Source organism: Aminobacter sp. HY435, from assembly GCF_027568395.1.
GTDB lineage: Bacteria > Pseudomonadota > Alphaproteobacteria > Rhizobiales > Rhizobiaceae > Aminobacter.
This window is the reverse complement of the sequence record NZ_JANKZL010000008.1, coordinates 220,570-275,622: the sequence shown is the minus strand read 5'-3', so window position 1 is coordinate 275,622 and position 55,053 is coordinate 220,570. Positions and strand designations below refer to the sequence as shown.

Below are 55,053 nucleotides of genomic sequence, written 5' to 3'. Positions count from 1 at the left end.
TGCCAGGCGCCGAGCAGAACGATCGCGAGGATGAGAGCCGAATAACGCTCCAGCCAGGGTCCTCGCGACTTCCTCTTGCTGCTCATGTTGTTGCCTTGCTTTTTCTGCGCCTGACCGGCGCCGATAACATCCGTGCTCGCCACCGTAGCCTCACTGCGTCAGAAGGTCATTGGTATAAAAGGTCGAGATAGGCTTCGGTTCACCGATCTCATCGACACTGCCGATCAGCTTGAGCGCATCGGCAATCGTCTTTTCATCGACCCACCCGAGAGGCTTGCCCGTGGATGCCGGAATGGACTTTGAAGTCGCCTCCACCTGCTCGCGGACGACCTTGTCGGACGGCCCGGCCTGCCATACCGCCTTCAATGCGGCGGTCGCCGCGGCAGGATCGCTGCGCGACATTTCGATTGCCTTGCTGGTGACGGAAAGGAAGTTGCGAAGCACGTCGCCCTTCTTCTCCACGCCGTCGGCGCTGGCGACAACGGCCAGGCCGGGAACTGCGAGGCCGAATTCCTCCATGTCGAGGACAGCAAAATTGGTCGAGGTCTTGTCGATGAGTACAGGAAGATCGCTTGTGCGGTACACGCCAACCACATCGACCTTCTTCTGCACGAACTGCGGAATACGGGTCTGGCTGTCCATCTGGATCTTGTTGACTTTCTTGCAGTCTATTTTGTTCAGGCCGCAGAAAACGTCCATGTATGCCGTCGACGTTTCGCCGATAGAGCTTGCGATGGACTTCCCTTCGAGATCGCTTGGTTTGACCACCGGATTGTCGGGATGCGAAATAAGGACAACGGGCGCGGCCGGCTGGTAAAGGGAAATAATCTTGACCGGCATGCCTTTCTGGATAGCCGTGATCGCAAAAATTCCAGGAACCACGGCAAGGTCTTCCTGGCCTTGCAGAAGGGCCGCGAGGGCCGCCTGCGCACCGGCGCCTTCGCCAAGCGTGACGCTGAGGCCGGCGTCTTTGTAGAGACCCTTTTCCTGGCCCAGGTAGAAGAAGCCGTACTCACCCTTCAGCTTCCAGCTGAAACGCAGATTGACGTCCTCGGCCATGGCGCCCTGAGATGCCAGAACGGTGGTAACGGCAGTCGCGGCGATCAGCGCCGCGCTGCGAATGAGACCTGTAGCGTACAACATTTCTCTCCTCCCTAACGAGCACCTTGCGGGCGCCCTTGGCCCGTAGGCCTGCCTCTCTCCCCGGGAACAAGACGCGACAGCTCTCGCTCTCGTTTCTCATTCTTGATCTCATATTGTGATCACATTTTATGATTGTCAAGCGGTGAATCAGGCCAAGCAACGCACGAATTTGCATGCTCGATCGATGCGTTCGAGCGCACTCCCTGCCGCTGCGGCAAGCATCGGAAATTGCTGGCGGATTCACCACGCGTCGAGACGACGCAACCCGCCCGTTCCGGGCAAGGCGCGTTCATGAGTCAATGAACGTCCCAGCATTGCCAGAAAAACGGCAAGCGCGCCCGATCAGTTCGCAGCGGCGAAGGTGCTCGGCAACGAGCGCTCGATTGCGCTTCGGGTCAGGTTTCGGGCGATGAACACCAGCCAGCCGCGTGCCTTGTCCTGCGGCCAGCGCGGCAGGTACTCGGGCGGGTAGACGACGTGCTGGACGCCGTGGATGACCACCGGCCGCGGATCACCCTTGACCGCCAGCAGACCCTTGACCCGCAGGATCGATTGGCCACGCCCGGCCAGCAGCAGCTCGAGCCATTCGACAAACGCCGGCCAATCGACCTCCCTGTCGATCTCGACGGTAAACGTCTCGATGCCATCGCTGTGCCGCCCCGTCATTGGCGTGTCGGCCATCTCGAAGTGGCGCGGCTCCCAGGCCTCGTCATGATCGAAGATCTCGCCAGCGCTGGGCATTGAACTGCGGCTGGAGACAAGCTGGCGAACCTGTGGGTTCAACTTGCCGACGTCCTGGCCAAGCGCATCCAGCCGCCATGGTTCGACAAGGTCCGACTTGGTGATCACCACACAGTCGGCAAGCGCCACTTGTTGCACGGCTTCGGCGAAGTTGCTGATGCAGCTGGCGCCACTGACGCCATCGACGGTGGCGACGATACTGCCCGCCCGATAGCCGCGGCGGAGCTTAAGGTCGCTCATCACCGCCTGCATGATCGGCGCAGGGTCGGCGAGACCCGTGGTCTCAACCACGACCCGGCGGAACGGCGCCACCTCGCCACGACGAACCATCGCCAGAAGGTCCGCCAGAGTGGATACGAGATCGTCGCGCACCGCGCAGCACAGACACCCCGAAGACAAGAGCACCGCGTCTTCGGAAACCTCGCGCACCAGCAGATGGTCGAGCCCGACTTCGCCGAACTCGTTGATGATCACGGCTGTGTCGGCGAGATCCGGCTCGCCGAGCAGATGCCGGAGAAAGGTCGTCTTGCCGCTTCCCAGGAACCCCGTCAGCACATGGACAGGAATCCTTTGGTCCTTTGTGGGCGCGGCCGGCTGCACGGTCAGTTGACCTCGAAGATGGCGTCGACTTCAACCGGCACATTGCGCGGCAGCGAGTAGCACCCGACCGCGGCACGAGCGTGACGTCCGGCCTCACCGAAAACCTCGACCATCAAGTCGGAAGCGCCGTTGATGACCTTGGGGTGATCCTTGAAATCCGGCTCCGCATTGACGAAGCCGCCAAGACGTATGACCCCGACGACGCGGTCGAGATCGCCGTCGAGCGCCTGCTTGAGCTGTGCGAGGATGTTGACGGCGCAGAGCCGTGCGGCAGCCTGGCCCTCCTCGACGGTGAAATCGGAGCCGAGCTTGCCGGTGAACTTGTCCTTGCCGCCTTCGGCAGGAACCTGGCCCGAGACGTAAACCTGGTTGCCCATGCGGCGGGCCGGCACGTAGTTGGCGGCCGGGGCCACGGTTGCCGGCAGGCTGATGCCCAGGCGCGCAAGGTTCTGTTCAACTTTTCCCACCATGGCGGGGATCCTCCCAGATCGTGATGTCAGTAATCGAATTGCAGGTCCGAGCCCTGCGCAAAGGGCAGTTCGATGCCCTGCGAACCGGCAACGCTGAGCAGCGCCTTGCAGGTGGTGCGGATGTCGTGGACGATGCCCTTCTTGGCAGCGGCGGCATTGCCGTCTTTCAGCGCCGCAAGGATGTCCTCATGGTCGGACGCGTTCCACGGCATCGAAGGGATCAGCAAGGACATGTACATTGTCGGGCCGAACTGCAGCCACAGCGACTCGATCAACGGCATCAGCACGTCGGACGCGGCCGCCTCATAGAGCGTGAAATGGAATTTCTGGTTGAAGGAAAGGCAGTTGAGAATGTCGCGCTTTTCGATCGCCACCAGGAGTTGCTTGTTGATCGCAGCGAGTTCGCTGATCAGCGCCGGCGACGCCCTCTTGGCGGCAAGCTCGGCCGCCATGCCTTCAAGCATCTCGCGCACGGAAAAAAGGTCGCTCAGCTTTTCCGGGCTCAGCCGTGGCACACGCACCGAACCGCCCTTGGTTTCCTCGAGCGCATTGGCCGCAACCAGGCGGCTCAGCACTTCGCGCACCGGCATGGGACTAGTGCCGAAGCCGGCTGCCAGCTTGCGCAGGCTCATCACCTGGCCAGGCAGGAAGGCACCGACCATCAAGCCGCGGCGCATGTAGCGCAGCACATGCCCGTGGACATGGCCGCGCTCCTTCTTGGCAGTTTCGGTGCCGCCGTTGCCGGCGTCCTCAGTCTTGTCTATCCGCATTCTGTTTCTCCGCCGCTCGCAAGGTTCCTCAAGAATTGCGCTGTACGAGGAACGGCGTCAGGCGGCGAACTTGCCGCAGACAGTCGCCGGCCGGGGGCAGAAGTTGACAGGCCGCAATCTGTGATCTCATATTGTGATCAATAACTGACATTTCCTCGAACGGCAACCCGTAACTCTTTGTCGCCCCCATTTGTGCACCTTGAAGTCAAGGTTGCATGCAAGGCATCGAACCGCGCAGCACCCACCCCACCAGGACATCCAATCGCTTGTTTGCGGCAACCAACATCTGAAATTTCAGGGGACTGAAAATGGCCGTTTCCACGCCTGACCAGGCAGCCATACAGAACGCAATTCGCGCGGCTGCGCACGGCCGATACGTACTTGGGAATGTCCGTCTCAACGGGTCCGTGACTAGAACAGGTGCCATGCAATCCGCGGGTGCCGAGTTCTTGCTAGCTGACGTGACTGTAGAGCACGGCATGATATTGACAATAACCACGTCAAGTAACGCACCACAAAGTTCGTCCAGCTTTGAGGGTGTCTATATCGATTGCGCTGGCAGGGTCGTTCTGCCTTGTTTTGTCGACTGCCATACACATCTCGACAAAGGCCACATCTTGCCAAGGACGCCCGACGCCGATGGGTCGTTTGGCGGCGCGCTTGCCGCCACCAAAGCTGATCGAACTGCAAACTGGACGGCTGAGGACGTGGCCGGGCGCATGGATTTCGCGCTGCGCTCGGCTTTCCACTACGGCACTTCAGCAATCCGCACGCATCTCGATTCGCAACCGCCCCAGGACGACATCTCCTGGCCTGTTTTCATGGAACTCAGGCAGCGCTGGCGCGGCCGCATCGACTTGCAGGCATCCTGCCTGTTTCCCATCGACATGGCGCGCGACGATGCATTTCTCGACCGTATTGCAAGGCGCGTCGCCACTGCCGGCGGCATCCTCGGGGCAGTCGCCTATCCCACACCCGACATCGACCGTCTGCTCGACCAGATGTTCCAGGCAGCTGCGCGACACGGCCTGAACCTCGACTTCCACGCCGACGAGACCACCGATCCATCCGCCGATGGGCTGCGCCGCATCGCCGAGGCAGCCCTACGATCGCGCTTTGCAGGCAAGGTGCTTGTCGGCCACTGCTGCTCGCTGGCGATGCAGGAGGAAGCAGTCGTCGATGCCACGCTCGACAAAGTCGCGGCTGCAGGTGTCGCCGTCGTGTCGCTGCCGACCTGCAATCTCTATCTGCAGGATCGCCGAAACGGCACAACCCCGAGATGGCGGGGCGTGACCTTGCTGCACGAGATGAAAAAGCGAGGCATCCCGGTGGCGCTTGCCTCCGACAACACACGCGATCCGTTCCATTCCTACGGCGATCTCGACATGCTCGACACGTTCCGCCTGGGCACGCGCGTGCTCCATCTCGACCATCCCGCCGGAGACTGGATCCGGGCTGTGACCACGACCCCGGCAGAAATCATGGGTCTCGAAGGCAAGGGTAGCATCGTCGAGGGACAACCGGCCGATTTCATCTTGTTCGAAGGTCGCTCCTGGTCGGAAGTGCTATCGCGCGCAGAGAGGAACCGCATCGTCGTTCGCCAGGGCGCGCCGATCTCGACGTCCCTGCCCTCCTACGCCGAACTCGATGAGCTGGAAGGCCTGGCGCTCGGCTGAACGCCAAACAAAAAGGCCGCAGGAAACCCGGCGGCCTTTTGGTATCAACATCAGCAAACAGATCAGGCCGTGGCACCGACCTGATAGAGCTCGACCTTGGTGCCGTCGGGATCGGCGATGTAGATCGTCAGTCCGTAAGGCCCATCATGCAGCTCGTTGAAGTAACGCACGCCAGCCTTCTTGAGCTTGGCGTCCAGAGCGCGGACGTCATTGACCTCAAAGGCGATGTGGTCGAGCTGGCGGTGGTCGGAAGCCTTGCCGTGGATCAGCGCGATGCCCTGGTGGAAGGCGGTGAACGGGCGGCCGTCCGCAAGCGGCTTTGCCGGACGGATCGTGAAGCCAAGCTGGTTGGTGTAAAACGCCACCGACGTGTCGATGTCGTTGACCATGATCAGTTGGTGACCGTAGTTGGTGACCCGCGGCTTGACCTGCTCGCCGATCCAGTCGAGCACCTCGGACGAGTGGGCGATCTCGCAGAAATACTGCTTCCACACCTGCTTGGCGGTGGCTTCCCATTCGGCATTGACGCCCGACACGCAGTCGTCGACGGCAATCACGTCGAGGTCGCGCAGATAGGCCTCGCGGATGGAGGTCTCGACGCAGGCATTGGTGGTCGCACCCGTAACGAACAGGTGCTGGGTGCCGAGCATCTTCAGCATCATTTCGAGGCGCGTCTCGTAAAAGGCGCCGAAGCGATGCTTGCGGATGACGAAGGCCGGGTCGAAATCGGCCAATGGCTTCAATTCGTCGATGATCTGCTCGTCCCAGCTGCCGGCCAGCGCCGACACCTGCTTGCGGCGAGCGGTGTGGCCGAGCAGCTTCTTCTTGGCGCGGTTCTGGTCGACCGCGAAGTGTTCCTGCATCGTCCAGATGACCGGAATGCCGGTATCCTGGCAACGCTTGATCAGCCTGGCCAGCGGCGGCACAATTGCCGACAGGCGCTTGGTGTCGACGCCCGAGACGCCGAGCGTGCCCTTCTCGTGGATGAAGGCGTTCTGCAGGTCGATGACCAGCAGTGCCGACTTGCGATAGTCGAGAACGTCCAGACCCATCACTTGTGCTCCACCATGTCGATGCCGAGCACGCCGCCGCGGCCCCAGCTGTCCTTGGGCGTCTCATGGATCACCACATGCAGGTGATCTGGCTTGCAGGCGGCCTCCTCGACCATGGCCTTGGTGATGGCCTTCACGAGGTTGCGCTTCTGCTCGACAGTGCGCCCCTCCCACATCTCTACGACGACGAACGGCATGTCATTTCTCCTCTCTTTCATTGGGCATCGCGCCGGAGGCCCAGACGGGCACGGCGGGCGCAAAGCCCGAAACCAGATCGTTGTTGGCCCGATCGGCGCCGCAAAGCAGCCACAGCGGGCGGTTCGAATAGTGGACCAGCACCTGCTCTTCCATGCACGCGCGGTTGGCCGGATGGTTCGGATCGCGGTCGAACCGGCTCGTCGCGGGCATCAGCCTGACGACATAGAGCGGCTCCGACAGATTGAACCCGGCAAGCATTTCAGGACCGATCTCCTCCAGCCCGACTGCCTTGACCTCCGGCTGTTCCCTGCCGACGGCTACCAGAGCCAGAGCGCCTGCCAGCGGCGTCACCGGCCAGTAGCGACCCTCGCGGGCCTGACTGATGAATTCGCCATAGCGCCCAACCTCGGCGAACAGCTCGCTGTCCCAGAGGATGACGTCAGGCCCGATGACCTTCCGCGTGGCGTCGATCACCAGATCGCTCTCGCACAGGTCGAGAAAGCTCCACGGGTCGGTCAGGCCGAGGCAGTGCCCCCATGGGTTGTGGATCCCCGACAGCCTCTCCTGGCGGATCGTCGCCTTGCGGGCCACGATCCTGGCAACCGCCTCGCGCACCGGCAACCTTGCCGGTGTCAGCGAAACCCGGCCGGCCAGGTCGAGATGGTCGGAGCCCCCTTGGGTCATGACGGCACAGTCACGCAGCGGCCGCGGCCGTAGTGGCTATCGGCGACCACGCCGTTCTCGTAGACCACATCGCCGCGGGCGATGGTCATCACCGGCCATCCCCTGAGCTTCCAGCCTTCATAGATGCAGGTGCCCTTGCCGGTGTGCTCGACCGTGCGCTCCTCGTCGAGGTCGACGAGCACCAGGTCGGCGTCGAAGCCGACATCGATATGGCCCTTGCGCGGCCACAGGCCGAAGCGACGCGCCGGATTGAACGAGTTGAGCTCGACCAGGCGGCTGAGCGGCATGCCACGCTGATGGACGCCGAAATGCAGCATCAAGGACAGCTCCCACGGGAAGCTGACGACGCCCGGGAATTCTGTCCACAGGTCCTCGAGCTTCTTGGGCAGGAACGGCACGTGGTCAGTGCCCAGGCTGTAGACCGAACCGTTGAGCATGCCGGCCCACAGACCTTCGAGCTCGTTGCGGTCGCGCAGCGGCGGCGAGATCTTGGCGCGCATGTCGAGATCTTCGTCGTAGCAGGTGCGCGTCAGGTAATGCGGACAGGTCTCGACGGTGACATGCACGCCGCGCGCCTGCGCCTCGGCAGCGAGCACCGGGCCCATGCCGACAGACGTGTGAACAAGATGCAGCGGGCAGCCGGTCTTCTCAGCCAAAAAGATCATGCGGCGGATGGTCTCGACCTCGCAGAAGGCCGGGCGCGATTCCGTGTAGGCGCCGAGGTCCTGGCGTCCGGTCGCGGCGATCTCCTTCTTGATCCACGAGGCGATCTGGGTGTTTTCGCAATGGACATTGATGACGCCGCCGGGAACCTTGGCGAGGATGCGCATCGCCGCGTAGACCCAGCCATCCGTCGCCGGCACGATGCCGATCGGATTGTCGGGCTCGTAGCCGAAATAGCACTTGAACGACTTCACCCCGGTCTTGGCAACGATCTCGGGGATCTCGGCGATATGTTCCTCGCGCTGGATGCCGAAGTGGAAGCCGAAGTCGATGACCGAGTTCTCCTCGCCCAGCGCCTTCCGCTCCTCGTAGAATGGCAGGTAGGATTCCTTGAGGTTGCGGATGTAGAGCAGCGCCGTGGTGACACCACCTGAGGCCGCTGCCGCCGTCTCGGTGCGCATGTCCTCGGCGAAGGGGAATTTGACGCCGAGGTGGCAGTGCGGGTCGATCAGGCCGGGCATCAGCACCCGTCCCTCGGCGTCGATGGTGCGGGTCGCCTCCGGCAATGACTCGTCCGATCCGGTCAGGACGATCTTGCCGTCCTTGACCGCCACGCCGCCATGAAATTCGCCATCGTGGCGAACCACCCGTGCGTTCTTGATGACCAGATCCGCCTTCATCACTTCTGCTCCAATATGCCTTCGATGCGTCTTGAGATGCCGCTCCACTGACTGCGGCCGACGGTGATCGGCGCGCGCGCGCCCATGCCACGCGCCCAGATCGCCTTCAGCCCGAGTTCGGCTGCAGCCTCCCTGTCGATGGTGCCGGGCGGGGCCGCAACGTCGACCAAAAGCGCATGCTTGGGCAGGAGCTTGAGCTGGTCGCGATCGAGCAGCCGCTTCGGCACGCTGCCGATGACGATGTCCATCCTGGGCAGGAACTCGGGCAACTGTTCGAGCGTCAGCGATTCCGCGCCCGCCGCATAGGCCGCCGCACGCTGAACCGGGTTGCGCGCCGCGACATGAACATGGGCGCCGAGTGCGACCAGCGTGTTGGTCAAAAGCGAGCCGATGGTGCCCTGCCCGACCAGACAAATATTGGATTTGTGGATGGTGATCTCGGTGTTTTCGATGATCACCTTGAGCACGCCTTCGACGATCGCAGGGCCGCGCAGCAGCATCAGGTCGACGTCCCATTCATATTCGTGCAGCGAAATGCCGAGCGCCTCGCAGTGCCCCTTCAGGTTGGCGTCGGCCCAACCGAGGATGATATGAGCAGGCTTGTTCATGCCGGCCAGCATCTCGCGGGTCGGGATGATCTTCTCCGGGCACTTCGGCGCAAACAGGGCACCTTCCGCTGTTATGCCTGGGATCGGGAACAGGGCGATGTCGGCCCCCTTCAGTGCATCCGCTGCATCCTTGGCATGGTAGACGCCCTCGATGCCTTCCTCGGGCCAGGGAAAGCCAAAGGCTCGGACGGTGGCGCCGTCGCGCACGGCGCAGCGGGCGATTTCCTGTTCGCGAGCGTCACCAGCGACGACGGCGATGACTGTGTTGTTCCAGCTCATTTCGCCCTGACCTTCTGAATGACCTGATCCCTGGACATGCCGGCAATACCCATCGCCTCGGCGGTGCGACCACCCTTGCGATAGTCGGTGCCGACGGCGATCTGCGCCAGGCTGTAGAGCGAATGCGCCACGGGCGTCTCGACGCCGGCGATGCGGGCGAATTCGAGGAACGGCAGCAATCCGTGGCCGAAATCCTCCTTGTAGTAGCGGTATTCCAGCGAATCCGGGCCCTTGATGCGCTTGTTGGCCTCGCCGCCGGCAATCGCAGCGCGGAAATCGCTGGTGTCGGTCACGTCGGCCTCGACCGTGCCGAGCAGCTTCATCTCCTCGACCAGATTGGGCAGATCATGCCCGAAGGCCTTGGCGACCGCCAGACGCTCGTCGTCGAGCTGCTTCATGACGCGGGCGACGCCAGGTGTCATGGCGTCGACATAGAAGGTGAAGTTGCCGGCGGTCGCCTCGACCCAGGCAGCCGCCAACACTGCCGCCGGCGGATGCAGGACCATGTTGACGTTGGAGAGGTCCGAGGCGATCACGTCGGCCACAGGCGTCAGGCCCGGATAGAGCTTGCCGGCGATCTCCAGCACCTCGGAGCCGCCCTTGAGCGCCGCGGCCTTCAGCTGCTTGGCGCGGCCGGACACGGTGACGCCGTCGGGGCGATACTTGCGCGCGACATAGGTCAGCGTCGAGAACTCGACGACTGGGGGCGCCGCACGGCCGGTACGCGAGAAGGTCTCGGCGAATTCGAGCGCGCCTCCGGTGTGACCGGGATTGAGCACGACGGGTTTTGTCGAAGACCAGCCAGCGTCGGCCAGGGCCGAGGCAATCGCTGAGTGCGAGAAGGTCGGCAGGACAACGACAGCGACATCGACGCCCGCGATGGCTGCCTTGAGTTCAGTGGTGATCAGCGCCGGTTTGGCCACGCCCTCGCCGAGCTTGCCCTCATAGGCGACGCCGCCCAGCTTGATGTGCGGCTCCAGCGTCTCAAGCGAACGCGCCCAGAAATGCACATCGTGCCCGGCCTGGACCAACTCTGCGACCGAGGCTGCACCGCCCGCGCCCGCGCCTAATACTGCAACTTTCATTCTCTCCTCCGGGGCCGAGGTGCGGCTTGCCGGCCGCACGACGTCACGCTGGGAACAGGTACTCCTCCCTGTTCCTCGCGCCAATTGATTGCCATCAATTAGTTTGATCACACTTTATGATCACACTGAGAATTGTCAAGCGAAAGAATGCGCTTCCGTCGTTCATCCAGCCTGATGCTTCAAGCCGGCGGCTTCGATGCCGGCGACGGCGGCGAGTTCGTCATTGTCTGACGTATCGCCCGTGATGCCGACGGCACCGATGAGCTTGCCTGCCTGGTCGCGGATCAGCACGCCACCGGGCACCGGCACGATGCGGCCGCCGGAGACGGCGTTGAGGCCTTCCATAAAGTGCGGCCGCTCCTTGGCGGTCTGGTCGAGCCAACGCGAACCCATGCCGACTGCGAGCGCGCCGTAGGCCTTTCCCGAAGCGATCTCGTAGCGCAGCATCGAGGCGCCGTCCTGCTTTTGGAACGCCTTGAGATGACCGCCGGCGTCGAGCACCGCAACCGTCAGCGGCTTCATTTTGGCCTCTGCGCCCTTGGCGAGGGCGGCTGCGATGATGGTGCTGGCGGCAGTCAGAGTCAGGTCGGTCATGTTTTCTCCTTGGGTGATGGTGATCGTTTGGGTTGGTTTGACGGTCGCGACCAGGCTGAAGCGCGCGAGCGACCGGCGATTAGGTTTCGTGCGACGAGACTTCGGAACCGGTAGTACCCCCAACCGCCTCCCCTCCCCATAAGGGGGAGGAGTCTCCTGCCGCGGCTTCGCGACCATGCGATTCATGGCTGGGAGGGCGCCGAGCCGGTCCCCCTCTCCCTTGTGGGGAGGGGTTAGGGGTGGGGGTATCGCCTGACACTGCCCACTTAGCGCCGCCCCTCATCCGCCTGCCGGCACCTTCTCCCCGTAAGGACGGGGAGAAGGACGAAGCTCCCGCGCCGCTCCCTCATCTGGCGAAGGCGGAACGTCGCCCAGGCCAATTCCGTACGACCTCCAGGACGACAGGCGCACACGTGGACGTCTCCCTCTCCCTGTTCTTCACGGGGAGAGGGTAAGGGTGAGGGGCAAGTGCCGCGCTCGACGGCGCGTCACCCCACGCGGCGCTTCGCCTTGAGTTCCAGCCGGCGCTTGTGCAGGACCGGTTCGGTGTAGCCATTGGGCTGGGCGCGGCCTTCGAAGACGAGGTCGCAAGCGGCGCGGAAGGCGCTCGACTGGTCGAACTCGGGCGCCATCGGCCTGTAGAGCGGATCGCCGACATTCTGCCGGTCGACGATGGCCGCCATGCGCTGCAAGGAATCCATCACCTGGATGTGCGAGCAGACATCATGACGCAGCCAGTTAGCGATGTGCTGGGACGAGATGCGCAGCGTGGCGCGGTCTTCCATCAGGCCGACGTCGTTGATGTCGGGCACCTTCGAGCAGCCGACGCCCTGGTCGATCCAGCGCACGACGTAACCGAGGATTCCCTGTGCATTGTTGTCGAGCTCGCGCTGGATCTCGTCGGGCGTCCAGTTGGGGCGGACGACCACAGGCACCGACAGGATGTCGTCGAGCCGCGCCTTGGGCCGGCTCTTCAGCTCGGCCTGGACGGCGTGCACATCGACCTTGTGATAGTGGGTGGCATGCAGGGTCGCTGCCGTCGGCGACGGCACCCAGGCGGTGTTGGCGCCGGCTTTCGGATGCGCGATCTTCTGCTCCAGCATCGCTGCCATCAGGTCGGGCATCGCCCACATGCCCTTGCCGATCTGGGCATGGCCGGACAGGCCGCATTCAAGACCGGTGTCGACGTTCCAGGCCTCGTAGGCATTGATCCACGGCGCCTGCTTCATGTCGCCTTTGCGCACCATGGGGCCGGCTTCCATCGAGGTGTGGATCTCGTCGCCGGTGCGGTCGAGGAAGCCGGTGTTGATGAACACCACGCGTTCCTTGGCGGCGCGGATGCACTCCTTGAGGTTGACGGTGGTGCGCCGCTCCTCGTCCATGATGCCCATCTTGATGGTCTTGCGGGGCATGCCGACAAGGCGCTCGACGCGGTCGAATATCTCGACGGCGAAGGCGACTTCCTCGGGACCGTGCATCTTCGGCTTGACGACATACATCGAGCCGGCGCGGGAATTGGCACGGCGGCCATTGGCGCCAACATCGTGCAGGGCGATCAAGGCGGTGATCGCCGCATCCATGATGCCCTCGGGCACCTCATGGCCGTCGCGGTCGTGGATACCAGGATTGGTCATCAGGTGGCCGACATTGCGCACCAGCATCAGCGAGCGGCCGGGCAGCGAGACCGAGCCACCGTCAGGGGTCGTGTACTCACGGTCGCCGTTGAGCCTGCGGGTAACCGGCTTGCCGCCCTTGTCGAAGGTCTCGGACAGATCGCCCTTCATCAGGCCGAGCCAGTTGCGGTAGACCAAAACCTTGTCTTCGGCGTCGACGGCCGCGACCGAGTCCTCGCAGTCCTGGATCGTCGTCAGCGCCGATTCCAGCATCATGTCCGAGATGCCGGCCGGATCGGCCGTGCCGATCGCACTGTCCCGGTTGACCACCACCTCGACATGCAGGCCGTTCTTGGCCAAAAGCACAGCGTCGGGATTCTTTGCCTCTCCACGATAACCGGCGAATTGTTTGCCGTCGCCCAGCGCAACCGAACCGGCAGCGGTCTTGAGCTTCAGCGCCCCGCCTTCGACCGCAAGACCCCTCACATCGCTCCAGCTGCCCGAGGCCAGCGGCGCGGACTGATCGAGAAACGCCTTGGCCCAGGCAATCACCTTTTGGCCGCGCTTGGGGTTGTAGCCCCTAGTCTTCTCCGCGTCGTCCGTCTCCGGGATGGCATCGGTACCGTAGAGCGCGTCATAGAGCGAACCCCAGCGGGCATTCGCCGCATTCAGCGCGTAACGCGCGTTCATCACCGGCACCACCAGCTGCGGCCCGGCGACGGTGGCGATCTCGGCATCGACGTTTTCGGTCGTCACGGAAAATGCCGGCCCCTCCGGCACCAGATAGCCGATCTCGCTCAAGAACGCCTTGTAGACGGCCATGTCGTGCGGCGCGCCATGCTTGCGATACCAGGCATCCAACTTCAGCTGAAAGTCGTCGCGCTTTTCCAGCAGCGCCCGGTTCTTCGGCGCAAGATCATGCACGATCGCGGCAAAGCCTTCCCAGAACGCAGCGGCCTCGACACCCGTCCCCGGCAAAGCCTCCGACACGACGAAGTCGTAAAGCTCACGTGCGACGGAAAGGCCGTGGATGGAAACGCTGTTGGTAGCCAGGTTCATCATGTTCATCGTCTCGTCTCCCGGGGTCAGGCCGCAATCGCAGCGTCGGTGCGGAACTCGCCCGAAATGGTCTCGGCGACCATCTGGGCAGTGGCGGCCGACAGCGTCCAGCCGAGATGACCATGGCCGGTGTTGTAGAACACGCCTGGCTGCCGCCCCTTGCCGACTCTCGGCATCATGTTCGGCATCATCGGACGGAGGCCGGCCCAGGGCACGACCCGGTTGGTGTCGACGCCTGGGAACAGCATGCGCGTCCAGTCGATCAGCGGCCTGACCCGGTCGTCGCGGATGTCACGGTTCATGCCGTTGAACTCGGCAGTGCCGGCGACACGAAAACGCCCGGCGCCCAGACGGCTGGTGACGATCTTGGCGCGGTCGTCGAGCAGGCTGACCCAGGGCGCGGCAGCCTGACTGCGCTCGTCGTCGAGATGCACCGTGATGGAGTAGCCCTTGACCGGATAGACATTGACCCGATCGCCGAGCATCGCCGCGAAATGGCGGCTGGCGGAACCGGCGCAGATGACGATGCCGTCGGCCTCGACGACCCTGTAGTCGGGCTGGCCGTCAGCACCATCAGTCGTGTAGCCGATGCAGAACACACCGTCCATGGCGATACGGTCGACAGTGGCGTCGAAGACGAAATGCGCGCCGCGGCGTTCGCAAACCTTGGCGAGGCCGAAGGTGAACTTGTGGATGTCGCCGGTCGAGTCCGACGGCGTGTAGAAGCCGCCGTGGAAATCGCCATGCAGCGTCGGCTCGATCGACTTCACTTCCTCTGATGTCACCGGCCGGCGGTCGAGACCGCCCTCGACCAGCATCGAGTTGACCTTCAGCGCATGCTGGAAGCTCGGCTTGTCCCAGTAGAAATGCAGGATCCCGCGCCTGACATGGTCGAAATCGATGTTCTCGCGCTCCGCAATGGCAAACAGGTGCTTGCGCGCGGCAATCGCCAGCCGCGTCGTCTCCACCGTATTGTCGCGATAGTTCGCGATGTTGGAGACGAACTCGGCCAGCCAGGCATATTTGTGCCAGGTCGGCTTCGGGTTCATCAGCAACGGCGCATCGCTGCGCAGCATCCACTTGATGCCCTTGAGCAGGGTCGACCAGTGGTTCCAGACCTCGGCATTACTGGCCGACAGCTGGCCTCCATTGGCAAACGACGTCTCCATTCCGGCATAACGCTGGCGGTCGATGACGGTGACGGAATAGCCGCGCTCCAGGAGCGCATAGGCAGTGGTGACGCCGGTGATACCGGCGCCGATAACGGCAATATGGGGCATCTCACTCTCCGCGAACAAAGTTGGGTGCGGGCCGAAACCCGCTGTTTTCCCCAATCTGTCGCTGTACCTGAGAGCTTAACCGCGCCGGCCCGGCCGCCACGGCTTTCCCCTTCGGTGGGCACTCGAGGCGCCTCTCTCCAGATCGTTCAACTGCATGGTCACTTGTGCCTGAGAGTTTCCTGGGGGGTTGCTCCGTCGGCGTCGGCCGGTGTCAACTAGCAGCGGCCGATCTCTCCCATGCAGCCTCTTGAACGCATGTCTTCATAGCTGGCGCCAATTCCTTCCGCAACGTGAGGCGCGGAAGGGTCTGGCCATCAGTTGCCTTCGTCGTAAAGCGTCGTGGTGGTCTCCACGCCGTGCTCATGCAGGCCAGCGCGGACCACTGCGGCAGCCGCCAGTTCGCGCGCCTTGCGGCGGATGCCTGCCTCGTCGACGCCCTGCACCTTGCCATCGGCATAGACCGCCTTGCCGTCGACCCAGGTCTGGGTGATCGAGGCGGTCGAGGCCGAAAACACCAGCGCCTGAAGCGGATCGTAGAACGGCGTCCACTCGACATGGTCGAGGTCGAACAGGATGAAGTCGGCCTTCTTGCCGATCTCCAGCGAGCCGATCTCGTCGTCCCACATCAGGGCGCGCGCGCCCTCGATGGTGGCGGCGCGCAGCGCGTCGCGTGCCGTGAAGACGTCAGGCTTCAGCCGCGCATCCTTGAACATGCCGGCAACGACCAGCATCTGGCGCATCAGGTTCATGTTGCCTGCGGCCGACACACCGTCGGTGCCAAGACCGACCTTGACGCCGGCCCTGACCATCTCCGGATACTTGCCGATCGAGGTCGCACCCTTGCCGAGCTTGAACGACGAGCATGGGCAGAAGGCGACACTGGCGCCGCGCTCGGCCAGCAGCTTGACCTCTTCGTCCGACACGGCAGCGCCGTGGGCGATAACAAGGTTCTTGCGGATGCCGCCGGCGTTGTCGACGCGGGTGATCGGCCAGCAGCCATATTTGCTCTCGCAAACCTTGGCCTCCTCGATCGAGGTCGCCAGGTGATAGGTCGTTCCGACGCCCAGCTTCTCGGCCAAGGCGACGGCGCCGACATGCAATTCGAGGCTGCAGGGTTCCTTGCCTTCGATGTTGACCCAGCAGCGGGCACGACCGTCGAGCGTGTTGTTGTAGCGGAGAACGTTTTCCTCAAGCACCTTCAGCGCCGATTGCGCATCGGGGAAGAAGTGGTGATCGGCCATCTCCTCGGTCCAGCCGCGCGGCAGCTCGGCCGGTCGGTTGTCGGCGGCGTGGCGGCCAGTGATGCCGCGGATGCCGGTCTTGTCCATGGCACGGATGACGATGCCGGGATCGTATTGCGAGCCCATGTCGAGGAAGCAGGTGGTGCCACCGCGCAGCATCTCGGTAATGCCGAGCAACGCGCCCCAATACTCGTCTTCCTCGGTGATGTAGGCATAGAAGGGCTTCGCCCAGTGGAACACCCAGGCGCGGGTGTTGAGGTTATCCGGGAAGACCGCGCGCGACAGCGTCTCCGACAGATGCACATGGCTGTCGACGAAGCCCGGGCAGATGCCGAGCATCGTGCCGTCGATGACCTTGTCGAAGCTCTTGCCATTGTGGCGCGCCGCCACCTCGCTCGCCGTGCCGATGTCGGCGATACGGTCGTTTTCGACGACCATGCTGGCGTTACGCAGCACCGTGTCGTTCTTGTCGACCGTGAAGGCGAAATTCAGATTCTCGATCAGCGTACGCATGCGGCTCCACCCTATGGTTTGCCCACGGACCCTCCAGATCGCGTCGCCGGTCCGTGACGGCGGGCGATGCCTAGCTTTGCAGCCGGGCCACAAAACACCCCGGCTGCCAATTCACAAGCAGCGTTCGCTCAGGCGACCGCCTTGACCTTGCCGCCCTGCTTGGCGGTGCCGCAAAGGATCAGCTTGTCGGTGTCGGCATAGTCGGACAAAAGCTCCGACCCCTTCGACGTCACCAGCAGCATGTCCTTGTTTTGCATGCCGTAACCGAAGCCGGTGTCGTAGCAGAGCGGTTCGAAGCCGAGCACCATGTTCTCTTCCAGCGGCGCGTCGCTGCCCGGCTTGCCGAGCACCGGCGTCAGGCCGAGATACGGATCCTCATGCAGGTGCAGGCCGATGCCGTGGCCGACGAACGAGATCGGCGGCAGGTTGAGCTTTGCGAGCTTGGCGATGAAGGCATCGTAGATTTCGCGGCAGCTGGCGCCCGGCTTCACCTTCTCCATGATCTCATATTTGCACTCGACCAGGTGAGCCCAGATCTTGTCGGCCATGGGCGGCGCCTCGCCGACGATTGCCGTGCGGCACACGCCGGCCTGGTAGCCGTTGATGACCGAGAAAATCTCGACGCGGCAGACATCGCCACGCTTGAGGATACGGTCGGACGGACCGACATTGGGCAGCACCGAGCGCTCGCCGGTGGCGACGATCAGAAGCTTGAAGTGCTCGGCGCCGAGCGAATAGACGTTGCGGGTCAGGTGGCCGGCAATGTCCATTTCGGAGTCGCCGGCATCGACAACGGCGAGCGTGTCGGTGATCGCCTGGTCGGCGATGCGCGACAGCTTGGAGAGCAGCGCGATTTCTTCTGCCGTCTTGATCTGGCGTAGCCGCGCCAGGATCGGCTCCGCATGCTCGAAGCGGGCGCCGGGCATCGCTGCGATCAGGCGGGCGAAGTCACCGGCCGGCAGGTAATCCATCTCCAGGCCGATGCGTGCCTTGGCAAGTCCCAGGCCGGAAAGCTGGTCAGCCAGCACCAGCATCGGATCGTCGGAGAATTCTGCCCAGATACGGGCCGGCATGTCGGGCAGGCGGCGCTTGATTGTCGACGCCTCCATGTCGACGCCGAAGATCGCCGTGCGTCCGTCAGCGGTGACGATGGTCATCGCATGGCGGTGGCGGATCAGCGGCTGCGACGGCACCACGAAGCCGGTGGTGTAGGCGAAGTTTTCTGGCGACGAGCAGATGATGGCATCGAGCCCATGCTCAGCCATTGCCTTGACCTGCTTTGCGACGATTTCAGTCCGCATTTCTTGTAGTTCTCCCCTGGATGGCTCGCGTCGGGTTCAATCGCGGACGCGGTATTTTTCGATCTTTGCGAGGTCGACGTCGATGCCCATGCCGGGCCCGGTCGGAACGGCGATGGCGCCTTCGGAGAAGCGCATCGGTTCAACCAAAAGGTCGTCCTTGTAGTAGATGCCGCCGACCTGGCCGTGCTGCGCCTCGGCTGGCGTCGAGATCGGAATGACGCAGGACAGCGTCACCGCCGGTGAAGCGGCAGCGACCTGGACATTGGCGAGATTGCCGATGCCCGTCTCGATGGAGCCGTTGACGTTGCAGATGATGCCGGCCGCACGGCACACCGCACCGACCTCCATCGCCTTGTAGAGACCGCCAGCCTTGGTGGTGTAGATCGACACGATCTGCACCTTGCCGACGGCGATGATCTGGATGGCGTCATGGGGGTTCCAGGCCGATTCATCGGCCATCACGGGCGCATCGATGCGACGCGCCACCTCGGTGATGCGCTCGATGCCCATCACTGGCTGCTCGACATATTTGAGACGGTATTTTTCCATCTGGCGCACGGTCTGCACCGCCTCGCCGGGCGTCTTGTAGCCTTCGTTGGCGTCAACGCAGATTTCCATCGCCTCGCCGGCAGCCTCGCGAACGGCCGCGACCATCTTGACGTCACGCACGGGGTCGACGCCGATCTTGACCTTGATCGTCTTGATGCCTTCTTCGGCGAGCTTGGCCGCTTCGATCTTGGCCTCGTCGATCGAGATCAGGCCGATCGAATGGGTGATGCCGACCTTGTCGCGCGCCTTGCCGCCGAGCAGCGTATGAACAGGCACATTGAGCCAGCGTCCGGTGAGATCGTAGGCGGCGAATTCGACCGCAGCCTTGGAATAAGGATAGCCGCGGATGATGGCATCCATACGAGCATGCAGTTCGGCGAAATTGCCAAGCTCGACGCCGATGACGGCAGGGGCCAGGTAGGTCTCGATGACGGCGCGGGTGATCAGCGCGGACTCACCGAAATAGCGACCGAACTCACCGCCCCAGTCCTTGAGCGCCGGCGCCTCGCCCCAGCCGACCCGGCCGTCGCTGTCGGTCATCTTGACCATGACATAGCGGCCGATGACCTCGGTCAGGCCGGCCCACTTGTGCTCGCGCCGCGTCGGCAGTTGGACAATCAGCGTTTCGATGGACTTGATCGTGGGCAACGTTTTGTACCTTCTTCCTTGTCACCGGCGATGCGTCGCGCTACATTTGCGATCATCTAGTGTGATCACACTTTATGATCATATTTTTGGAGCGTCAAGCACCTCGCTGCACTGAATTTTCACGATGCGCGTGGCAGTTGCCCAAGCCGCATGAGGAGAGCAAAAAACGATGATCGTCGAAGCAACCAACTACTTCGCAAGAGAGGGCCAGGCTGCGGCCGTTCTGGAGCAGCGCCGCGAGGCGACTGAACTCAGGCGCGAACTCGGGCTCGATCCAGGCCGCATTCTGATCCGGCTCGAAGGAAACGGCCCTGATGTCAGGTGGGAATGCAACTTTGCGTCGCGCGAAGCCTATGAAGTCGACATGGCGGCCAGGGGCGGATCGCAGGCCTTCGCTGACGCGCGCAAGACGATGCACACGTTGCTCGAGCGCTTCGAGCGCCATGTCTATCAGGCTGGAGACTGACACCCGTCAGCTGCCTGTGATTCGAGCGACTTGGCTCAGTCGGCGGTCCAGCCGCCGTCAACCACGAGCGACGAGCCAGTCACCAGAGACGACGCGTCTGAAGCTAGGAACAGTATTGCGCCCATGAGATCTTCCACCTGACCGATCCTGCCCAGCTTGATCTTTGCCGTGACGGCCGCCAGCGCGTCCGAACCGAGACCGTATGAGCGTGTCATGGGCGTGTCGGTGAAAGTTGGCGCAATCGTATTGAAGCGAATGCCCTTTGGGCCGAGTTCGGTGGCAAGCGCCTTGGTCAAGCCTTCGATCGCAAATTTCGATGCGACATAGATCGACCGATTTGGCGCACCAACGTGCCCCAATTGCGAAGAAATATGGATGATGGAACCCTTGCGACCTGCGGAGACGAGCGCCCTCGTCACCGTCTGCGCCAGGAAGAAGGCGGCCCTGACATTGATCCCGAAAACGGCATCGAAGTCCTCGGCACTGACAGCGGCGAAGGCAGCAGGACGATTGGTCCCGGCATTGCTGACAAGGATCTCGTATGGCTCGCTGCCGTCCAATGCCTGACGAACAGCGTCAAGATCGGTGACATCCAACACCAGCGCATCGGCGTTCCCTCCCGCCGTCCGGATGGCTTCTGCCGCTGCCTCCACCTCCGATGCCGTTCGTGCACACAAGGTGACGCTGGCGCCAGCCTCCGCCAGGCAAGTCGCAGCAGCAAGACCGATGCCACGCCCGGCACCGGTGACCAGGGCGCGGCGTCCTTCGAGACGAAATGACGGCGTCGAAGGAAGCGCGAACGCACTCATCGTGAGCTTCAGCCCCCGAGCTTGTCGCGGAGTTGGCCAAGGGCCGTTGCGGCATTCTCGACCTCGGCGACATCAAAACCTTCCGAGAGAACCCGGCTGTAGGCGGCGAGCGCCTTGCGAGCAGGTTCGGAATAGGTCACGCGCCCCGTTTCGGAAATGCTGACGCCGTCGGCGTTCTCGAACCCTCGGTTCCAAAGAATTGCTTCGTCACGAGACAGGCCCTCGGGAAGGTCAAGCGATACCTGGCCTTCAGCTACCTGCACCGGGTATCCGCCCGGCAGTCCGCCGGGGCCCGGCACATGCGCCCGGATATCGCCAAATCCGGCCAAGGCCAGAAGCACCGGCACGGCGGATGCGCCGGAGATGACATTGAGATCCCTATAGGGAAGCACGACATGACGTGTCCGCTCGTCTACATCGGCTATTTCGTCGTCGCCGATCCAGGCGCGAACCGGAGGGCCTGAGCGTTCATTGCCGCTTTTTCGCCACTGCACGAGGTGCTGGTGATGCGCCAGAACGCGTACCGACGCGCGCTGCTCAGGCTCAAGCATTCCGGCAATCACGGCAGAGAAAATACCGACGTTGCCGACACCCGTCGTGATGGGCAAGCCGGCCGCACGGAGGACCTGGTTCACACCGTCCGGATAGCAGGTGTTGACGAAGGAAATGCCGCTGTCCACCTGCCGGATTGCAGCGGCTGTTCGCCTCGGAAGGACGGAATGAAGGGCCAGGGTCAGGCCGAATCCTCCCTCCGCGACGAGGCGCGACCATTGTGAGTCCTCACGGTCCACTTTCCACGGCGATTGCAGTGACGCGGAATGGACGACAACCCTTGGACGTATCGCATCGAGACTTTCGGCAACACCCGAAGACGAGGTGAAATCGACTTTCACGACCTCGAACGTCACGGGCCTCCCGAAGATGGCCGCCCGGGCACGGCCAGCCTCGGCCAGCCACTGAAGCCGCTCTTCGTTGCGGCCTCCGATCGCGACACGAAGCCGTCCTGTTGCGGTGGAAGCCAGGTCGCCGATCATGACCTCGGCGTAGTAGCCGGTGCCAATGATGAAAATGTCGGCTGTAGTCATGTCTGACCCCACATTGGTGACCCGGAGGGCAACTACTTCAAGAACTGAGTTGTGAACGCCTTGGACACGTCGATGCTGGTCTTCAGAAGCCCCATCTCGACGAGTTGCTGCTGGAGTTCGTCCCAACCTGCGAGCGTTGACGAGCCCAATCCGTTTGCACTGACGTCCGGCGACTGAGTGAGCTTCAGCACCTCCGGCAGCTTCAGCTTGGCATAGACCTTGTCCGTGCTGGGATTGGCCTTCACGAAGGCTTCGTAGGCCTCGTCGGGGTTCGCAACCGCGTATTCCCAGCCGCGCACGAATGCCTTGGTGAAGCGCGCCACCAGATCGGGCTTCTCCGCGATCAGTTCGGCATTGGTCAGCAGCGCGGTGGAATACATCTTCATGCCGAGGTCTTCGAGGAGGATCCAGCTGACATCCTCGCCGGTGGCCTTCAGCTTCAGGGCGTCGTTGAAATAGAAGCCGACGCCGGCATCGATGCGATCCGCAGCGATAAGGGACACCAGCGCGCCATCCGCGGGCACCTCGGTCAGCTTGGCAGGATCGAGTTTCAGCGTCTTCTTGATCGCTTCCCACTGGCGGCCGGTGCTGCTTTTGAGCTGGATGCCGAGCGTCTTGCCGTAGAGATCTGTCTCCACATTCTTGATGTTTTGCGACGTCTTGAAAATGAAGGCCGTCGGGTTCTGCTGGAGCAGCACCGCCGTCGCAACAACGGGCAGGTCGCGCGCGGCGCCGAGCAGCACCTGATCGGCCGACGCGTAGCCGAAGTCGGCATCCCGGTTGCCCACCAGCTTCGTGGTAACCGACGAACCCTCGCCCGGAAGGAGTTCGACCTCGATGCCCTCTTCCTTGAAGAATCCCTTCTCGATCGCCAGGAAAATAGGCGCATGTTCCGATCCGAACACCCAGTCGAGACGCAGCTTGACCGAATCCGCCGCATCGGCCGAGGTGCCGATAGCCACGAAGCCCAACGCCGCGATCGCAGTACGATAAATCCACGACCCAAAACTGTTTGACATCTTCATCTCCCTTTTGCGTAACCCATTCCAAAAGCAGTCATCACTCACCCTTCCTCACATGGTCGCTGATGCCCCTGAAGCGTCGTCCTGTGCGTTGACCACGACCATCCGCTCGGCGGCAACGATGACGAGGAAGAGCAGGATCCCGAGCAAACTCATGCATACGATGGCCGCGAACATGAGTTCGGTATCGAGCGATATGTTCGAGGAATTGATGATGTAGCCGAGACCTTCGCCTGCAGCGACGAACTCGCCGACCACAGCCCCGACGATGGCCAGGGTGATGGAAATCTTAAGTGCGGCGAAAAAGTAGGGCATCGCCCATGGCAGGCTGATCTTGGTGAATTTCTCCCAGCCGCTGGCGCCGAGCGAATCCATATATTGCAGCAGTTCCTTGTCGACTGAAGTCAGGCCCTTGGCAGTGTTGATCACGACCGGAAAGAAGGCGATCAGCGCGGCAATTACGATCTTCGGCGTCAAACCGAAGCCGAACCAGATGAGGAACAGCGGCGCAAACGCGATCTTCGGCAAAATTTGCGCGGCGACGAGGAACGGATAGGTCAGTTCACGGATGATCCTCGAATAGGCGATGCCAATCGCAATGACGAAGCCCGTTGCGACTGCGTAGAGGAAGCCGAGCGTGATGGCGATGAATGTCGGCCATGTGTTGACGAGTAACAATTCACGGTTTTGCCATGCCGATACAGCAATGCGGCTCGGGGGCGGCAAGATCACCGGCTTGATCTGGAGGAGGTGCACGAGCACCTCCCAAGCGGCGAAAAACACGATGAAGACCATAGCTTGGCCGGCGGCGACGCTGAGGCGGTACATGGGTGGTCCCCTATCAAGCGGTTACTGGATCGCGGTGACGCAGGAGACCGCGGATATGGCTGGCGAGCGCCAGGAATTCGGGTCGCTCGCGGGTCTCTTCGGTACGCGGCCGCTCGAACGGCACCGGAATGCGTTCAAGAACCCGACCGGGACGGGCCGACATGACCACGATCTGTTCCGACAACAGCACGGCTTCGGGAATCGAATGCGTGATGAAAACCACAGTGGTTTCGGTCTGCGCCCACAGCAGCAACAACTCTTCCTGCAACGTCTCCCGGGTAATCTCATCGAGAGCGGCAAAAGGTTCATCCATCAGGAGGATCCGCGGCTGGAAAGCCAGGGCGCGGCAGATCGAGACTCGCTGCTGCATGCCACCTGACAATTCGTGCGGAAAACGCTCCTCGAAGCCTTGAAGGCCGGCGATCTTGAGCCAGCGCCGTGCCTCGGCCTCACGCTCGGCGCGGCTCATGCCGCGGCGGGCCACTTCCATCGTCAGCATGACATTGTCGAGAGTGGTTCGCCATGGAAGCAACAGCGGTCGCTGAAAGACGTAGCCGACCTGGCCCTGGGTCTTGAGCCGGCTGAGCGGCTCGCCATCAAACAGCACCGTGCCACTCGTGGACTGAAGGACACCTGAGAGAATCTTGAGCAGCGTGGTCTTGCCACAGCCCGAAGGTCCGACGATGCTCAGGAACGATCCCGGAGCAATGTCGAATGAAACATCATCGAGAGCCGTGACTGTGCTGGTCTTTGTCCTGAATGAAACCGAGAGATTCTTGATCGAAATACCGGGCGCCTTGCTCATGACTAGTCGAACCGACCTGCTTGGCTGCGATCCGAACGTTCCGACAAAAGCTCCACACTAGCGACGACAACTCTTCGCATTCACTCCCCCACTTTGTGACAACAATATGTGATCACGTATTGTGATCTGTGTCAACTAAGGCCTCCCCCCGTAAGTCGAATAGGGAACATGTGACCTGCCGTCCTGAAATCGCGCTGGTCAAGGCTGCTGTTTGATCTCTACGCACACGCCGGGTTCATGCTTCTCTCGGCGGCCGATCTCAATGGGTTGCCGCAGTATGGCGTCAGATGGTTGGAGCGGCACCATCGAGTTTTGCTACACCAGCCAGGCGGTGTCCGAGTGTATTGCCGCGCTGCCGGCAGCGGTTCACCGGCAAGCACCTCGCCAAGAAAGTCGGCGTTTCGTCATCCACCGTCAGCGGGTGCTGCGGCGCGCAGGATTGTCGCGGCTGAAGGACATCAAGACACCACGATTGTCTCAATGTTGCTGCACATACATTTCAATAGGACACGTGGAGCGGACAAAGCCGGACGATTGCCTACCGAACTCCAGACTTGGAAAATGAGGGCCTCATGCGCAGACTGACCTCTTTTGTCGTATTGATGTTGCTGTCCTGGATCTCACCGTCGTTGGCAGGAGACAAAATGCCCGGAGAACTGCACACGCTGGCGACGAACAATGATCCTGCCGCCATCCGCCAGCTTGTTTCAAGGGGCGTCGAGATAGACGCCCGCGACGAACAGGGCCGCACGGCATTGCTGGTTGCCACCCACGCCAACAACATCGACGCCGCCAGGGCACTGATCGAGGCAGGCGCCGACGTCAACGCCAAGGATGCGATCTCGGACAGTCCCTACCTCTATGCCGGCGCCCGCGGGCATCTGGAAATCCTGCGCATGACGCTGTCGCATGGCGCCGATCTCAAGAGCACCAACCGCTATGGTGGCACCGCATTGATCCCGGCTGCGGAACGCGGGCACGTCGAAACCGTTGCAACGCTGATCAAGGCCGGGGTCGACATCGACCACGTCAACAACCTGAACTGGACGGCACTGCTCGAAGCCATCATCCTTGGCGACGGCGGTCCACGCCATGTCGCGATCGTAAGGTTGCTAGTCGAGGCCGGAGCCAACGTGAACCTAGCCGATGGCGACGGTGTCACGCCGCTCGCGCATGCCCGGCAGCGAGGCTTTGACGAAATGGAGCGAATCCTGGTGGCGGCCGGCGCTCACTGAAGGGAGCAAGCCATGAAGAACACCGCACGCTTTCTCAGCGAGGCGATTGATCTCGCCCGGGCGAACATCGCCAGAGGCGGCCGACCGTTCGGCGCGGTTGTCGTCAAGGATGGCGATGTCATCGCAAACGGCGTCAACGAGATCCTGGCCACGAACGATCCGACCGCCCATGCCGAGATGACGGCCATACGCGCCGCCAGCCAGGCGCTCGGCTCGCCCAACCTGCAGGGCTGCGCCGTCTATGCCAGCGGCAACCCCTGCCCGATGTGCATGGCCGCGATGCGGTTGAGTGGCGTCGAACGCGTCGTCTACGCCTATTCGAACGACGACGGCGAACCCTACGGCCTGTCGACTGCGGCGATTTATGCGGACCTCGCCAAACCGTTCGACGAGCAACTGATGAAGATCGAATACGTGCCGCTGCGGCCCGAAAGCGGCAGTCACCTCTATGCCGAGTGGAAAGCCGCCAATGCGTCGAACCGACCTGCGGCGGCCTTAGGCATGCAGGTCGTCGCCGATCGCTGCTCACCCCGGCGGCAGCGCTGAACGCTCAGCCCGGCATGCGATCGAATGTCTGCAGCGACGGATCCATCATGTCCCATGCATGCCCCCGGATGGCGTATGAGACCATTTGCGGATTGAACTGACCCGGCTCATCCAGGCTTCCGGCATGGACAGCGATCAGCTCCGGCATCGCAACGAATGTGACGTACACCGGCGTGCCACAGTTCGGACAGAAGGCGTGGACCTTCTGGTTTCCGCTGTCGCCCGCCACCCGCCAGGTTTTCGCTTCGCCGGTGATCGCCATGTCGGCGCGTCTGGCATAAGTCAGATAGGACGAATGCCCGGTACCGCTTCGCTTCTGGCAATCCCGGCACTGGCAGTGAATCTCGACGAAAGGCGCGCTGGTGGTCTCATAGCGGATCGCCCCGCACGCGCATCCGCCCGAATAGACTTTGCTCATGGCAGTTCTCCCAACCGGCCTCGCCGGGTTCAAGCCGACTTCGGATTGGCGAACAAGTCGACGCCCTGGCCCGTCTCCAGGAAGGATTTCAGGCTGGACAACACGATCGGCCAGCCCTGGCTGATGCCCTTGGCCATGCCGCTGCCGGCTTCCAGCTCGTCGTGGGTGACTGTCAGCCGCACCATGTTGTCGTATTCGACGATGTCGAAGGTCACCCGGCTATGGCTATCCGGGTCCGCCGCTTGCGACGCCGCTGCCCAGGTGATCACCAACCGGCTCGGCGGCATGGTTTCGACGACCTCACCGACCAGCTCCACCGTCCGCTCGTCATTGGCCCGGATATGCTGCCACTTCGAGCCCCGGTTCCAGTCGGAGACATTTTCGTGCCCCCAGTAGCGACGGGCCAACTCCGGCTGGACGATAGCTTCGAACACCTTTTCAGGCGTCGAACGAATGTAGGTGACATAAACGAAACTGGTCTTGTCCTTAGACATAGTCACTCTCCTTCGAGCTCTTTCTTCAGATCGTGCAGCAGGCTGAGCCGCTGCTGTTCGAACTTCCTGACCCACCGTTCGTAGACCTCGTGCAGCGGCACGGGATTGATGAAATGAAGCTTCTCGCGGCCCCGCTTGACCGTGCTGACCAGATTGGCCGCCTCCAGGATTTCGAGATGCTGGGTGGCCGACTGCCGCGCCATGTCCAGATGCTCGCAAAGCTGGCCGAGCGTCTGCCCGTTCCGTTCACAGAGAAGGTCGAGCAGTCTTCTGCGGGTCGGGTCGCCCAGTGCCTTGAAAACCTTGTCAGCGTCCATCTTTCTCGCTCTCGTCTAAGCTATTATGCAGGTATTTACCTGCATGTCAAATGCGAGCCGGATGGCGATCGACACGGGGGGCGTTCCCATCCGGGGCCTGCGTGTACTAACCTTCGCCCGCGAGGAGATGCTTATGCCTGAAGCTGCCAGGGGTCCCTTGAAAGGGATCCGTATCGTCGAGTTTGTCGGTCTCGGCCCGGCGCCGTTTGCGGCCATGCAATTCGCCGACATGGGGGCCGACGTCGTCCGCATCGCCCGCCCCGGCGCCGCACCGCTGCTGCCCGATCCCATCACCGGACGCGGACGGCCGTCCGTCGAGGCCGATCTCAAGAACGCCGGCGACGTGGCACTGGTGGCGGCGCTCGTCGAACGTGCCGACGCGCTCATAGAAGGGTTCCGCCCCGGCGTCATGGAACGGCTCGGGCTTGGACCGGAGGAAATGCTCGCGCGCAATCCACGCCTCGTCTATGGCCGCATGACAGGCTGGGGGCAGACCGGCCCGCTCGCCCAACGCGCCGGCCACGACATCAACTACATCGCCGTCACTGGCGCACTCGCTGCCATCGGTCCAACCGGGTATCCGGTTCCACCGCTCAATCTCGTCGGCGACTTCGGTGGCGGGTGCGATGTTTTTGGTCAGCGGCATGCTGGCTGCGCTGCTGTCGACCCAACGCACCGGTCGCGGCCAGGTTGTCGACGCCGCCATCTGCGATGGCACGTTGCAGTTGATGGCGATGGCCCATGAGTTCGCCGCAGCGGGCCAGTGGAACCGCTCCCGCCAGGCGAACCTGCTCGATGGTGGCGCACCGTTCTACGGCACGTACCAATGCGCCGACGGCAGGCACATCGCCATCGGCGCCATGGAAGGCCAGTTCTACGACGTGTTCCGGCAGGCGATCGGCCTCGACGAGGAAACGGCGCGATTGCGTGTGGATCCAGCCAACTGGCCCACGCTGCGCGAACGGACTGCCGCCCTGATCCGCACCCGTCCCAGCGCCGAATGGCTGGCACTGCTCGAAAACACCGACGCCTGCGTCTCGCCAGTGCTCGACCTCGAAGAGGCGCAGCACCATCCTCACCTCGTCGAGCGCAAGGGTTTCGTCAGGCTCGATGGCCTGGACCAGCCCGCGCCGGCACCGCGTTTCAGCGGTACGCCGACACAGGCGCACGCGCGGCCCACGAAGTTGCGGTCCTTGACCAACGCCCTGGCCGCTTGGTCCGGATGATCTGGAGCAAGTCCACAAGAAGTGTGACGAGTTTCTCTGTGCGGAACTGCGTCAAACAGGCAGACCGGGCGTCCGAAGAAGGGCGGAAATGCTCCGGAGAATCGTCACGCCGAAAAACAAAAAAGCCGCCATTGACCGGCGGCTTCACAATATCGATGGTTCCGGCGTCGCCGGATATTGCAGTCCTAGACGGCTGCTTCCAGTGTCGACAGGTGGTTCAGATAGGCTTCAGCCTTCGAACGCACGGCGTCGTCCTTGGCGTCGGCTACATCCTCGCGGGCCGACTGGATGCGGCGCAGCAGCTCGGCGCGGTCGATATCCTTCACCGGCGTCGCGGATTCCGCCAGCAGCGTGCAGCCGGCCGGAACGATATCGGCGAAGCCGCCGAACACGACGTAACGCTCTTCCTTGCCGGAAGCGGTCTTCACCGTCACGACGCCCGGCTTGATGGTGGTCATGACCGGTGCGTGGTTCGCCATGACAGTCATCTCGCCTTCCGTAGCGGGAATGACGACGGACTCGACCTGCTCCGAGACGAGCAGACGCTCGGGCGAGACCAGTTCGAATTTGAAAGCTTCAGCCATGGTGTCTCACAAATGCTTGGACGGTTTCCGAGCAGACCTGCCCGCATCGGGCAGTGATCGGGCGACAGCGCGGACCCGAAAGCCCGCGCTGAGGCGTCGTTTTCTTATGCCGCTTCCGCAGCCATGCGCTGGGCCTTTTCGATCGCCATGTCGATGCCGCCGACCATGTAGAAGGCAGCTTCCGGCAGGTGATCGTATTCGCCGTCGACCAGGCCCTTGAAGCTCTTGATGGTGTCTTCGAGCGGAACCAGCTGGCCAGGAGCACCGGTGAACACTTCGGCCACGAAGAACGGCTGCGACAGGAAGCGCTCGATCTTGCGGGCGCGGGCAACCGTGACCTTGTCCTCTTCCGACAGCTCGTCCATGCCCAGGATGGCGATGATGTCCTGCAGCGACTTGTAGCGCTGGAGGATTTCCTGGACGCGGCGGGCAACCGAGTAGTGCTCTTCGCCGACGATCAGCGGATCGAGCATGCGCGAGGTCGAGTCGAGCGGATCCACCGCCGGGTAGATGCCCTTTTCCGAAATCGCGCGGTTGAGAACGGTCGTCGCGTCAAGGTGCGCGAACGAGGTTGCCGGCGCCGGATCGGTCAAGTCGTCGGCGGGGACGTAAATCGCCTGCACCGAGGTGATCGAACCCTTGTTGGTGGTGGTGATGCGTTCCTGCATCTGGCCCATGTCGGTCGACAGGGTCGGCTGGTAGCCCACTGCCGACGGAATACGGCCGAGTAGAGCCGACACTTCCGAACCCGCCTGGGTGAAGCGGAAAATGTTGTCGACGAAGAACAGCACGTCCTGGCCCTGGTCGCGGAAATGCTCGGCGATGGTCAGGCCCGACAGGGCGACGCGGGCGCGCGCGCCGGGCGGCTCGTTCATCTGGCCGAACACCAGGGCGCACTTCGAACCTTCGGTCGAGCCGTTGTTCTCATGCGGGTCCTTGTTGACGCCCGACTCGATCATTTCGTGATAGAGATCGTTGCCTTCGCGGGTGCGCTCGCCGACGCCGGCGAACACCGAGTAACCGCCGTGCGCCTTGGCGACGTTGTTGATCAGTTCCTGGATCAGAACGGTCTTGCCGACACCGGCGCCGCCGAACAGGCCGATCTTGCCGCCGCGGGCGTAGGGAGCCAGAAGGTCGACGACCTTGATGCCGGTGACGAGGATCTGTGCTTCCGTCGACTGGTCGACATAGGCAGGCGCTTCCTGGTGGATGGCGCGCTTGGCCTTGGTCTTGACCGGGCCGGCTTCGTCGACCGGCTCGCCGATGACGTTCATGATGCGGCCCAGCGTCTCGTCGCCGACCGGAACCATGATCGGCGAACCGGTGTCGCGCACCGGCTGGCCGCGAACCAGGCCTTCCGAAATGTCCATGGCGATGCAGCGCACGGTGTTTTCACCGAGATGCTGCGCCACTTCGAGGATCAGGCGATTGTCGCCGTTCATCGTCTCGAGCGCGTTCAGGATCGGCGGCAGTTCACCGTCGAAGTGAACGTCGACAACGGCGCCGATGACCTGGCTGACGCGGCCGGCCGAGCCCGTTGCGGCTGCCTTTGCAGGCGCTGCCTTCTTTGCTGCCGGGGCCTTTTCCGCCGCGGCTTTCGGAGTAGCTGCTTTAGCCATCGTTCTAACCTCTGTGTCCGTTCGTTGTTACACGCGAGCCCGCCTTGCGGCACGGCATCACGTGGCTAGAGCGCTTCGGCGCCCGAAATAATCTCGATCAGTTCCTTGGTGATCTGGGCCTGACGCTGGCGGTTGTACGTGATCGTCAGCTTGTTGATCATGTCACCGGCGTTGCGCGTGGCGTTGTCCATCGCGCTCATCTTGGCGCCCATTTCACCGGCAGCGTTCTCGAGCAGCGCACGGAAGACCTGCACCGAAATGTTGCGCGGAATGAGGTCGCCGAGGATTTCGCTTGGCTCAGGCTCATATTCGTAGATCGCGCCGCCCGCAGCCGAGGCGTCGCCGACAGCCGAAGGCGCCGCCGCCGGAATCAGCTGCAGCGCGGTCGGAACCTGGCTGATCACCGACTTGAACTCGGAGTAGAACAGCGTGCAGACGTCGAAGCCGCCCTCGTTGAAGAGCGTGATCACCTTCTTGGCGATCATGTCGGCATGGACGAAGCCAACCTGCTTGGCGTCGCGCAGCTCGACGCGATCGATGATCAGCGACGCGAAGTCACGACGCAGGATGTCGTAGCCCTTCTTGCCGACGGTGAGAATCTTCACCGTCTTGCCCTGCCCCTGCAGCTTGCGGACGTGATCGCGCGCCATGCGCGAGATCTGGCTGTTGAAGCCGCCGCAAAGACCGCGCTCGGCCGTGCAGACGACGAGCAGGTGCACGTCGTCCTTGCCGGTGCCGGTCATCAGCGCCGGAGCATCGCCGCCGTCGCTCACCGCCTGGGCGATGTTCGCGAGAACCGCACCCATGCGCTGCGAGTAGGGACGCGCGGCTTCCGCAGCTTCCTGGGCGCGACGCAGCTTCGCCGCGGCGACCATCTGCATCGCCTTGGTGATTTTCTGCGTCGCCTTGACCGAGGCGATGCGGTTGCGGAGGTCTTTTAGCGAGGCCATGCCTTATCCGTCAGTGTCAGGCGAAGTTTTTCGCGAACGCGTCGATGTGACCCTTGAGCTTGCCGCGGAGGTCGTCGCTGAGCGCCTTCTCCGTACGGATGCCGTCGAGGACGTCCTTGCCTTCGGAGCGCATGTAGGCCAGCAGCCCCTGCTCGAACTTGCCGACCTGATTGAGGGCCAGCTTGTCGAGGTAGCCGTTGACGCCGGCGAAGATCACCGTGACCTGCTCTTCGGTCTTCAGCGGCGAGAACTGCGGCTGCTTGAGCAGCTCGGTCAGGCGCGCGCCGCGGTTGAGCAGACGCTGCGTCGCGGCGTCGAGGTCGGAACCGAACTGCGCGAAGGCAGCCATTTCGCGGTACTGCGCGAGCTCGCCCTTGATCGAGCCTGCAACCTGCTTCATCGCCTTGATCTGAGCCGACGAGCCGACGCGCGACACCGACAGACCGACGTTCACGGCAGGACGGATGCCCTGGAAGAACAGGTTGGTCTCAAGGAAGATCTGACCGTCGGTGATCGAGATCACGTTGGTCGGGATGTAGGCCGAGACGTCGTTGGCCTGCGTTTCGATGACCGGCAGGGCGGTCAGCGAACCGGCGCCGTTTTCGTCGTTCAGCTTGGCCGAACGCTCGAGCAGACGCGAATGCAGGTAGAAGACGTCGCCCGGGTAGGCTTCGCGGCCCGGCGGGCGGCGCAGCAGCAGCGACATCTGACGGTAGGCGACGGCCTGCTTGGACAGATCGTCATAGGCGATCAGGGCATGCTTGCCGTTGTCGCGGAAATATTCGCCCATGGCGCAGCCGGCGAACGGGGCCAGGAACTGCATGGGGGCCGGATCGGACGCGGTTGCCGCGATGATGATCGAGTATTCGAGCGCGCCGCGCTCTTCGAGCACCTTGACGAACTGCGCGACGGTCGAGCGCTTCTGGCCGACGGCGACGTAGACGCAGTACAGCTTTTCCTTCTCCGGACCAGCGACGTGGATCGCTTTCTGGTTCAGGATGGTGTCGAGGATGATGGCGGTCTTGCCGGTCTGGCGGTCGCCGATGACCAGCTCGCGCTGGCCGCGGCCAACCGGGATCAGGGCGTCGATGGCCTTGAGGCCGGTCGACATCGGCTCGTGCACCGACTTGCGGGGGATGATGCCGGGCGCCTTGACGTCGACGCGACGACGTTCCTTGGCCTTGATCGGACCCTTGCCGTCGATCGGGTTGCCGAGCGCGTCGACGACGCGGCCGAGCAGCTCCGGACCAACAGGGACGTCGACGATCGCGCCGGTGCGCTTGACGGTGTCGCCCTCCTTGATGTCACGGTCCGCGCCGAAGATGACGACGCCGACGTTGTCGCTTTCAAGATTCAGCGCCATGCCGCGGATGCCGCCAGGGAACTCGACCATTTCGCCCGCCTGGACGTTGTCGAGACCATAAACGCGAGCGATACCATCGCCCACCGACAGAACCTGACCAACTTCGGAGACTTCGGCTTCCTTGCCGAAATTCTTGATCTGGTCTTTCAGAATTGCGGAAATTTCCGCGGCGCGGATGTCCATCAGCCGACCTCTTTCAGTGCAAGCTTGAGCGAATTGAGTTTGGTTTTGAGCGACGTATCGATCTGGCGCGAGCCCATCTTGACGATCAGGCCGCCAAGCAGCGAAGGATCGACGGTGACGGTGATCGCCACATCCTTGCCGGCGACGCTCTTCAGCGCCGTCTTGAGCTCGGTCTGCTGCGCCGCCGTCAGCTCGTGCGCCGACGTCACGTCAGCGGCAACTTCGCCGCGATGCGCGGCCGAGATCTGGCGGAACGCCGCGATCATGCCCGGCAGGGCGAACAAGCGACGATTCTGCGCGACCAGACGAAGGAAATTGCCGGCAAGACCGGTAATTTTCGCCTTGTCGGCGATCGCCGCAATGGCTTTTTCCTGCTCGTCGCCCGAAAAGACCGGGCTCTTGATCAGGCGATCGAGATCAGCGCTGCCATCGAGGAGCGCGGCGAAACGACCGAGGTCGGCTTCTACCTTTGCAACGGTACCTGCTTCGAGCGCGAGTTCGAACAACGAACCCGCATAGCGCTCAGCAACACCGGAGATTGGCGAGGAAGATTGGGTCACGGACCGTCTTTTCTCTTATCTGACAGGCCGCAAGATTCTTGGAGCGAGTGTTGACCCAGCTAAATCTTTGACCTTACTGCGTTTTTTGACCCCGGAGCTCGCGGCAGCCGCATCCCCCCGGCCGAAAGTCGATTGCCGTCTAGCACAGGCTTTTGAGGACCGCAACACGTCCTCTAACAGCTGTATTGGCACTATTGTCGCATCCCGCCGGTCGGAGGCCCTGCCGGGGACCGATTCACGGCCAGAAGCCGAAAACAAACCCAAGGGGTAGGGCCGCCAACGTCAGTTCGATAACGATGGCTACCCAGTTGTATGGGGTGTTGGCGCCGTCGGACATCATGGCGACGACGCGGCCAAAGGCTGTGAACAGCCAGGACACCCCGAGCGCCATGTAGAGCCAGGGCTGGTCGAGCAGAAGCGCGCACAGGCCGAGGCCGAGGAAGAAGCCGGCCATCGTCGCCCTGCCTTGGGCGATCGCCTCGGGATTGTCGGCGCGCGCCTGCAGCCTGAGCAGGCGGAATGCGATCCTCGGGGCAAAGAAAAGGAGCGCGCCGAACAACAACGTGACGGCCGCGGAGCTCCACGCCAGCCATTCGCCCTGGCTGGTCGGCCACGGAAATGCGAATTCCATATTTCCCCCTCCGGCTAGGCCGTGAATCCGTGGCGATCATAGCGGACGGTGTGCCAAGCGCCAGAGCGCAACTGGCGGGAACGGCTGGAGCAGGTATGCTGTGCCGCGGAGCACTGGAGCGGACCATGGCCATACCGGAGCGCATAGTCTGGGCAATCGACCACCTCGCCGTTCGGCCAGGCGACCGGCTTCTGGAAATCGGTTGCGGGCGAGGAGTCGCCGTGGCCGGGATCACGCCGCTGCTGATAGACGGTCACATCACCGGGCTGGATCGGTCGGACAGCGCCATCAGCGCCGCCGAGGAGAGAAACCGCGCGGCAATCGCCGCCGGCAAGGCTGCCCTTGTGCAGGGCGCTTTCGCCGATTGGAAGCGTGCGGGCAGCGCCTTCGACAAGGTCTTTGCCATCAACGTCAACCTGTTCTGGCTCGAGGCCATGCGCGAGCTCGCCGTGCTCAAGCCGCTGCTTGCCCCCGGCGGCAGACTGTTCCTGTTTTTCGAACCGCCCACCGCCGGCCAGGTCGAAACCATCAGGCGCGCGGTCGAGGTCAGGCTGAAGGCCGCCGGCTACGTCGTCGAAGAGGTGATGACCGGCCCGGCTCCGAGCCCGCCACTTGTGGGCATCGTCGCACGGCCTGCGGGCTGAACTACAGGAAACTCTGCGGGTCGATGTCAACCTGCACGCGCACCGAGCCGCGCACCTTCGGCCCGGCGGCGAGCATCGCCTTGATGTAGCCCTGGATGTCGGCCTTGCGGTCGGCCTGTACCAGCAGGCGGAAACGATGGCGGCCGCCGACCAGCGCCAGCGGCGCCTCGGCCGGGCCGAGCACATGAACGTCCTGGGCGACATGTGCCGCACGCCGCAGCCCCCGTGCATGGCTCTCCGCCTCGGGCCGCGTCGCCGCGCTGACGATGATGCCGGCCAGCCGGCCGAAGGGCGGCAGCGCCGAGCGCTCACGTTCGGCGATCTCGCGCTCGTAGAACGCCTCCGAATCGCCGGAGACGATCGCCCGCATGACCGGGTGGTCGGGCTGGAAGGTCTGCAGCAGGCCAAGGCTCTTCTTGCCGGTGCGGCCGGCACGGCCTGTCACCTGCGACAGCAGCTGGTAGGTTCGTTCGGCAGCGCGCGGATCGCCATTGGCGAGGCCGAGATCGGCATCGACCACGCCGACCAGCGTCATGTTGGGAAAGTTGTGCCCCTTGGCGACAAGCTGGGTGCCGATGACGATATCGGCCTCGCCATTGGCGATGGCCTCCAGCTCCAGCCTCAGGCGCTTCACCCCGCCGAGCATGTCCGACGACAGGACGATGGTCCGCGCTTCGGGAAAATGATGGACCACCTCCTCGGCGATGCGCTCGACACCGGGGCCGCAGGCGACCAGATGATCGAAGGTGCCGCATTCCGGGCATGCCTCGGGGCGCTTTTCGTTGTGGCCGCAATGGTGGCAGACGAGCTGGCCGCGAAAGCGGTGCTCGACCAGCCAGGCCGAGCACACCGGGCAGCCGAAGCGATGGCCGCAGACCCGGCACAGCGTCAGCGGCGCGTAGCCGCGCCGGTTGAGAAACAGCAGCGACTGTTCCTTGCGCTCCAGCGTCTCGCGCATCTTGCCGAGCAGCACCGGCGACAGGAAGCCGCCGCGCGCCGGTGGCGAGCGCCGCATGTCGATAGTCGCGAGCTTGGGCAGCGCGGCTTCGGCAAATCGCGCCGACAGCACGGCGCGCGCATACTTGCCCTGCTCGGCATTGACGCGGCTTTCAACCGACGGCGTCGCCGAGGCCAGCACCACCGGGAAGGCGCCGATATGGCCGCGCACCACCGCCATGTCGCGGGCGTTGTAGTAGACGCGGTCCTCCTGCTTGTAGGCAGGGTCGTGCTCCTCGTCGACGACGATCAGGCCAAGGTTGTTGAACGGCAGAAACAGCGCCGAACGGGCGCCGGCGACCACGCGGACGCCCCCCTCCGCCACTTGGCGCCAGACGCGCTCGCGCATGCGCGGCGGCAGGTCGGAATGCCATTCGGCCGGCTTGGAGCCGAAGCGATTCTGAAAGCGCTCGAGGAAGGCCTGGGTCAAAGCGATCTCGGGCAGCAGGATCAGCACCTGCCTGCCCTTGTCGAGCGCAGCGGCGACCGCCTCGAAATAGACTTCCGTCTTGCCCGAGCCGGTGACGCCGTCGATCAGCGTGACGCCGAACTTGTCGGCCGCCACCTGAGCGCGCAGGCCTGCCGCGACGGCTTCCTGGTCGGTCGTCAGCTCGGCGGTGGCGTAGGACGCATCTGGCTCGGCCACCACCGGGCGCGGCGGGATCATCACCGTGTCGAACACGCCCTGCGCCCTGAGCCCGTCGATGACGGTCGAGGAAACGCCGACGGCATGGGCAAGGCCCGAGCGCGTCCAGGCCATGCCGTCATTGGCCATCTCGAGCACCCGGCTGCGCGCCGCCGTCATCCGGTCCGGTTCGCCGTCGCCGCGCTTGATGCCTTCCGTCCAGGGTTCGGGGTCGAACGCTTCCGGTGCGCGCAGGATCATCCGCGCCACCATGCCGGGCGGCGAGAGCGTGTATTGCGCCACCCAGTCGACCAGCCGCCGCATCTGGTCGGTGACCGGCGGACAATCGAAGACATGGGCGATCGGCCTGAGCTTTTTCGGGTCGACTGTTTCCACCGGCCCGTCCCAGACGATGCCGGCCACTTCGCGCGGGCCGAGCGGCACGCGCACGATCGAACCGGGCACCACCTGCATGCCATCGGGGACGGCATAGGAGTAGGCGCGCTCGGCCGGCATCGGCACCAGCACGGGGGCAGCCCTGGTTCTTGGCGAATCGGCGGTCATGACGCGTGACCTTGCCCCGAACTTGGTTTAGAGCAAAGGCCGACCAGTTCAGTGCCCCGGCGGCACAACGCCACGACCAAGGAGACTCCCATGAAGTTTTTCGTCGACACCGCCGACGTCCAGGAAATCCGCGAGCTCAACGAGCTCGGCCTTCTTGACGGCGTCACCACCAACCCGTCGCTGATCCTCAAGTCCGGCCGCAACATCGCCGAAGTGACCAAGGAAATCTGCGACATCGTCGAAGGCCCGGTCTCCGCCGAAGTGGCAGCCACCGAATATGCCGAGATGATGAAGGAAGCTGCGGTTCTGTCGAAGATCGCCGACAACATCTGCATCAAGGTGCCGCTGACGCTCGACGGCCTCAAGGCCTGCCGCGCGCTGACCTCGGAAGGCCGCATGGTCAATGTCACGCTGTGCTTCTCCGCCAATCAGGCCCTGCTCGCCGCCAAGGCCGGCGCCACCTTCATCTCGCCCTTCATCGGCCGGCTCGACGACATGGCCGTCGACGGCATGGAACTGATCGCCGAGATCCGGCATATCTATGACAACTACGGCTTCGACACCGAGATCCTCGCGGCCTCGATCCGCTCGACCGAACACGTCAAGCGCGCCGCCCTGATCGGCGCCGACGTCGCCACCATCCCGCCGGCAACGCTGAAGGCGCTGGTCAAGCACCCGCTGACCGACAAGGGCCTCGAGATGTTCCTGGCCGACTGGGCCAAGACCGGCCAGAAGATCGGCTGATCTTTCACCGCAAGACCATCAAGGCCGGCGTCACCAGCGCCGGCTTTTTTGTATCCACGTCTCAGAGCAGCGGCGGCAGCCGCCGCTTCACCGGTTGCGCCTTGACGATCGAGCTGCTGGTTTCCGCCTTGTCGGCGATGCGGTCGAGGATCGTATCGAGTTCGCCGATCGAACGGATGTGCAGCCGTCCGACGAAGCAATCGTCGCCCGTAACCTTGTCGCATTCGGAGAATTGCGGGATCTGCTGGATCAGGTCCTGCACGACATGCAGCTTGCCCGGCAGCGGCCGGATGCGGACGATGGCCTGGAGCGTGTAGCCAAGCGCTGCCGGATCCACCTCGATGGTGAAGCCACGGATGACCCCGCGCTCCTCCAGCCGCTTCAGTCTCTCCGAAGCGCTCGGCGACGACAGGCCGACCCGCTGTGCCAAATCCTTCAGTGAAATCCTGGCGTCCTCGACCAGGATTTCGACGATGCGCCTGTCCAGATCGTCGAGCATTTCCACTCCTGAGCCTCTCCTGAGGATGCACCTTACTTTGTTAGGTTCAATCCGACAATCTCCTTCACCAACGCATGGAAATACCCATTCCGCCTGCGCAAGAATGCGATCGAACATCGAGGACAGGACCATGACGGAAAAAACGCGCGGCACCATCGAGATGACCACTGCCATGGCGATATCGGGAACCATCGGCGTGTTCGTCGTCCTCTCCGGCCAGCCTGTCCTGTCGGTCGTGTTCTGGCGCTGCGCCTTTGGCGCGCTGACGCTTTTGGCCATCTGCACCGCGCTCGGCCTGCTCCGCGCCGAGGCCATCGGGCGTCGACAGACTGCCTGGGCCGCTTTGGGCGGCATCGCCATCGTCGCCAACTGGCTGCTGCTGTTTGCCGCCTTTCCGCGCGCCTCGATCTCGATCGCCACCGCCGTCTACAACACCCAGCCCTTCATGCTGGTGGCGCTGGGGGCGATGTTTTTCGGCGAGCGGCTGACGCCGACCAAGCTCGGCTGGCTGGCAGTTGCCTTTGCCGGCATGCTGATGATCGTGCAGGCCAAATCCGGGACAGGCACCGACTATTTCACCGGCATCCTCATGGCGCTCGGAGCCGCCTTCTTCTACGCCATCGCGGCGATCGTCGCGAAAAGGCTCAAGGGCGTTCCGCCGCACCTGATCGCGCTCGTGCAGGTCGCGGTCGGCGTCATCATGCTTGCGCCCTTCGCCGACTTCACGGCACTGCCGGCCGACGCCGCGACCTGGGCGCTGCTCGTCGCCATCGGCGTCGTCCACACCGGTCTGATGTACATACTGCTCTATGGCGCGATCCAGAAGCTGCCGACCAATCTCGTCGGCGCGCTGTCCTTCATCTACCCGGTGGTCGCGATCCTGGCCGACTTCGTGGTCTTCGGCCATCGCCTGCAGCCGCTGCAGATGATCGGGGCGGCGGCCATCCTGGTTGCCGCCGCGGGAATGACACTCGGCTGGTCGCTCACCAGGCAGCGGCCGGCGCGCGCCTAGTCATCCTCCGGCATCACGCCGGTCGCGCGCATGCCTTCGATCGTCGTGGCACCATCGATGCGCAGCAGCGTCAGCGCTCTTGCGCCGGTGCGCTCTCGCACCAGCTCGGCCAGTTCGCGCGAATGCGTGACCACCCAGACCTGCGTCCGTTCGGCCGCCGCGGCGATCATGTCGGCGAGCGCCGGCAGCATGCGCACATGCAGGCTCGCTTCCGGCTCATTGAGCGCGACCAGCCTGGGCAAGCGATAAGACATCAGCGCGCCGGCCAGCGCCAGGAAGCGGATCTGTCCGTCCGACAATTCCTGGGGACGAAATACCCGTTGCGGGAACTCGGGCAGCGCCAGACCAAAGGTCGCTGTTTCCGCGGGCACAGGCACATCGAGCACGGCCCCGCCGAGTGCATCGCCGATCATGCGGTCAAGATCGACGGTGTCGCCGCGGATGTGGCGTAGCGTGGCGAACACGGCGGCCAGGTTGGCGCCATCCTCGTCCAGCATCGGCGCGGTGGTCGCCAGCGCCGGCCGCCGCACCAACGAATCGGCGTCGGTTCGGAAGCCATGATAAAAGCGCCAGCCGGCCACCGCTGCACGCAGATCGCCGACTTCCGGATAGCGGCCAGCGCCGCCGAGAAGCGACAGCGCCGTTTCCGAATTCAGGATACGATCGGGGTATTCGACGCGCCTGCCGTCGCCATCGCGGGCGAACACCGCCTGGCCCTTGCGCGTCATCATTTCGACGGGCCGCCGTCCGGCCTCGACGCTCAGCGTCTCTTCCTTGACATGCGGTTCGAACGCAAAGCCGGCCGAAACCGGCGGAGGCAGCCCGATTTCGACCCGGTAGCCATATTCGACTGCCGTTTCGTCGTCGACGAACCGGGCGTCGATGATGACGCGAACCGGCTGTCCGGTACGGCGCTTGCCCGACCACAGGACCGAGCTCATGCCGCCCTCGCCCGCGATCTCGCGGGCAAGCGTGCCGTCAGCCGATGCCTTGATCAGCTGAAGGGCTCGATAGAGGTTGGATTTGCCGACGCCGTTTTCGCCGGCGAAGACGCTGACCTGGCCGATGTCGAGCCGGATCGCGCGCAACGACCGGTAGCCGGCGGTGGAAAAGTACGTCAGGCGCATCGACAGGACCTGCCCATGCGCGCTGCCTCAGCCCTTGGAGATGTCCTGCGCGATGGCCAGCCTGAGCAGGTCGGCGAGCTCGCGCGCCGCGCGGTTTTCGGCGTCGCGCTCGGCGCGAAGCCGGGCGAACTCCTGGCGCGGACGGTCATAGGACGACGAGATGCTGCGCTTGCCCGCCGTGATGTTCTTGCCGGTCTTGATGTCGGTGATGACGTAGGTCGCGGTCAGCGTCATCGTGCCGGCCGTCGGCTCGTCGTCGACACTTGTCACCTGGGCCAGCAGCGTCGCCTCATTGGAACGATTGACCTTGAGGTTCATGACGTAGGGTGCCGCCGCCTGCTGCCCTGCTCCGCTGTTGAACAGGAAGATCAGGTGGTTGCGCACTTCCTGCGCATAGCGCGTGTCGACCGGCTTGATGTTGATCGCTGCCAGCTGCGCCGCCGTGCCGGATTCGATACCGGCGCCGGCAGGCCCGTCCGAATAGAGCGGACGGACAGTACAGGCCGAGACCAGTGCAACGGCGCCAAGCAAGGCCAGTCCGGCAGCAAAACGCAATGTATCCGCAGACTTCCGCGCCTTAGGCAACGACATTGACGATCCTCTGCGGCACAACAATCACCTTGCGCGGGCTCTTGCCATCCAGCGCCTTCTGCACTGCTTCCAGCGCCAGCGCCGCTTTTTCGACGGTCAATTGATCTGCGTCGCGGGCAATTGTCAAATCCGCGCGCTTCTTGCCGTTGATCTGCACCGGGTAGGTGATTTCATTGTCGACGATCAGCGCCGGATCGAATTTCGGCCATGGCCTGTCGGCGACCATTCCCTGACCACTGATCGCCACCCAGCACTCTTCCGCAAGGTGCGGCATCATCGGCGCGATCATCACGATCAGGATGTCGACCGCCTCGCGCAGCGCCGAAACCATGTCGGCGGACGCCTTGCCGGCGGCCGCGTCGGCCAGAGGGGCCTGCAGCGTATTGCTGAGTTCGTAGATGCGCGCAACAGCCTTGTTGAAGGCGAGCTTGCCGATGTCTTCGCCAACGGCCTTCAGCGCCTTGTGCGCGGCCTTTGAAACCGCAGCGGCATCGCCGTCGTGCGCTGCCTTCGGTTCGGCCTTGGCCAGCAGGTCAGCCGATTCGGAGATCAGGCGCCAGACACGCTGCACGAAGCGGTGCGCGCCTTCGACGCCGGCTTCCGTCCAGATGACGTCGCGCTCGGGCGGCGAATCCGACAGCATGAACCAGCGCGCCGTGTCGGCGCCGTAGCTGGCGATGATGTCGTCGGGGTCGACCACGTTCTTCTTCGACTTCGACATCTTCTCGATCGAGCCGATCTCGATGGGCGTACCGTCAGAGAGCAGCGAAGCGCGGCGCTTGCCATCGACGTCCTCGATCTTGATCTCGACGGGCGTCACCCAGCCGTTCGGACCCTTGTAGGTCTCGTGCACGACCATGCCTTGCGTGAAAAGGCCCTTGAACGGCTCGGCGATGTTCAGGTGGCCGGCTTCGCGCATCGCCCGGGTGAAGAAGCGCGAATAGAGCAGGTGCAGGATCGCGTGCTCGATGCCGCCGATATACTGGTCGACCGGCAGCCATTCGTTGGCAGCCTTCGGATCGGTCGGCTCGTTCTCCCACGGAGCGGTGAAGCGCGCGAAATACCACGACGAATCGACGAACGTGTCCATCGTGTCGGTTTCGCGGCGCGCCGCCTTGCCGCATTTCGGGCAATTGACGTGGCGCCAGGTCGGATGACGGTCGAGCGGATTGCCCGGACGGTCGAACTCGACATCATCGGGCAGCCTGACCGGCAGGTCGGCCTTCCGCACCGCCACCACGCCGCAATCGTCGCAGTGGATCATGGGGATCGGGCAGCCCCAGTAGCGCTGGCGCGAAATGCCCCAGTCGCGAAGACGGAACTGTACCTTGCGCTCGCCCATCGGCCGGTTGCCGATCGAGATCTGCTCAAGGCGATTGGCGACGTCGTTGAACGCATCCTTCGGCTTCATGCCGTCGAGGAAGCGCGAATTGATCATCACGCCGTCGTCGGTAAAGGCCTCCTCGGTGACCTGGAAGGTCGCGGCATCGCCGCCTTCCGGCATCACCACCGGCACCACCGGCAGGCCATACTTGTTGGCGAAGTCGAGATCGCGCTGGTCGCCCGACGGGCAGCCGAAGATGGCGCCCGTGCCATAATCCATCAGCACGAAATTCGCGACATAGACCGGCAGGGTCCAGCTCGGGTCGAACGGATGAACGACGCGGATGCCGGTGTCCATTCCCTTCTTCTCGGCGGTCTCGAGCGCGGCCACCGACGTGCCCATGCGGCGCACGTCTTCCATGAAAGCGGCGAGCTCGGGCTTGTTTTCGGCAGCCTTCTTGGCCAGCGGATGATCGGCCGAGATCGCCATGAACGAGGCGCCGAAGATGGTGTCCGGACGCGTCGTGTAGATTTCCAGCTCGCTGTCGCCCGATGGTGCGGTGCCGGCAGCCAGCGGCCAGCGGATCAGCAGCCCTTCCGAGCGGCCGATCCAGTTGCGCTGCATCAGCTTGACCTTCTCTGGCCACTCGTCGAGTCCGTCCAGCGCATCCGACAGGTCCTGCGCAAAATCGGTGATCTTGAAGAACCACTGCGTCAGCTCGCGCTGTTCGACCAGCGCACCCGAGCGCCAGCCGCGCCCGTCGATGACCTGCTCGTTGGCAAGCACGGTCATGTCCTCGGGGTCCCAGTTGACCTTCGACGACTTGCGCGTCACCAGGCCCTTCTCGACGAAGTCGATGAACAGCATCTGCTGGCGGTGGTAGTAGTCGACGTCGCACGTCGCGAACTCGCGGCTCCAGTCCAGCGACAGGCCCATCGACTTCAGCTGCGTGCGCATGGTGGCGATGTTCTGGTAGGTCCATTCCTTGGGATGGACCTTGTTTTGCATCGCGGCGTTTTCGGCCGGCATGCCGAACGCGTCCCAGCCCATCGGGTGCAGAACGTTGCAGCCGAGCGCGCGGCGATAGCGCGCCACGACGTCGCCCATCGTGTAGTTGCGGACGTGACCCATATGGATACGTCCCGAAGGATAGGGGAACATCTCCAGCACGTAGTACTTCGGCCGCGGATCGTCGTTCTCAGTTTCGAAGAGCTTTGCCTCGGCCCAGGCCTTCTGCCATTTGGGTTCGGACGCGCGCGGATTGTATCGTTCGGTTGCCATCGGATGTTTTTCACTTAAAAGCGTGCATGGACCGGGGCGAAAACCCGCGGTTCAGGAAATCGTTGCCGGGTGTTCATCATGGATTCCCGGACCCGTCAACTCCGGCGTGCCGGAGCCGGGCAAAATGCAGCAGGGCCATGGTATGGAAAGTTCGCTCGAACAGCTAGCGCTGGTGAAGCAGAAGATAGGTGCCGCCGAGCAGGAAACCAACAGGCCGGTCGGGGCCGTGACGCTGGTCGCCGTTTCGAAAACCTTCGACGCCGAGCACATCCGGCCTGTGATCGAGGCCGGCCAGCGTGTCTTCGGCGAAAACCGCGTCCAGGAAGCACAGGGCAAGTGGCCTCAGTTGAAGGCCGAGTTTCCGGACATCGAACTCCACCTCATCGGCCCGCTGCAGTCCAACAAGGCCAAGGAAGCGGTTGCGCTGTTCGACGTCATCGAGACGGTCGACCGCGACAAGATCGCCGCCGAGCTCGCCAGGGAAATCGAACGCCAGGGCCGCGCCACGAGGCTCTATGTGCAGGTCAACACCGGTTCGGAAGAGCAGAAGGCAGGCATCGGACCGCGCGAAGCCGTCGCCTTCGTCAAGCATTGCCGCGAGATCCACGGCCTCGCCATCGAGGGCCTGATGTGCATTCCCCCGGTCGATGAAAACCCCGGGCCGCACTTCGCCCTGCTGGCGAAACTGGCGCGCGAGGCCGGCGTCGAAAAGCTCTCGATGGGCATGTCCGGCGACTATGAACTTGCGGTCGCCTTCGGCGCCACCAGCGTCCGCGTCGGCTCGGCGATTTTCGGCAGCCGCTAGAGGTGCCGTCACCACAGCACAGTTGAGTGGAACGTCGTTCTCCACTATATTCTGGCTAGCCAAGCTAGCCAGGTGACGACGATGAACTGGCATCTGCAGGACGCCAAGAACAATTTTTCCAAGCTGGTCCAGCGCGCCCGGAAGGAAGGGCCGCAGACGGTCACCGTGCGCGGTGAACCGGCGGTTGTCGTGCTCTCAGCCGAACAATACGAGAAGCTGGTGGGCAAACGGAAAACGCTTGCAGAATACCTACTGTCCGGTCCCGTTTGGGATGAAGAGTTTGCGGCAGAGGTCGAGCGCCGCCCGGACTCGATGATCCGCGATATCGAGTTATGATATGTATCTACTTGATACAAACATTGTCTCCGACGTCCAAAGACGCCTGCCCAAACCCACGGATTGGCTTGCCTCCATCGACGCGTATTCGGTCAACTTGAGCGTAATCACCATCGGCGAAATCGAACGTGGCATCGTCAAGCGACGGCAGCAGGACGCCGAGCGGGCGAAGCCGTTGGAGCTTTGGTTGCACGAACTGCGTCATGAAAACGCGGATCGAATTCTCCCGATAACAGAAGAAATCGCGCTGGCTTGGGGCCGGTTGACTGCTGGCCGGACAAGAGGCAGTGCCGATACACTCATTGCCGCCACATCGCTGGTTCACGATCTGGTTCTTGTGACGCGAAACGTGGCCGATTTCGAAGGCATCGGCCTTCCACTGCTGAACCCCTGGACGCTGTAAGCGTGCAGTCCCTGTCCGAGGGTGGTCCAATTATTCACAGGCGCAAGCAAAAAGAGCCGGAGCCTTCGCCCCGGCCCTTTCGAAAGGTTTCGCCTGGCCTACTCGGCCGCGACGATCTTGCCGCCTTCCCACTTGAACAGCGAGAAGCTCGGCGAAGTCAGGTCGCCGCTCTCGCCATAGGTCAGGTTGCCGATGGCGGTTGCGATCGGCTCGCCCGACTTCAGCGCCGCGGCAACCGCTGCGGTGTCGTCGGCCTTGCCGGCCTTCTCGATGCCGGCCTTGAGCACTTCCACCGCGGCATAGGCGTTGAGCGTGAAGGCTTCCGGCGGAATGCCCTTGCCCTCGAGGATCTTCACCGCATCGGCGGATGCCGGGTTCTTCAGCGCGTCGGACGCGTTGGTGAACAGCGTGCCGGCAGCTGCCTCGTTGCCGATTGCCCAGAACTCGGTGTTCGACAGGCCTTCGCCGCCGATGATCACGGCGTTGACGCCGCCATCCTTCAGCTGGCGCGCCAGAAGGCCGCCCTCGGGGTGATAGCCGCCGAAGTAGATCACATCGACATTGTCGGCCTTCAGGCGCGTGATCAGGGCCGAGAGGTCCTTCTCGCCCGGGGTCAGCGAATTCCGCTGCACTTCCTGCAGGCCGCCGGCGTTGATCGCCGCCTTGAAGGCGTCGGCCAGGCCCTTGCCGTATGTGCCCTTGTCGTCGATCACCGCGACGCGCTTGTCCTTCATGTTCTTGAGCACATAGGCAGCGGCCACTTCGGCCTGCTGGTCGTCGCGGCCGCAGGTGCGCAGCACGTTGGTCAGGCCGCGGGTGGTGAGGTCCGGCGCGGTCGCGGTCGGCGTCACCATCAGGATGCCGTTTTCGGCAAACACGTCCGAAGCCGGGATCGCAACGCCCGACGTGACCGGGCCAACGACATACTGCACGCTCTCGCCGACCAGCAGATTGGCCGCCGAAACGCCCTGCTTGGGATCGCCCGCGTCGTCGGCGAGCTTCAGGATGATCTTCTCACCAAGGATGCCGCCCTTTTCGTTGATGGCGTCGACGGCCGCCTGGGCGCCGTTCTTGACCTGGGCGCCATAAGCCGCCACCGGGCCGGTGAGCGGAGCGACGAGGCCGATGGTGATGTCGGCGTGCGCCGCCGAAACGAACGCGATCGACGCGGCGAGCGTTACCGCAAAGGACTTCAAGTTCATGGCATTTCTCCTCTAACCCGCCACCCATAAGGGTCCGGCGGAAGCTTCAGAGCGCGGCGCGTCACACCGACGCAAATGCGCTCGACCACTTTGAAACGGGCACCGTCCCTCCGACAGGTTGATCGACGATGCGCTACAGCGGCAATACCCCTCCAGCGCCCGGCGGGCAATCGCCCCAGGCATCGCCGCCCGGTATTTGATTTGTGCCAGACCCGGCGCAGGGGTCAAAAATAGCGCCGCACGCGCGGATGCCGGCTCAGCGGCAGCGGCCGGTAGGACGGCCTGTACCGGTCAAAGCGCTGCTCTATGTCGGCGCAAAGCCGGTCGACATCGATCGACGCGCCCTTGATCGCGCGCAGCCCGGGCAGCCAGAACACGCCGAGCCCGGTCCGCTCGTCATGCGCCTCGCCAAGCACCTTGCCTTCCGGATCGATGGCGATAGGAAAATCGAGGCCGGACAGGCTGCGCAACCGCTCGATCATCCAGCCAAGGCTCAGCTTGGCGAGGTTGTCGTCATCGGCATAGCCGCCACCGACGTCGGAATGAACTCCCGGAAACCAGCATTGCTCGATGACCTGGCCTGACACCCGTGCATCGGCATCGGGCTCCTCCCATGGCACCAGCGCAAACGCCTTTCGGTTCTCGTCCACCGACAGTGCGTGCAGCCCGACCGGCACGCGCACCGACAGCTCGTTGTCGTGGAACTCGTGGCGATAAGGGTTCGCCACGTTCATGATCCCCGGCAGCCCAAGCGCGCGAACGGTGTCGAACACGCCGACGACATCGGGCATGACGCGCGCCGCGCCATGTCTGGCAGTGAAGTCCGCACCCGCCTTCTGGCGCTCGGGCTTGTCCTTGATCTTGTAGGCCTTGACCGCCTCCTCGGCGATGACCCGCCGCCGCTTCGCACCTGCCCCGGCCTTGTCTTGCGAGATGGGCGCGCCCTTGTCCGTCACGGCAATGCCGCAGGTCGACAGCACGCCGCCGAGGCAGCGCACGGTATACGCGCCACGGCTGAAACCGAAGAAGCCGATCCTCATGCCCGGCTGCCATTCGAGCATCAGGGCTTCGTAGCAATCGACGATGTTGGCGGTGATACCCCAGCCGGTCGCCTTGCTCCACAAATTGCGCAGCGTTCGCGTCCAGTCCCACTCGCCTTCTTCCGGCGCACCGAGGCCGGGGTCGTAGAACGCCCTGATGCCCGGCCGCCCGTCGATGGCCGCATACATCTGGAACACGTTGGTGTTCTTGAACAGCTGGTCGCCGACCTGCTCGACCTCGTCGGCGCGCACCCCGCGCTGGCCGGTTCCGTCGGAAAAGATCAAAACCCAGGCGTCATTGGCCGCAGGCATGGTCGCTTCTCGCCAAGGAAATCCCCGCCCGCAGCCTACACCAACGACGCGCACACGCCATGCCCGGCCCGCTGCCATGGCGCGTAGGGTTAACCGTTAGTGGACCAGGAACTCGCCGTCGACCTTGCGCCACTCATTGGGAGCGATCAGCTTGCGGTGAGTATAATGCACCGAATGCAGCGGGCCCTCGAGCTTGGCCCGCCAGAACGCGATGAAGCCGAACAGGATCGGGAACTTCGGCGCGATATCGTAGTCCTGCCAGATGAATGTCTGCAGCACATGCGGATGGTCGGGCATGTGGTAGAGTATCTCTGCCGTGGTCAGGCCGTAGCCCTTGAGCATCAGTTCCAGTTCAGAAGCATCGCGCATCGCAAGCCTTCCGTGTCGAACGGTCCTCCACATCGAGATTCTGCGCCTCGATCGTTAACCGTCTCATAAAACAACGGCGCGCGACCCTCATAAGTTCCAAGATATCAGCGCTTTAGCAGCCGCTGGGCGTGACTGCTGATCGCCAGATGGCGGCGTCGATTTGCCGCTACGGAATGACGTGAAGCAAATCCAATGTCTAATATTGTGGCGCGGCCTGAATTGATAATAATGCCCGCGAACGTGCGGCCCCAAGGTCGCCATTCGGCGCCAGTGAGGAGCCGCCGGATCGTTTCCGGGAGGAAGGGAAAGAAATGTCCGAAGTCCGTGTCCACCGCGTCCAGCCGGCGTGGAAGAAGAATGCGCTCATCGACAACGACACCTACCTGAAATGGTATGGCGAGAGCGTCAAGAACCCAGACAAGTTCTGGGGCAAGCACGGCAAGCGCATCGACTGGTTCAAGCCCTACACCAAGGTCAAGAACACCTCCTTCGACGGCAAGGTGTCGATCAAGTGGTACGAGGACGGACTGACCAACGTCTCTTACAACTGCATCGACCGCCACCTGAAGAAGCGCGGCAACCAGACCGCCATCATCTGGGAAGGCGACAACCCCTACGACGACAAGAAGATCACCTATAACGAGCTCTACGAGCACGTCTGCCGCCTCGCCAATGTGATGAAGAAGCACGGCGTCAAGAAGGGCGACCGCGTCACCATCTACATGCCGATGATTCCGGAAGCTGCCTATGCGATGCTCGCCTGCACCCGCATCGGCGCGATCCATTCGATCGTCTTCGGCGGCTTCTCGCCCGACGCGCTGGCCGGCCGCATCGTCGACTGCGAATCGACCTTCGTGATCACCGCCGACGAAGGTCTGCGCGGCGGCAAGGCGATACCGCTCAAGGAAAACACCGACAAGGCGATCGACATCGCCGCCAAGCATCATGTCATGGTCAAGGACGTGCTGGTGGTGCGCCGCACCGGCGGCAAGATCGGCTGGGCGCCGGGCCGCGACCACTGGTACCACGACGAGGTCCGCTCGGTGAAAGCCGAATGCAAGCCCGAGAAGATGAAGGCGGAAGACCCGCTGTTCATCCTCTACACCTCAGGTTCGACCGGCAAGCCGAAGGGCGTGCTGCACACCACCGGCGGCTATCTCGTCTACGCCTCGATGACCCACCAGTATGTCTTCGACTACCATGACGGCGACATCTACTGGTGCACGGCCGATGTCGGCTGGGTCACCGGCCACAGCTACATCGTCTACGGACCGCTCGCCAATGGCGCGACCACGCTGATGTTCGAGGGCGTGCCGAACTATCCGTCCGCCTCGCGCTTTTGGGACGTCGTCGACAAGCACAAGGTCAACATCTTCTACACCGCCCCCACCGCCATCCGCGCCCTGATGGGCGCCGGTGACGACCATGTGAACAAGACCTCGCGCAAGAGCCTGCGCGTTCTGGGTTCGGTCGGCGAGCCGATCAATCCGGAGGCCTGGGAGTGGTACTACAACGTCGTCGGCGAGAAGAAGGTGCCGATCGTCGACACCTGGTGGCAGACCGAGACCGGCGGCATCCTGATCACCCCCCTGCCCGGCGCGACCGACCTCAAGCCGGGTTCGGCGACGCGGCCGTTCTTCGGCGTGGTTCCCGAGCTGGTCGACAACGAAGGCAAGCTGCTTGAGGGCGCTGCCGACGGCAATCTCTGCATCGCGGAATCCTGGCCGGGCCAGATGCGCACGGTCTATGGCGACCACGAGCGCTTCATCCAGACCTATTTCTCGACCTACAAGGGCAAGTACTTCACCGGCGACGGCTGCCGCCGCGATGCCGATGGCTACTACTGGATCACCGGCCGCGTCGACGACGTCATCAACGTGTCGGGCCACCGCATGGGCACGGCGGAAGTCGAGTCGGCGCTGGTCAGCCACGACAAGGTCTCGGAGGCCGCCGTCGTCGGCTACCCGCACGACATCAAGGGCCAGGGCATCTACAGCTACGTCACGCTGATGGCCGGCGTCGAGGCAACCGAAGACCTGCGCAAGGAACTCGTCGCCCACGTCCGCAAGGAGATCGGCGCCATCGCCTCGCCCGACAAGATCCAGTTCTCGCCGGGCCTGCCCAAGACGCGCTCGGGCAAGATCATGCGCCGCATCCTGCGCAAGATCGCGGAGGACGATTTTGGCGCGCTCGGCGACACCTCGACGCTTGCCGATCCGGCCGTCGTCGACGATCTCGTCGCCAACCGCCAGAACAAGCGCGGCTGAGCCATTTCATCCCCCGCACACCGGAGCGGGGGATGATCCGCCTGAAACATGGATCTGGGCTGTGCTTTCCAGGCACTTGCACAACCGGCGAAAACACACCACCTTGTCATTCGTGTTCAACGAACTGAAAGGAGGTGATCCGATGTCGAGTGATTTCGTTATCCTGAACGTGGCCTCAGCGGATTGCCCTTTCGGGAAGCAGTCTTCCCGTTAAGGCGCGAGATGCGCGGCAGGTGATCTAGGTCACTGCCACTGAGCCGCGCCATGGACGGAAACACGGAAAGGCCGCTCCTTCGCAAGAAGGGCGGCCTTTTTGGTTTGGTCGCTCACATTGTCAGGTAGAGGATCTCGGTGCTTTCGATGATCGAGCGATACGCGGCATCAAGCTCTGGACCCGTCGATGCCTCGTAGTAATGCTTGATGGATGACCTGTCGGGCGACGAGCAATTCTTGAGCACGGCCTTGGCCTGCTCTCGTTCAGTCTTCGACATGCCCGCATCGTTCAGGTCGAAACCGATGGCGAAAATCTCGATGCCGTTGTCCTTCATGGACTTGCACAGTCCTTCCGCATGACGCCGGGAGGCGGCGCCATCGGATGTGGTCCCGGCGAAAGCCTTGTTGAACTGTCCGTCGGTCATGAGGATAGCCACCTTGACAACCTTGCTGGGATCCATGTCCGCCGGCCCGTCACCCAGCTTGGCCTCCTTGATGGCAGCGCGCCACTTTTCAGACAGCATGTAGTAGGCCCACTGGACGCCGATGGCTCCGGCGGTGACGCCCCTTGCGGAAAATTTTTCGATCGCCTTGCCGAGCTTGCCGGCATCCGAGGTAAGCGGCACCACACTGGCCACCGGGCAGCTTCCGACGCGATCGTCCCGGTTGATCTTGGCGGGATAGATCCGGCCGTCCGGCGCCACCCGTTTCGTCGCCGGGCCATCGTCGGTGTAATCCGCCTCCAGGTTCGGGGTCTTGCGTTCGCTTGCGCAATTGTCCGTCTGCCTGCCCGTGTTGTTCGAGATTTCCCTGGGCGTCGCATCGTCAGGCAGCGGCAGGTCACGCCCGCCTGACTTTTCAACGAAGACCGTCTTTTCAGCGAGCACGCCGACATTCACGGACTCGGCGTACGGCACCAACGCCACGCGCGTACGCGGATTTTCGAGCAATCGGTCCACCGCGTTCTTCGCCGCTGCCCTGAGATCCTTGATCTTTTGTCCCTCCATCGAGCCGGTGACGTCGAGCATCATCGCCACCTCGATGTCCTTGTCCGAATAGAGCGAAGCGGTGGTCGCCGTGACACGCTGGCGGTCGGCGGTGCCGAAAAGCGGGAAGAACACGTTGACGTCGATATGGGCGGTCGCCTCGACGGTGCCGGCAAGCCGATCGACCGTCACCTTGCCCAGCACCACCTTCTCGCCCGGCGCGAGCAGGCTCGTGGCGTTTGCTTCAAGGAAGGCTCTCACGACATTGTCTGCATCTTTGGTGCTGATGACGCCGGTGGTGAGATCGCGGGCGGTAGAAATGACCGCCGCGTCGACAGCGTTGGAAAGGCCGGACTTGACGTTGTGGAGCTGCGCGATGTTGACGCCGAAGCCAGCAGCAAGCGCGACCGCCGAAGCCGTGAGCCCGCCCAGGATGGCGAAGTTGCCACGACGGTCCGCTACAAGCCGCCTTGCCGCCGCCGCCAGCTTCTCAAGTTCCCGCATTCGATCCCCCGCCGCCAATATGCCTTTGGCAGGGGCATTGCAGGAATTCGGCCATTGAAGGCAGGCCAGCGACAGGCTGGCCCGTATTTGCTTCAACCTGTTGATCTTAATAGATAACCGTCGGCTTCTTGGTAAACAAAAGCTGAACGACGGGGAAAAACGGGCGATACGTTAACGGTTCAGTTACCCTGCCCGACCCTGCGTCTCATTCCGGCACGCGGCGGCCTGTGCCAGAACGGGTCAGCCGCACCAGCTGTCTCGCTTGCCGCCGCCATAGCGACGCACCAGGCCTTCGTCGAGCATTGCATCGCCGACTGCCGCGCCATTTCCGATTCGGACGTCGGCAAGCACGCGGCCGTAATACTTGGCACCGCCGATGTTGGAGAGGGAGACCGCGCCGCCAGACATCAGTTGCGCCAGCGCCTCGCGCGCCCTGACGGCGGCACTGCGCTCGGCCGGACAACGGCTTTTCATCTCGGGCGCGTCGATGCCGCGAATGCGGATGTTCACCCTCAGGGTCTGCCCCGGCCAGATATCGGCATCGGCAAGGAAAGTATCGCCGTCGATCACCTCGACGACGACGGCGCTGACCGGCCCGGCGAAAGCTTGGCGGCGTTTCGCCTCGGAAGGCAGCGCGGTCACTGCGGCGACAGCGAAAAGCGCGAACGTAGATACCTTGCGAATCCTCATTGCAAGGGATTTATTCCTATTTCATTGATCGTGCAATGCTGCGGTGGTCAGAGGCGCGGCTCGCCGGTCACCGGGTCTATCTTGATCTCAACCTTGGCCTTGTCCGTCGTGTAGTAGACGATGTCGTAATAGCCCTCGCTGTCCCATTCCACTTCGGAAACATAGCGGAACTGGTCGCGCTGCTGGATCTTCCCGATGATGTCGGACAGCTTCATCGCATCTTCCGGCGGGATGGGCGGCTCTTTCGTCTGCGCCCCGACCTGGGTAGCAACAAAAATGGCCGCCACCATGACAGCCAGGAACGTCGAATTCGTCATGGTCGAATTGGTCATGAATCATCCCCCTTGCGCAATAGGCGAAAGAAAACGAATGATACACGCTTCGGTTCCGCCGCATTTGGCAGCGCCAGCGTAAATCGGAGCCGGTCTTGATCGGGTGCAGGCCATCGGCAGCTTTGCACGTCGTTTTCGCCGCGCAGCGGATCGACAATCAGAAGTCGCTGGTCAGTCCCTTGATCTCCCAGTCGCCGTAGCGACCGGGTTCCTTGCCGCCGCGCCCGCCGATTTCACGCGGCAGCTTGGCTTCTTCCGCCTTGTAGGCCGCACGGCGCGCCTCGGCCTCGGCAAGCGCGCGCTGTGCCGCCGGGGTGAGCTGTTTCGGCGCCGGCTCTTCCGGCGCGCTCTCTGGCTTGGCCTCGCTCATCGAAATCCTCGGAAATGATTGAAACAAACACGGGTCTTTCCCATCATATAGCGAAGCGCGCAGCCAGGATCGACCCTGATGCCGGCGGAAAAGGACGGAGCGGACGATGAACATGATGCGGACGGCGATGCTTCTGGCGACCATGACGGCGCTGTTCATGGGCGTTGGCTATCTGATCGGCGGCTCGAGCGGCATGACCATCGCCTTCCTGATCGCCGCCGGCATGAACCTGTTCAGCTACTGGAACGCCGACAAGATGGTTCTGCGCATGAACCATGCCGTCGAGGTCGACGAACGCAATACGCCCGAATATTACGCCATCGTGCGCGGGCTCGCCGCCAATGCCGGCCTGCCGATGCCCAAGGTCTATCTGATCGACAACCCGCAGCCGAATGCCTTCGCCACCGGCCGCAACCCGGAAAACGCCGCCGTTGCGGCCACCACCGGACTGTTGCAGCGCCTCAGCCACGAGGAAGTGGCTGCCGTCATGGCACACGAACTCGCCCACGTGCAGAACCGCGACACGCTGATCATGACCATCACCGCGACCCTCGCCGGAGCGATCTCGATGCTCGGAAACTTCGCGCTGTTCTTCGGCGGCAACCGCGACAACAACAATCCGCTAGGCTTCATCGGCGTGCTGGTGGCGATGATCGTCGCTCCATTCGCCGCCATGCTTGTGCAGATGGCGATCAGCCGGACGCGCGAATATTCGGCCGACCGTCGCGGCGCCGAAATCTGCGGTAATCCGCTTTGGCTCGCCTCCGCCCTTGACAAGATCGCCCGCAACGTCAAACGCATCCACAATCCCGAAGCGGAGCGCAATCCTGCCATGGCGCCGCTCTTCATCATCAATCCCCTTTCCGGCGAGCGCATGGACAATCTTTTCTCGACCCACCCCAACACCGAAAACCGCATCGCCGCACTTCAGGCGATGGCGAATGAAGGTGTCCCGGCCCAGCGACAGGCGCAGCGACAAGCTCCGCAACAGTCGGCACCTTCAGGCGAAGGTCCGTGGGGAGGTCGTCCGGCACAGCCCCAGCAGCAGCCCGAAAAGCCCAGCCAATCCGGGCCATGGGGCCGCAATCCCTCCGGGCCGAAAGGCCCGTGGTCGTGAACGGCGAGCAGCGCGGCCGCCAGCCAAATCGCCAACGCCCTGGCAACAAGTCACTGAACAGGCCGGATGCACCGAACGCGCCCGGCCTTGCCGCACGCATGGCGGCGGCGCG

55 protein-coding genes, 2 pseudogenes and 1 riboswitch (2 of these 58 cut by a window edge) are annotated in these 55,053 nt (G+C 63.3%); of the genes and pseudogenes, 14 read left to right on the top strand and 43 right to left on the bottom strand.

Annotation, left to right across the window (positions count from 1 at the left end):
* From PCJ21_RS14105 to PCJ21_RS14085, 5 genes and pseudogenes are all read right to left on the bottom strand, one after another.
* Positions 1-86 carry the 5' end (the start) of an ABC transporter permease gene (locus PCJ21_RS14105; protein WP_269932041.1) on the bottom strand. It extends 691 nt beyond the left edge of the window, so only the first 86 of its 777 coding nucleotides appear in the window; the start codon lies at positions 84-86; its stop codon lies beyond the left edge, outside the window.
* Positions 87-150: 64 nt separating this feature from the next.
* The gene (locus PCJ21_RS14100) at positions 151-1,059 is read right to left on the bottom strand and encodes an ABC transporter substrate-binding protein (protein ID WP_269932040.1); all 909 of its coding nucleotides are present in this window, start codon (positions 1,057-1,059) and stop codon (positions 151-153) included.
* Between the two features lie 426 nt (positions 1,060-1,485).
* Complete coding sequence (locus PCJ21_RS14095) at positions 1,486-2,439, bottom strand: CobW family GTP-binding protein (RefSeq protein WP_269932039.1); 954 nt, start codon at positions 2,437-2,439, stop codon at positions 1,486-1,488.
* Between the two features lie 47 nt (positions 2,440-2,486).
* Entirely contained in the window at positions 2,487-2,954 is a 468-nt protein-coding gene (locus PCJ21_RS14090; RefSeq protein WP_269932038.1) for a RidA family protein, read from the bottom strand.
* A 143-nt stretch (positions 2,955-3,097) separates the two neighbouring features.
* Positions 3,098-3,631 (bottom strand): annotated as a pseudogene (locus tag PCJ21_RS14085) (GntR family transcriptional regulator); the annotation flags it as partial.
* A 401-nt stretch (positions 3,632-4,032) separates the two neighbouring features.
* Between PCJ21_RS14085 and PCJ21_RS14080 the strand changes: the two are divergent.
* On the top strand, positions 4,033-5,400 hold the full coding sequence (locus PCJ21_RS14080) for a cytosine deaminase (RefSeq protein WP_269932036.1): 1,368 nt from the start codon (positions 4,033-4,035) through the stop codon (positions 5,398-5,400).
* A gap of 62 nt (positions 5,401-5,462) precedes the next feature.
* Here the strand turns inward: PCJ21_RS14080 and PCJ21_RS14075 are convergent, their stop codons facing one another.
* The 12 genes from PCJ21_RS14075 to PCJ21_RS14020 all read right to left on the bottom strand — a co-directional run bounded on the left by PCJ21_RS14075 (position 5,463) and on the right by PCJ21_RS14020 (position 19,447).
* Positions 5,463-6,452 carry an isochorismatase family protein gene (locus PCJ21_RS14075; RefSeq protein ID WP_269932035.1) on the bottom strand — a complete coding sequence of 330 codons (990 nt, stop codon included), beginning with the start codon at positions 6,450-6,452 and terminating at the stop codon, positions 5,463-5,465.
* Positions 6,452-6,649 carry a 2-hydroxymuconate tautomerase gene (locus PCJ21_RS14070; protein WP_018431063.1) on the bottom strand — a complete coding sequence of 66 codons (198 nt, stop codon included), beginning with the start codon at positions 6,647-6,649 and terminating at the stop codon, positions 6,452-6,454. The genes PCJ21_RS14075 and PCJ21_RS14070 overlap by 1 nt, the downstream gene beginning before the upstream one ends.
* A gap of 1 nt (position 6,650) precedes the next feature.
* Positions 6,651-7,334 (bottom strand): resolvase, encoded by a 684-nt coding sequence (locus PCJ21_RS14065; RefSeq protein WP_269932034.1) that lies wholly within the window; start codon positions 7,332-7,334, stop codon positions 6,651-6,653.
* Positions 7,331-8,677: a dihydroorotase gene (locus tag PCJ21_RS14060; protein ID WP_269932033.1), complete on the bottom strand. Its 1,347-nt coding sequence runs from the start codon at positions 8,675-8,677 to the stop codon at positions 7,331-7,333. Before PCJ21_RS14060 ends, PCJ21_RS14065 begins: the two co-directional genes overlap by 4 nt.
* Positions 8,677-9,564, bottom strand: coding sequence for a dipicolinate synthase subunit DpsA (locus tag PCJ21_RS14055; RefSeq protein ID WP_269932032.1), 888 nt, complete (start codon positions 9,562-9,564; stop codon positions 8,677-8,679). Before PCJ21_RS14055 ends, PCJ21_RS14060 begins: the two co-directional genes overlap by 1 nt.
* Positions 9,561-10,649: an NAD/NADP octopine/nopaline dehydrogenase family protein gene (locus PCJ21_RS14050; RefSeq protein ID WP_269932031.1), complete on the bottom strand. Its 1,089-nt coding sequence runs from the start codon at positions 10,647-10,649 to the stop codon at positions 9,561-9,563. Before PCJ21_RS14050 ends, PCJ21_RS14055 begins: the two co-directional genes overlap by 4 nt.
* Positions 10,650-10,811: 162 nt before the next feature.
* The gene (locus PCJ21_RS14045; RefSeq protein ID WP_269932030.1) at positions 10,812-11,243 is read right to left on the bottom strand and encodes a GlcG/HbpS family heme-binding protein; all 432 of its coding nucleotides are present in this window, start codon (positions 11,241-11,243) and stop codon (positions 10,812-10,814) included.
* A 488-nt stretch (positions 11,244-11,731) separates the two neighbouring features.
* Positions 11,732-13,924 carry a malate synthase G gene (locus PCJ21_RS14040; protein WP_269932029.1) on the bottom strand — a complete coding sequence of 731 codons (2,193 nt, stop codon included), beginning with the start codon at positions 13,922-13,924 and terminating at the stop codon, positions 11,732-11,734.
* Between the two features lie 17 nt (positions 13,925-13,941).
* Positions 13,942-15,195 (bottom strand): D-amino acid dehydrogenase, encoded by a 1,254-nt coding sequence (locus PCJ21_RS14035; protein WP_269932028.1) that lies wholly within the window; start codon positions 15,193-15,195, stop codon positions 13,942-13,944.
* A 145-nt stretch (positions 15,196-15,340) separates the two neighbouring features.
* Positions 15,341-15,443: riboswitch (glycine riboswitch) on the bottom strand.
* Positions 15,444-15,509: 66 nt separating this feature from the next.
* A complete protein-coding gene (locus PCJ21_RS14030; RefSeq protein ID WP_269932027.1) occupies positions 15,510-16,949 on the bottom strand; it encodes an amidohydrolase family protein in 1,440 nt (479 codons plus the stop codon).
* 128 nt (positions 16,950-17,077) lie between these two features.
* Positions 17,078-18,250, bottom strand: coding sequence for a M24 family metallopeptidase (locus PCJ21_RS14025; protein WP_269932026.1), 1,173 nt, complete (start codon positions 18,248-18,250; stop codon positions 17,078-17,080).
* A 36-nt stretch (positions 18,251-18,286) separates the two neighbouring features.
* Positions 18,287-19,447, bottom strand: a complete 1,161-nt coding sequence (locus tag PCJ21_RS14020) for a mandelate racemase/muconate lactonizing enzyme family protein (protein WP_269932025.1) — start codon at positions 19,445-19,447, stop codon at positions 18,287-18,289.
* A 169-nt stretch (positions 19,448-19,616) separates the two neighbouring features.
* Between PCJ21_RS14020 and PCJ21_RS14015 the strand changes: the two genes are divergently transcribed.
* The gene (locus PCJ21_RS14015; protein WP_269932024.1) at positions 19,617-19,913 is read left to right on the top strand and encodes a hypothetical protein; all 297 of its coding nucleotides are present in this window, start codon (positions 19,617-19,619) and stop codon (positions 19,911-19,913) included.
* 35 nt (positions 19,914-19,948) lie between these two features.
* On the opposite strand, the gene PCJ21_RS14010 is transcribed toward PCJ21_RS14015, so the two are convergent.
* Genes PCJ21_RS14010 through PCJ21_RS13990 form a run of 5 tightly spaced genes read right to left on the bottom strand, consistent with a single transcriptional unit; the run spans position 19,949 to position 24,462 of the window.
* Positions 19,949-20,722 (bottom strand): SDR family NAD(P)-dependent oxidoreductase, encoded by a 774-nt coding sequence (locus PCJ21_RS14010; RefSeq protein ID WP_269932023.1) that lies wholly within the window; start codon positions 20,720-20,722, stop codon positions 19,949-19,951.
* 8 nt (positions 20,723-20,730) lie between these two features.
* Positions 20,731-21,807, bottom strand: a complete 1,077-nt coding sequence (locus PCJ21_RS14005) for a hypothetical protein (protein WP_269932022.1) — start codon at positions 21,805-21,807, stop codon at positions 20,731-20,733.
* A 32-nt stretch (positions 21,808-21,839) separates the two neighbouring features.
* Positions 21,840-22,874, bottom strand: a complete 1,035-nt coding sequence (locus tag PCJ21_RS14000; RefSeq protein WP_269932021.1) for an ABC transporter substrate-binding protein — start codon at positions 22,872-22,874, stop codon at positions 21,840-21,842.
* A 6-nt stretch (positions 22,875-22,880) separates the two neighbouring features.
* The gene (locus PCJ21_RS13995; protein WP_269932020.1) at positions 22,881-23,624 is read right to left on the bottom strand and encodes an ABC transporter permease; all 744 of its coding nucleotides are present in this window, start codon (positions 23,622-23,624) and stop codon (positions 22,881-22,883) included.
* A gap of 46 nt (positions 23,625-23,670) precedes the next feature.
* Positions 23,671-24,462 carry an ABC transporter ATP-binding protein gene (locus PCJ21_RS13990; RefSeq protein ID WP_269932019.1) on the bottom strand — a complete coding sequence of 264 codons (792 nt, stop codon included), beginning with the start codon at positions 24,460-24,462 and terminating at the stop codon, positions 23,671-23,673.
* Positions 24,463-25,106: 644 nt separating this feature from the next.
* Here PCJ21_RS13990 and PCJ21_RS13980 point away from each other — a divergent pair.
* Together PCJ21_RS13980 and PCJ21_RS13975 are read left to right on the top strand one after the other, a co-directional pair.
* Positions 25,107-25,697 carry an ankyrin repeat domain-containing protein gene (locus PCJ21_RS13980; protein ID WP_269932018.1) on the top strand — a complete coding sequence of 197 codons (591 nt, stop codon included), beginning with the start codon at positions 25,107-25,109 and terminating at the stop codon, positions 25,695-25,697.
* A 12-nt stretch (positions 25,698-25,709) separates the two neighbouring features.
* Positions 25,710-26,243, top strand: coding sequence for a nucleoside deaminase (locus tag PCJ21_RS13975; protein WP_269932017.1), 534 nt, complete (start codon positions 25,710-25,712; stop codon positions 26,241-26,243).
* A gap of 4 nt (positions 26,244-26,247) precedes the next feature.
* Here PCJ21_RS13975 and PCJ21_RS13970 read toward each other — a convergent pair whose 3' ends face one another.
* The 3 genes from PCJ21_RS13970 to PCJ21_RS13960 are packed head-to-tail and all read right to left on the bottom strand — an operon-like array spanning position 26,248 to position 27,472.
* Positions 26,248-26,661: a GFA family protein gene (locus PCJ21_RS13970; RefSeq protein WP_269932016.1), complete on the bottom strand. Its 414-nt coding sequence runs from the start codon at positions 26,659-26,661 to the stop codon at positions 26,248-26,250.
* Between the two features lie 29 nt (positions 26,662-26,690).
* Complete coding sequence (locus PCJ21_RS13965; RefSeq protein WP_269932015.1) at positions 26,691-27,155, bottom strand: SRPBCC family protein; 465 nt, start codon at positions 27,153-27,155, stop codon at positions 26,691-26,693.
* 2 nt (positions 27,156-27,157) lie between these two features.
* Positions 27,158-27,472 (bottom strand): ArsR/SmtB family transcription factor, encoded by a 315-nt coding sequence (locus PCJ21_RS13960; protein ID WP_269932014.1) that lies wholly within the window; start codon positions 27,470-27,472, stop codon positions 27,158-27,160.
* 127 nt (positions 27,473-27,599) lie between these two features.
* Between PCJ21_RS13960 and PCJ21_RS22110 the strand changes: the two are divergent.
* Positions 27,600-28,698, top strand: a pseudogene (locus PCJ21_RS22110) (CaiB/BaiF CoA transferase family protein).
* A 185-nt stretch (positions 28,699-28,883) separates the two neighbouring features.
* Here PCJ21_RS22110 and PCJ21_RS13950 read toward each other — a convergent pair.
* The 6 genes from PCJ21_RS13950 to PCJ21_RS13925 form a co-directional block, all read right to left on the bottom strand.
* Positions 28,884-29,282 (bottom strand): F0F1 ATP synthase subunit epsilon, encoded by a 399-nt coding sequence (locus PCJ21_RS13950; RefSeq protein WP_269932013.1) that lies wholly within the window; start codon positions 29,280-29,282, stop codon positions 28,884-28,886.
* Between the two features lie 104 nt (positions 29,283-29,386).
* The gene (atpD, locus tag PCJ21_RS13945; RefSeq protein ID WP_269932012.1) at positions 29,387-30,901 is read right to left on the bottom strand and encodes a F0F1 ATP synthase subunit beta; all 1,515 of its coding nucleotides are present in this window, start codon (positions 30,899-30,901) and stop codon (positions 29,387-29,389) included.
* Between the two features lie 65 nt (positions 30,902-30,966).
* The gene (locus tag PCJ21_RS13940) at positions 30,967-31,851 is read right to left on the bottom strand and encodes a F0F1 ATP synthase subunit gamma (protein WP_269932011.1); all 885 of its coding nucleotides are present in this window, start codon (positions 31,849-31,851) and stop codon (positions 30,967-30,969) included.
* A 16-nt stretch (positions 31,852-31,867) separates the two neighbouring features.
* A complete protein-coding gene (gene atpA, locus PCJ21_RS13935; protein ID WP_269932010.1) occupies positions 31,868-33,397 on the bottom strand; it encodes a F0F1 ATP synthase subunit alpha in 1,530 nt (509 codons plus the stop codon).
* Positions 33,397-33,957 (bottom strand): F0F1 ATP synthase subunit delta, encoded by a 561-nt coding sequence (locus tag PCJ21_RS13930; RefSeq protein WP_269932009.1) that lies wholly within the window; start codon positions 33,955-33,957, stop codon positions 33,397-33,399. Before PCJ21_RS13930 ends, atpA begins: the two co-directional genes overlap by 1 nt.
* 235 nt (positions 33,958-34,192) lie before the next feature.
* Complete coding sequence (locus PCJ21_RS13925; RefSeq protein ID WP_269932008.1) at positions 34,193-34,588, bottom strand: AGROH133_08824 family phage infection protein; 396 nt, start codon at positions 34,586-34,588, stop codon at positions 34,193-34,195.
* A gap of 125 nt (positions 34,589-34,713) precedes the next feature.
* Here PCJ21_RS13925 and PCJ21_RS13920 point away from each other — a divergent pair, with 125 nt between their 5' ends.
* Positions 34,714-35,232, top strand: a complete 519-nt coding sequence (locus tag PCJ21_RS13920) for an SAM-dependent methyltransferase (protein ID WP_269932007.1) — start codon at positions 34,714-34,716, stop codon at positions 35,230-35,232.
* 1 nt (position 35,233) lies between these two features.
* Here PCJ21_RS13920 and PCJ21_RS13915 read toward each other — a convergent pair whose 3' ends face one another.
* On the bottom strand, positions 35,234-37,417 hold the full coding sequence (locus tag PCJ21_RS13915; protein ID WP_269932006.1) for a primosomal protein N': 2,184 nt from the start codon (positions 37,415-37,417) through the stop codon (positions 35,234-35,236).
* 90 nt (positions 37,418-37,507) lie between these two features.
* On the opposite strand from PCJ21_RS13915, the gene fsa reads away from it, so the two are divergent.
* Complete coding sequence (gene fsa / locus PCJ21_RS13910; RefSeq protein ID WP_269932005.1) at positions 37,508-38,161, top strand: fructose-6-phosphate aldolase; 654 nt, start codon at positions 37,508-37,510, stop codon at positions 38,159-38,161.
* A gap of 61 nt (positions 38,162-38,222) precedes the next feature.
* Here fsa and PCJ21_RS13905 read toward each other — a convergent pair whose 3' ends face one another.
* Positions 38,223-38,660, bottom strand: coding sequence for an Lrp/AsnC family transcriptional regulator (locus tag PCJ21_RS13905; protein ID WP_269932004.1), 438 nt, complete (start codon positions 38,658-38,660; stop codon positions 38,223-38,225).
* A gap of 130 nt (positions 38,661-38,790) precedes the next feature.
* Between PCJ21_RS13905 and PCJ21_RS13900 the strand changes: the two genes are divergently transcribed.
* Positions 38,791-39,672, top strand: a complete 882-nt coding sequence (locus tag PCJ21_RS13900) for a DMT family transporter (RefSeq protein ID WP_269932003.1) — start codon at positions 38,791-38,793, stop codon at positions 39,670-39,672.
* Here the strand turns inward: PCJ21_RS13900 and PCJ21_RS13895 are convergent.
* The 3 genes from PCJ21_RS13895 to leuS are packed head-to-tail and all read right to left on the bottom strand — an operon-like array spanning position 39,669 to position 43,995.
* Entirely contained in the window at positions 39,669-40,799 is a 1,131-nt protein-coding gene (locus PCJ21_RS13895) for an AAA family ATPase (protein WP_269932002.1), read from the bottom strand. The two genes, PCJ21_RS13900 and PCJ21_RS13895, sit on opposite strands and share 4 nt — an antisense overlap.
* Positions 40,800-40,826: 27 nt before the next feature.
* Positions 40,827-41,390, bottom strand: coding sequence for an LPS assembly lipoprotein LptE (gene lptE, locus PCJ21_RS13890; protein ID WP_269932001.1), 564 nt, complete (start codon positions 41,388-41,390; stop codon positions 40,827-40,829).
* Positions 41,377-43,995 (bottom strand): leucine--tRNA ligase, encoded by a 2,619-nt coding sequence (leuS, locus tag PCJ21_RS13885; protein WP_269932000.1) that lies wholly within the window; start codon positions 43,993-43,995, stop codon positions 41,377-41,379. Before leuS ends, lptE begins: the two co-directional genes overlap by 14 nt.
* A gap of 142 nt (positions 43,996-44,137) precedes the next feature.
* Between leuS and PCJ21_RS13880 the strand changes: the two genes are divergently transcribed.
* From PCJ21_RS13880 to PCJ21_RS13870, 3 genes are all read left to right on the top strand, one after another.
* On the top strand, positions 44,138-44,800 hold the full coding sequence (locus PCJ21_RS13880; protein ID WP_269932054.1) for a YggS family pyridoxal phosphate-dependent enzyme: 663 nt from the start codon (positions 44,138-44,140) through the stop codon (positions 44,798-44,800).
* Between the two features lie 81 nt (positions 44,801-44,881).
* Complete coding sequence (locus PCJ21_RS13875; protein WP_269931999.1) at positions 44,882-45,136, top strand: type II toxin-antitoxin system Phd/YefM family antitoxin; 255 nt, start codon at positions 44,882-44,884, stop codon at positions 45,134-45,136.
* Position 45,137: 1 nt separating this feature from the next.
* Entirely contained in the window at positions 45,138-45,539 is a 402-nt protein-coding gene (locus tag PCJ21_RS13870; RefSeq protein WP_269931998.1) for a type II toxin-antitoxin system VapC family toxin, read from the top strand.
* Positions 45,540-45,637: 98 nt separating this feature from the next.
* Here the strand turns inward: PCJ21_RS13870 and PCJ21_RS13865 are convergent, their stop codons facing one another.
* The 3 genes from PCJ21_RS13865 to PCJ21_RS13855 form a co-directional block, all read right to left on the bottom strand.
* Positions 45,638-46,741: a branched-chain amino acid ABC transporter substrate-binding protein gene (locus PCJ21_RS13865; protein WP_269931997.1), complete on the bottom strand. Its 1,104-nt coding sequence runs from the start codon at positions 46,739-46,741 to the stop codon at positions 45,638-45,640.
* A 224-nt stretch (positions 46,742-46,965) separates the two neighbouring features.
* Complete coding sequence (locus PCJ21_RS13860) at positions 46,966-48,093, bottom strand: DUF2235 domain-containing protein (RefSeq protein WP_269931996.1); 1,128 nt, start codon at positions 48,091-48,093, stop codon at positions 46,966-46,968.
* Between the two features lie 96 nt (positions 48,094-48,189).
* Complete coding sequence (locus PCJ21_RS13855) at positions 48,190-48,462, bottom strand: usg protein (protein ID WP_269931995.1); 273 nt, start codon at positions 48,460-48,462, stop codon at positions 48,190-48,192.
* 311 nt (positions 48,463-48,773) lie between these two features.
* Between PCJ21_RS13855 and acs the strand changes: the two genes are divergently transcribed.
* Positions 48,774-50,729 (top strand): acetate--CoA ligase, encoded by a 1,956-nt coding sequence (gene acs, locus PCJ21_RS13850; RefSeq protein WP_269931994.1) that lies wholly within the window; start codon positions 48,774-48,776, stop codon positions 50,727-50,729.
* Positions 50,730-51,055: 326 nt separating this feature from the next.
* Here acs and PCJ21_RS13845 read toward each other — a convergent pair whose 3' ends face one another.
* The 4 genes from PCJ21_RS13845 to PCJ21_RS13830 all read right to left on the bottom strand — a co-directional run bounded on the left by PCJ21_RS13845 (position 51,056) and on the right by PCJ21_RS13830 (position 53,824).
* Positions 51,056-52,432, bottom strand: coding sequence for a pilus assembly protein (locus PCJ21_RS13845; RefSeq protein WP_269931993.1), 1,377 nt, complete (start codon positions 52,430-52,432; stop codon positions 51,056-51,058).
* Positions 52,433-52,672: 240 nt separating this feature from the next.
* Positions 52,673-53,122, bottom strand: a complete 450-nt coding sequence (locus PCJ21_RS13840) for a thermonuclease family protein (protein ID WP_269931992.1) — start codon at positions 53,120-53,122, stop codon at positions 52,673-52,675.
* Positions 53,123-53,169: 47 nt separating this feature from the next.
* Complete coding sequence (locus PCJ21_RS13835; RefSeq protein WP_442866014.1) at positions 53,170-53,454, bottom strand: PepSY domain-containing protein; 285 nt, start codon at positions 53,452-53,454, stop codon at positions 53,170-53,172.
* 157 nt (positions 53,455-53,611) lie between these two features.
* A complete protein-coding gene (locus PCJ21_RS13830; protein ID WP_269931991.1) occupies positions 53,612-53,824 on the bottom strand; it encodes a DUF1674 domain-containing protein in 213 nt (70 codons plus the stop codon).
* 106 nt (positions 53,825-53,930) lie between these two features.
* On the opposite strand from PCJ21_RS13830, the gene htpX reads away from it, so the two are divergent.
* Positions 53,931-54,941, top strand: coding sequence for a zinc metalloprotease HtpX (gene htpX, locus PCJ21_RS13825; protein WP_269931990.1), 1,011 nt, complete (start codon positions 53,931-53,933; stop codon positions 54,939-54,941).
* Positions 54,899-55,053, top strand: the start of a protein-coding gene (locus tag PCJ21_RS13820; protein WP_442866013.1) for an RsmB/NOP family class I SAM-dependent RNA methyltransferase. 1,285 nt of this gene lie beyond the right edge of the window; only the first 155 of its 1,440 coding nucleotides appear in the window; the start codon lies at positions 54,899-54,901; its stop codon lies off the right edge, out of view. The genes htpX and PCJ21_RS13820 overlap by 43 nt, the downstream gene beginning before the upstream one ends.

Excerpts from the sequence above, each read along its gene's own strand:
- fsa (WP_269932005.1), top strand. The coding sequence starts at position 37,508 with ATGAAGTTTTTCGTCGACACCGCCGACGTCCAGGAAATCCGCGAGCTC.
- htpX (WP_269931990.1), top strand. The coding sequence starts at position 53,931 with ATGAACATGATGCGGACGGCGATGCTTCTGGCGACCATGACGGCGCTG.
- acs (WP_269931994.1), top strand. The coding sequence starts at position 48,774 with ATGTCCGAAGTCCGTGTCCACCGCGTCCAGCCGGCGTGGAAGAAGAAT.
- lptE (WP_269932001.1), bottom strand. The coding sequence starts at position 41,390 with ATGTCGTTGCCTAAGGCGCGGAAGTCTGCGGATACATTGCGTTTTGCT.
- PCJ21_RS13940 (WP_269932011.1), bottom strand. The coding sequence starts at position 31,851 with ATGGCCTCGCTAAAAGACCTCCGCAACCGCATCGCCTCGGTCAAGGCG.
- PCJ21_RS14070 (WP_018431063.1), bottom strand. The coding sequence starts at position 6,649 with ATGCCGTTCGTCGTCGTAGAGATGTGGGAGGGGCGCACTGTCGAGCAG.
- PCJ21_RS13875 (WP_269931999.1), top strand. The coding sequence starts at position 44,882 with ATGAACTGGCATCTGCAGGACGCCAAGAACAATTTTTCCAAGCTGGTC.
- PCJ21_RS13990 (WP_269932019.1), bottom strand. The coding sequence starts at position 24,462 with ATGAGCAAGGCGCCCGGTATTTCGATCAAGAATCTCTCGGTTTCATTC.
- PCJ21_RS14065 (WP_269932034.1), bottom strand. The coding sequence starts at position 7,334 with ATGACCCAAGGGGGCTCCGACCATCTCGACCTGGCCGGCCGGGTTTCG.
- leuS (WP_269932000.1), bottom strand. The coding sequence starts at position 43,995 with ATGGCAACCGAACGATACAATCCGCGCGCGTCCGAACCCAAATGGCAG.
- PCJ21_RS14100 (WP_269932040.1), bottom strand. The coding sequence starts at position 1,059 with ATGGCCGAGGACGTCAATCTGCGTTTCAGCTGGAAGCTGAAGGGTGAG.
- PCJ21_RS14005 (WP_269932022.1), bottom strand. The coding sequence starts at position 21,807 with ATGACTACAGCCGACATTTTCATCATTGGCACCGGCTACTACGCCGAG.
- PCJ21_RS14090 (WP_269932038.1), bottom strand. The coding sequence starts at position 2,954 with ATGGTGGGAAAAGTTGAACAGAACCTTGCGCGCCTGGGCATCAGCCTG.
- PCJ21_RS13920 (WP_269932007.1), top strand. The coding sequence starts at position 34,714 with ATGGCCATACCGGAGCGCATAGTCTGGGCAATCGACCACCTCGCCGTT.
- PCJ21_RS13830 (WP_269931991.1), bottom strand. The coding sequence starts at position 53,824 with ATGAGCGAGGCCAAGCCAGAGAGCGCGCCGGAAGAGCCGGCGCCGAAA.
- PCJ21_RS14030 (WP_269932027.1), bottom strand. The coding sequence starts at position 16,949 with ATGCGTACGCTGATCGAGAATCTGAATTTCGCCTTCACGGTCGACAAG.
- PCJ21_RS14080 (WP_269932036.1), top strand. The coding sequence starts at position 4,033 with ATGGCCGTTTCCACGCCTGACCAGGCAGCCATACAGAACGCAATTCGC.
- atpD (WP_269932012.1), bottom strand. The coding sequence starts at position 30,901 with ATGGCTAAAGCAGCTACTCCGAAAGCCGCGGCGGAAAAGGCCCCGGCA.
- PCJ21_RS13845 (WP_269931993.1), bottom strand. The coding sequence starts at position 52,432 with ATGCGGGAACTTGAGAAGCTGGCGGCGGCGGCAAGGCGGCTTGTAGCG.
- PCJ21_RS13960 (WP_269932014.1), bottom strand. The coding sequence starts at position 27,472 with ATGGACGCTGACAAGGTTTTCAAGGCACTGGGCGACCCGACCCGCAGA.
- PCJ21_RS13995 (WP_269932020.1), bottom strand. The coding sequence starts at position 23,624 with ATGGTCTTCATCGTGTTTTTCGCCGCTTGGGAGGTGCTCGTGCACCTC.
- PCJ21_RS14075 (WP_269932035.1), bottom strand. The coding sequence starts at position 6,452 with ATGGGTCTGGACGTTCTCGACTATCGCAAGTCGGCACTGCTGGTCATC.
- PCJ21_RS14035 (WP_269932028.1), bottom strand. The coding sequence starts at position 15,195 with ATGCCCCATATTGCCGTTATCGGCGCCGGTATCACCGGCGTCACCACT.
- PCJ21_RS13915 (WP_269932006.1), bottom strand. The coding sequence starts at position 37,417 with ATGACCGCCGATTCGCCAAGAACCAGGGCTGCCCCCGTGCTGGTGCCG.
- PCJ21_RS13905 (WP_269932004.1), bottom strand. The coding sequence starts at position 38,660 with ATGCTCGACGATCTGGACAGGCGCATCGTCGAAATCCTGGTCGAGGAC.
- PCJ21_RS13855 (WP_269931995.1), bottom strand. The coding sequence starts at position 48,462 with ATGCGCGATGCTTCTGAACTGGAACTGATGCTCAAGGGCTACGGCCTG.
- PCJ21_RS13860 (WP_269931996.1), bottom strand. The coding sequence starts at position 48,093 with ATGCCTGCGGCCAATGACGCCTGGGTTTTGATCTTTTCCGACGGAACC.
- PCJ21_RS13900 (WP_269932003.1), top strand. The coding sequence starts at position 38,791 with ATGACGGAAAAAACGCGCGGCACCATCGAGATGACCACTGCCATGGCG.
- PCJ21_RS13950 (WP_269932013.1), bottom strand. The coding sequence starts at position 29,282 with ATGGCTGAAGCTTTCAAATTCGAACTGGTCTCGCCCGAGCGTCTGCTC.
- PCJ21_RS13965 (WP_269932015.1), bottom strand. The coding sequence starts at position 27,155 with ATGTCTAAGGACAAGACCAGTTTCGTTTATGTCACCTACATTCGTTCG.
- PCJ21_RS14010 (WP_269932023.1), bottom strand. The coding sequence starts at position 20,722 with ATGAGTGCGTTCGCGCTTCCTTCGACGCCGTCATTTCGTCTCGAAGGA.
- PCJ21_RS13895 (WP_269932002.1), bottom strand. The coding sequence starts at position 40,799 with ATGCGCCTGACGTACTTTTCCACCGCCGGCTACCGGTCGTTGCGCGCG.
- PCJ21_RS13835 (WP_442866014.1), bottom strand. The coding sequence starts at position 53,454 with ATGACCAATTCGACCATGACGAATTCGACGTTCCTGGCTGTCATGGTG.
- PCJ21_RS13870 (WP_269931998.1), top strand. The coding sequence starts at position 45,138 with ATGTATCTACTTGATACAAACATTGTCTCCGACGTCCAAAGACGCCTG.
- PCJ21_RS13970 (WP_269932016.1), bottom strand. The coding sequence starts at position 26,661 with ATGAGCAAAGTCTATTCGGGCGGATGCGCGTGCGGGGCGATCCGCTAT.
- PCJ21_RS13840 (WP_269931992.1), bottom strand. The coding sequence starts at position 53,122 with ATGAGGATTCGCAAGGTATCTACGTTCGCGCTTTTCGCTGTCGCCGCA.
- PCJ21_RS14060 (WP_269932033.1), bottom strand. The coding sequence starts at position 8,677 with ATGAAGGCGGATCTGGTCATCAAGAACGCACGGGTGGTTCGCCACGAT.
- PCJ21_RS13975 (WP_269932017.1), top strand. The coding sequence starts at position 25,710 with ATGAAGAACACCGCACGCTTTCTCAGCGAGGCGATTGATCTCGCCCGG.
- PCJ21_RS13865 (WP_269931997.1), bottom strand. The coding sequence starts at position 46,741 with ATGAACTTGAAGTCCTTTGCGGTAACGCTCGCCGCGTCGATCGCGTTC.
- PCJ21_RS14050 (WP_269932031.1), bottom strand. The coding sequence starts at position 10,649 with ATGAAAGTTGCAGTATTAGGCGCGGGCGCGGGCGGTGCAGCCTCGGTC.
- PCJ21_RS14015 (WP_269932024.1), top strand. The coding sequence starts at position 19,617 with ATGATCGTCGAAGCAACCAACTACTTCGCAAGAGAGGGCCAGGCTGCG.
- PCJ21_RS13980 (WP_269932018.1), top strand. The coding sequence starts at position 25,107 with ATGCCCGGAGAACTGCACACGCTGGCGACGAACAATGATCCTGCCGCC.
- PCJ21_RS14045 (WP_269932030.1), bottom strand. The coding sequence starts at position 11,243 with ATGACCGACCTGACTCTGACTGCCGCCAGCACCATCATCGCAGCCGCC.
- PCJ21_RS13880 (WP_269932054.1), top strand. The coding sequence starts at position 44,138 with ATGGAAAGTTCGCTCGAACAGCTAGCGCTGGTGAAGCAGAAGATAGGT.
- PCJ21_RS14040 (WP_269932029.1), bottom strand. The coding sequence starts at position 13,924 with ATGAACATGATGAACCTGGCTACCAACAGCGTTTCCATCCACGGCCTT.
- PCJ21_RS14025 (WP_269932026.1), bottom strand. The coding sequence starts at position 18,250 with ATGCGGACTGAAATCGTCGCAAAGCAGGTCAAGGCAATGGCTGAGCAT.
- PCJ21_RS13925 (WP_269932008.1), bottom strand. The coding sequence starts at position 34,588 with ATGGAATTCGCATTTCCGTGGCCGACCAGCCAGGGCGAATGGCTGGCG.
- atpA (WP_269932010.1), bottom strand. The coding sequence starts at position 33,397 with ATGGACATCCGCGCCGCGGAAATTTCCGCAATTCTGAAAGACCAGATC.
- PCJ21_RS14055 (WP_269932032.1), bottom strand. The coding sequence starts at position 9,564 with ATGAGCTGGAACAACACAGTCATCGCCGTCGTCGCTGGTGACGCTCGC.